41 protein-coding genes and 1 CRISPR repeat array (2 of these 42 cut by a window edge) are annotated in these 57671 nt (G+C 55.3%); of the genes, 17 read left to right on the forward strand and 24 right to left on the reverse strand.

Annotation, left to right across the window (positions count from 1 at the left end):
- From crcB to cysZ, 4 genes are all read right to left on the reverse strand, one after another.
- Positions 1-111: the 5' portion of a fluoride efflux transporter CrcB gene (gene crcB, locus MIH19_RS20325; protein ID WP_249009062.1), read on the reverse strand. Its footprint begins 270 nt before the window's first position; the window shows 111 of its 381 coding nt (coding positions 1-111); it begins with the start codon at positions 109-111; its stop codon lies beyond the left edge, outside the window.
- Between the two features lie 13 nt (positions 112-124).
- The gene (locus MIH19_RS20330; RefSeq protein ID WP_249009063.1) at positions 125-2599 is read right to left on the reverse strand and encodes an acyl-CoA dehydrogenase; all 2475 of its coding nucleotides are present in this window, start codon (positions 2597-2599) and stop codon (positions 125-127) included.
- 102 nt (positions 2600-2701) lie between these two features.
- Positions 2702-5563: an RNA polymerase-associated protein RapA gene (rapA, locus tag MIH19_RS20335; protein WP_249006590.1), complete on the reverse strand. Its 2862-nt coding sequence runs from the start codon at positions 5561-5563 to the stop codon at positions 2702-2704.
- Positions 5564-5587: 24 nt separating this feature from the next.
- Positions 5588-6337 (reverse strand): sulfate transporter CysZ, encoded by a 750-nt coding sequence (gene cysZ, locus MIH19_RS20340; RefSeq protein WP_249006591.1) that lies wholly within the window; start codon positions 6335-6337, stop codon positions 5588-5590.
- Positions 6338-6425: 88 nt separating this feature from the next.
- On the opposite strand from cysZ, the gene MIH19_RS20345 reads away from it, so the two are divergent.
- The 7 genes from MIH19_RS20345 (at position 6426) to MIH19_RS20375 (ending at position 14577) form a co-directional block, all read left to right on the forward strand.
- On the forward strand, positions 6426-6812 hold the full coding sequence (locus MIH19_RS20345) for a VanZ family protein (RefSeq protein ID WP_249006592.1): 387 nt from the start codon (positions 6426-6428) through the stop codon (positions 6810-6812).
- Positions 6813-7193: 381 nt separating this feature from the next.
- Positions 7194-8303 (forward strand): tRNA 2-selenouridine(34) synthase MnmH, encoded by a 1110-nt coding sequence (gene mnmH, locus MIH19_RS20350; RefSeq protein WP_249006593.1) that lies wholly within the window; start codon positions 7194-7196, stop codon positions 8301-8303.
- Between the two features lie 26 nt (positions 8304-8329).
- On the forward strand, positions 8330-9163 hold the full coding sequence (locus tag MIH19_RS20355; protein WP_249006594.1) for a mechanosensitive ion channel domain-containing protein: 834 nt from the start codon (positions 8330-8332) through the stop codon (positions 9161-9163).
- 102 nt (positions 9164-9265) lie between these two features.
- Entirely contained in the window at positions 9266-9805 is a 540-nt protein-coding gene (locus tag MIH19_RS20360; RefSeq protein ID WP_249006595.1) for a YbaK/EbsC family protein, read from the forward strand.
- A 101-nt stretch (positions 9806-9906) separates the two neighbouring features.
- A complete protein-coding gene (locus MIH19_RS20365) occupies positions 9907-11142 on the forward strand; it encodes an FAD-dependent monooxygenase (protein WP_249006596.1) in 1236 nt (411 codons plus the stop codon).
- Positions 11143-11192: 50 nt separating this feature from the next.
- Positions 11193-11558 (forward strand): histidine triad nucleotide-binding protein, encoded by a 366-nt coding sequence (locus MIH19_RS20370; protein WP_249006597.1) that lies wholly within the window; start codon positions 11193-11195, stop codon positions 11556-11558.
- Between the two features lie 277 nt (positions 11559-11835).
- Positions 11836-14577, forward strand: coding sequence for an EAL domain-containing protein (locus MIH19_RS20375; protein WP_249006598.1), 2742 nt, complete (start codon positions 11836-11838; stop codon positions 14575-14577).
- Between the two features lie 228 nt (positions 14578-14805).
- Positions 14806-18014: direct repeats of the CRISPR family, unit length 27 nt; unit sequence TTTCTAAGCCGCCTGTGCGGCGGTGAA.
- 123 nt (positions 18015-18137) lie between these two features.
- On the opposite strand, the gene cas1f is transcribed toward MIH19_RS20375, so the two are convergent.
- The 5 genes from cas1f to MIH19_RS20400 are packed head-to-tail and all read right to left on the reverse strand — an operon-like array spanning position 18138 to position 23004.
- Entirely contained in the window at positions 18138-19082 is a 945-nt protein-coding gene (cas1f, locus tag MIH19_RS20380) for a type I-F CRISPR-associated endonuclease Cas1f (RefSeq protein ID WP_249006599.1), read from the reverse strand.
- Positions 19079-19618: a type I-F CRISPR-associated endoribonuclease Cas6/Csy4 gene (locus MIH19_RS20385; protein ID WP_249006600.1), complete on the reverse strand. Its 540-nt coding sequence runs from the start codon at positions 19616-19618 to the stop codon at positions 19079-19081. Before MIH19_RS20385 ends, cas1f begins: the two co-directional genes overlap by 4 nt.
- A gap of 15 nt (positions 19619-19633) precedes the next feature.
- Positions 19634-20701: a type I-F CRISPR-associated protein Csy3 gene (csy3, locus tag MIH19_RS20390; protein ID WP_249006601.1), complete on the reverse strand. Its 1068-nt coding sequence runs from the start codon at positions 20699-20701 to the stop codon at positions 19634-19636.
- Between the two features lie 3 nt (positions 20702-20704).
- The gene (locus tag MIH19_RS20395; protein WP_249006602.1) at positions 20705-21700 is read right to left on the reverse strand and encodes a type I-F CRISPR-associated protein Csy2; all 996 of its coding nucleotides are present in this window, start codon (positions 21698-21700) and stop codon (positions 20705-20707) included.
- Entirely contained in the window at positions 21697-23004 is a 1308-nt protein-coding gene (locus tag MIH19_RS20400; RefSeq protein WP_249006603.1) for a hypothetical protein, read from the reverse strand. Before MIH19_RS20400 ends, MIH19_RS20395 begins: the two co-directional genes overlap by 4 nt.
- A gap of 227 nt (positions 23005-23231) precedes the next feature.
- Between MIH19_RS20400 and MIH19_RS20405 the strand changes: the two genes are divergently transcribed.
- Positions 23232-24032 carry a hypothetical protein gene (locus MIH19_RS20405; protein WP_249006604.1) on the forward strand — a complete coding sequence of 267 codons (801 nt, stop codon included), beginning with the start codon at positions 23232-23234 and terminating at the stop codon, positions 24030-24032.
- Complete coding sequence (gene cas3f, locus MIH19_RS20410) at positions 24032-27319, forward strand: type I-F CRISPR-associated helicase Cas3f (protein WP_249006605.1); 3288 nt, start codon at positions 24032-24034, stop codon at positions 27317-27319. The genes MIH19_RS20405 and cas3f overlap by 1 nt, the downstream gene beginning before the upstream one ends.
- 120 nt (positions 27320-27439) lie before the next feature.
- Here the strand turns inward: cas3f and phoU are convergent, their stop codons facing one another.
- The 5 genes from phoU to MIH19_RS20435 form a co-directional block, all read right to left on the reverse strand.
- Positions 27440-28162: a phosphate signaling complex protein PhoU gene (gene phoU, locus MIH19_RS20415; protein WP_249006606.1), complete on the reverse strand. Its 723-nt coding sequence runs from the start codon at positions 28160-28162 to the stop codon at positions 27440-27442.
- A 44-nt stretch (positions 28163-28206) separates the two neighbouring features.
- Entirely contained in the window at positions 28207-29124 is a 918-nt protein-coding gene (pstB, locus tag MIH19_RS20420; RefSeq protein ID WP_249006607.1) for a phosphate ABC transporter ATP-binding protein PstB, read from the reverse strand.
- A 10-nt stretch (positions 29125-29134) separates the two neighbouring features.
- Positions 29135-30412 (reverse strand): phosphate ABC transporter permease PstA, encoded by a 1278-nt coding sequence (gene pstA / locus MIH19_RS20425; RefSeq protein ID WP_249006608.1) that lies wholly within the window; start codon positions 30410-30412, stop codon positions 29135-29137.
- Positions 30405-31793, reverse strand: coding sequence for a phosphate ABC transporter permease subunit PstC (pstC, locus tag MIH19_RS20430; protein ID WP_249006609.1), 1389 nt, complete (start codon positions 31791-31793; stop codon positions 30405-30407). Before pstC ends, pstA begins: the two co-directional genes overlap by 8 nt.
- 148 nt (positions 31794-31941) lie before the next feature.
- Positions 31942-33000 (reverse strand): substrate-binding domain-containing protein, encoded by a 1059-nt coding sequence (locus tag MIH19_RS20435; RefSeq protein ID WP_249006610.1) that lies wholly within the window; start codon positions 32998-33000, stop codon positions 31942-31944.
- A gap of 228 nt (positions 33001-33228) precedes the next feature.
- Between MIH19_RS20435 and MIH19_RS20440 the strand changes: the two genes are divergently transcribed.
- Positions 33229-33630: an acyl-CoA thioesterase gene (locus tag MIH19_RS20440; RefSeq protein ID WP_249006611.1), complete on the forward strand. Its 402-nt coding sequence runs from the start codon at positions 33229-33231 to the stop codon at positions 33628-33630.
- Between the two features lie 71 nt (positions 33631-33701).
- A complete protein-coding gene (locus MIH19_RS20445) occupies positions 33702-34499 on the forward strand; it encodes an undecaprenyl-diphosphate phosphatase (protein ID WP_249006612.1) in 798 nt (265 codons plus the stop codon).
- Positions 34500-34559: 60 nt separating this feature from the next.
- Here MIH19_RS20445 and uvrD read toward each other — a convergent pair whose 3' ends face one another.
- Both uvrD and MIH19_RS20455 read right to left on the reverse strand, forming a co-directional pair.
- A complete protein-coding gene (gene uvrD, locus MIH19_RS20450; RefSeq protein WP_249006613.1) occupies positions 34560-36725 on the reverse strand; it encodes a DNA helicase II in 2166 nt (721 codons plus the stop codon).
- Positions 36726-36919: 194 nt separating this feature from the next.
- A complete protein-coding gene (locus MIH19_RS20455; protein WP_249006614.1) occupies positions 36920-38371 on the reverse strand; it encodes an aldehyde dehydrogenase family protein in 1452 nt (483 codons plus the stop codon).
- A gap of 288 nt (positions 38372-38659) precedes the next feature.
- Here MIH19_RS20455 and MIH19_RS20460 point away from each other — a divergent pair, with 288 nt between their 5' ends.
- Both MIH19_RS20460 and ppnN read left to right on the forward strand, forming a co-directional pair.
- The gene (locus MIH19_RS20460; RefSeq protein WP_249006615.1) at positions 38660-39676 is read left to right on the forward strand and encodes a histone deacetylase family protein; all 1017 of its coding nucleotides are present in this window, start codon (positions 38660-38662) and stop codon (positions 39674-39676) included.
- Between the two features lie 178 nt (positions 39677-39854).
- Positions 39855-41234 (forward strand): nucleotide 5'-monophosphate nucleosidase PpnN, encoded by a 1380-nt coding sequence (gene ppnN, locus MIH19_RS20465; RefSeq protein ID WP_249006616.1) that lies wholly within the window; start codon positions 39855-39857, stop codon positions 41232-41234.
- 83 nt (positions 41235-41317) lie between these two features.
- Here ppnN and MIH19_RS20470 read toward each other — a convergent pair whose 3' ends face one another.
- Together MIH19_RS20470 and MIH19_RS20475 are read right to left on the reverse strand one after the other, a co-directional pair.
- Positions 41318-41650 (reverse strand): cytochrome c, encoded by a 333-nt coding sequence (locus tag MIH19_RS20470; protein ID WP_249006617.1) that lies wholly within the window; start codon positions 41648-41650, stop codon positions 41318-41320.
- A 119-nt stretch (positions 41651-41769) separates the two neighbouring features.
- Positions 41770-43995, reverse strand: coding sequence for a GNAT family N-acetyltransferase (locus tag MIH19_RS20475; protein WP_249006618.1), 2226 nt, complete (start codon positions 43993-43995; stop codon positions 41770-41772).
- Positions 43996-44088: 93 nt separating this feature from the next.
- Between MIH19_RS20475 and MIH19_RS20480 the strand changes: the two genes are divergently transcribed.
- Together MIH19_RS20480 and MIH19_RS20485 are read left to right on the forward strand one after the other, a co-directional pair.
- Complete coding sequence (locus tag MIH19_RS20480; protein WP_249006619.1) at positions 44089-46425, forward strand: ATP-dependent helicase; 2337 nt, start codon at positions 44089-44091, stop codon at positions 46423-46425.
- Between the two features lie 211 nt (positions 46426-46636).
- Positions 46637-47758 carry an OmpA family protein gene (locus tag MIH19_RS20485; RefSeq protein WP_249006620.1) on the forward strand — a complete coding sequence of 374 codons (1122 nt, stop codon included), beginning with the start codon at positions 46637-46639 and terminating at the stop codon, positions 47756-47758.
- Positions 47759-47854: 96 nt separating this feature from the next.
- Here the strand turns inward: MIH19_RS20485 and MIH19_RS20490 are convergent, their stop codons facing one another.
- Positions 47855-49126 (reverse strand): D-amino acid dehydrogenase, encoded by a 1272-nt coding sequence (locus MIH19_RS20490; protein ID WP_249006621.1) that lies wholly within the window; start codon positions 49124-49126, stop codon positions 47855-47857.
- Positions 49127-49210: 84 nt separating this feature from the next.
- Between MIH19_RS20490 and MIH19_RS20495 the strand changes: the two genes are divergently transcribed.
- Entirely contained in the window at positions 49211-50020 is an 810-nt protein-coding gene (locus MIH19_RS20495) for a TatD family hydrolase (protein ID WP_249006622.1), read from the forward strand.
- A gap of 23 nt (positions 50021-50043) precedes the next feature.
- Here MIH19_RS20495 and MIH19_RS20500 read toward each other — a convergent pair whose 3' ends face one another.
- The 4 genes from MIH19_RS20500 to acnA form a co-directional block, all read right to left on the reverse strand.
- Entirely contained in the window at positions 50044-50952 is a 909-nt protein-coding gene (locus MIH19_RS20500; RefSeq protein WP_249006623.1) for a LysO family transporter, read from the reverse strand.
- Positions 50952-51272 carry a DUF2288 domain-containing protein gene (locus MIH19_RS20505; protein ID WP_249006624.1) on the reverse strand — a complete coding sequence of 107 codons (321 nt, stop codon included), beginning with the start codon at positions 51270-51272 and terminating at the stop codon, positions 50952-50954. Before MIH19_RS20505 ends, MIH19_RS20500 begins: the two co-directional genes overlap by 1 nt.
- Before the next feature lie 89 nt (positions 51273-51361).
- Complete coding sequence (locus MIH19_RS20510; protein WP_249006625.1) at positions 51362-52486, reverse strand: HDOD domain-containing protein; 1125 nt, start codon at positions 52484-52486, stop codon at positions 51362-51364.
- A 196-nt stretch (positions 52487-52682) separates the two neighbouring features.
- Positions 52683-55451: an aconitate hydratase AcnA gene (acnA, locus tag MIH19_RS20515; RefSeq protein ID WP_249006626.1), complete on the reverse strand. Its 2769-nt coding sequence runs from the start codon at positions 55449-55451 to the stop codon at positions 52683-52685.
- 191 nt (positions 55452-55642) lie between these two features.
- Here acnA and MIH19_RS20520 point away from each other — a divergent pair, with 191 nt between their 5' ends.
- Positions 55643-57097: a B-box zinc finger protein gene (locus tag MIH19_RS20520; RefSeq protein ID WP_249006627.1), complete on the forward strand. Its 1455-nt coding sequence runs from the start codon at positions 55643-55645 to the stop codon at positions 57095-57097.
- Positions 57098-57153: 56 nt separating this feature from the next.
- Here the strand turns inward: MIH19_RS20520 and MIH19_RS20525 are convergent, their stop codons facing one another.
- On the reverse strand, positions 57154-57671 hold the 3' portion of the coding sequence (locus MIH19_RS20525; RefSeq protein ID WP_249006628.1) for a rhomboid family intramembrane serine protease. Its footprint extends 922 nt past the window's final position; the window shows 518 of its 1440 coding nt (coding positions 923-1440); the start codon falls outside the window, past its right edge — the gene reads right to left on this strand; its stop codon occupies positions 57154-57156.

Genomic DNA, 57671 nt, shown 5'->3' on the forward strand with positions numbered 1-57671 from the left:
AGTGCCCAGCGGCACATGGTGATGGCTGGCGTTCAGCCACAGACCCAGTGCCCAACGCAAATTCGCGCCGAGCACCGCACCACCACTAATGGCCAAAACCGACAACCACATACTCAGTGCGCCATCAAGAAGGCTGCGCTTCTGAGGGGTTGTGATCAATCACCGACTTTTTATTGCGGGCGAATTCGTCAAAGGCGAAGTCGTCCACGGTCAGCATTTCCAGCACCTTTGCTTCGTAATCGCGCATGAAGATTGCCTCTTCTTCGCTGAACACGCCCGCGTCCAGAGCGGCTTCAAAACGCTGTTCCGGGTGCAAAGCGGTGATCGGCAGTTCACCCTTGCTGTAGGCCTTGTTGGCTTTGCGATAGAGCTTTTCAGCTTTGGCGTTGTCTTTTAGCAAGTTGTTGTAACTGGCCACGGGGTTGGAAACAACGGCGTCGACGCCGTTTTCACCTTCACCCACCCACAGGCTGGACAACAGCTTTTTCCGCAGCGGCGAATCGGTTGAAATGGCCTTTGCCAGGGTGTGGGTCAGAGCATCACTCGGGCCTGTCCAGCGCCGGCCGATGGGTAAGGTAATCACCCGCAGCGCACCGGCGACTAAACGATTGGGCAAGTTATCAAGGAATTCCACCAACGCCGTTTCCGTGCGCGCCAGCAACATGTCCAGGCTGTAGGCCATGAGTGCCTGCTCGCCGTCCACCGGCTGGGTTTCGTGCCAATGCTTGAGCACCATAGAGGCCAAATACAGATTCGACAGCATGTCACCCAAACGCGCAGAGGTCAGTTCGCGCATTTTCAGCTCACTGCCCAGAGTGGCCATGGCCGCGTCGGAACACAGCCCGAAGGCGGCGCTGAAGCGGGCCACAGACTGGGCGTATTTACGCGCACCGTGATCAAACGGCACGTCTGCACGGCCAATACCCAAGGCCTGGGTAAAGGCTCGGGCAGCGTTACCAAACACCAGCCCGGCGTGACCGAAGAAAGCTTGGTCAAAGGCATCAATATCGTCGCTGTCTTTCGCCGCTAGTTCTTTTAACACGTACGGGTGGCAACGAATGGCACCCTGGCCAAAGATCATCAGGCTGCGGGTCATTATGTTGGCACCCTCAACGGTAATAGACACCGCCGAGCCACTGAACGAAATGCCATTATAATTGCGTGGGCCAAGGGTGACCGCCTTACCGCCGTGAACGTCCATCGCATCAGACAGAATGTCGCGCTGATACTCGGTCAAGTGGTACTTCAGAATCGCCGACGGCACCGCCGGTTTCTGGCCTTGGTCAATCATATTGGCGGTGTGGTTAACCGCTGCTTGGGCAATGTACGTTTTGGCAGCAATCCGCGCCAGCGGCTGCTGCACGCCTTCCATTTCCGCCACGGGCGTATTGAACTGGCGCCTTATTCGGGTAAAACCACCGGCCGTGGCCACCGCGAAGGCAGCCCCACCGGCAGCGCCAGACGGCAAGGTAATGCAGCGGCCCACCGACAAACATTCCACCAGCATGCGCCAGCCCTCGCCAGCCATTTTTTCACCACCGATCAGGTAGTCCAGCGGAATAAACATGTCTTTGCCGATAATCGGCCCGTTCAGAAACGGGCTTCCTATCGGGCAGTGGCGACGGCCGATTTCCATGCCGCCGGTATCACGGGGAATCAATGCGCAGGTAATGCCGCGGTCTTCAACATCGCTTAGCAAGCCATCGGGGTCGAACATGCGGAAGGCCAGGCCCACCACCGTGGCGATCGGCGCCAGGGTAATCCAGCGTTTCTCAAAATTCAGCCGCAACCCAATCACTTCTTTGCCGTCAACTTCCTGCTTACACACAATACCGGTATCCGGTAAGGAAGTGGCGTCGGAACCCGCGCGCGGGCCGGTCAGGCCAAAACAGGGTATTTCGCGGCCGTCAGCCAGGCGCGGCAAATAATATTCTTTTTGCTCATCGGTGCCGTATTTTATAAGCAGCTCGCCGGGCCCAAGGGAATTGGGCACACCCACCGTTACCATCAGCATTTCGTTAACGGCCAGGCGCTGCAGCACGGCGGTCTGAGCTTTCGCGGAAAATCCCAAGCCACCGTATTTTTCAGGGATAATCATACCGAAGAACTTTTCGCGCTTGAGAAAATCCCACAACTCTTGCGGCAGGTCGGCCCGCTCTACGGCTATGTCCCAGGCATTGCACATGGCCAGCGCCTGGTTGCACTGATTATCCAAAAATGCCTGTTCTTTATCCGTCAGGCCGGTGTTGCGGTTTATCAACAGGTTGTGCCAGTCGGGTTTGCCGGTAAACAATTCGCCGTCCCAACTTACCGTGCCCGCTTCCAGCGCTACTTTTTCCGTTTCAGACACTTTCGGGGCGACTTTCTTGAACAGGGCAAAGGCTTTGGGCGTTAACCAGCTGCGGCGAAAGCCCGGCAAGCCGGCAGCGGCCGTCATCCCGGCGCCGACAAACAGCAGCAGAGCCAGCCAAAACGATGCAAACAGCAGCGACACCAAGCCCACTCCAACCATAACACCCACCGCAGCCTTGGCTCCGGCTTCCTGGCGCATCACCACCAACAAGCCGGCTATTGCCACTACAAACAGTATGAACGTCATCATTAATTCCCCTGTTGTGCCTGGTTTGAACAGCTTATTTCTATCACTTTACGGTACCTGATTGCTTAATATCTGGCCAGCTAAGCTCGGCGTGTCACCGCATCAGGCGGTTACAATCACTCTGATGCCTTCCAACGCCAGGGTGGCGTGCCCTATTGCTTCGCGGGCGGCTGCCAACTGGGTTCGGAAATACTCGATTTCCTCATCACGAATCGCCGGGTTCACCGCCTGCAAGGCTTCCAGACGGCGTATTTCCGGGCCGAACATTGCGTCCACCTGCGCCAGTGCTTTTTGTTGCAGCGGTTGCAGGTGCGGCTCAGCCAGGCGCTGGGAGTGGTCCACCATGGTTTCAACCTGGGCACGAATTTGCGGCACAATTGCCTGTGCCGTGCGTCGGCGAATGTTAGAGCACATATCGTTCAGGCGGTCATGGGGCAAGGCTTTTGACAAGTCTTTGCCGGTGACATCCACCAGCAAACGTAGCGGCGACACCGGCAGATAACGAGTCAACTGAAGAGCGTCTGGAGCCGGGCAATGCACCGTGAACAGGGCTTCCATCAGCAGGGTACCGGCCGGCAAAGCTTTCACCGACATGGTTGCCAGCGCGGCTTTACCCAATCCGGAACTGGTCACCGACTCCATAATGCCGGTCACCATCGGGTGCTCCCAGCTCATAAACGCCAGGTCTTCGCGCTCCAGCGCGCGGTCCCGTTCCCAGGTGACGGTTATGCCGTCTTCGGGCAAGCCGTCCACGTGCCCGGCCTGGTACTGCTCGCCCGGACGCAGCACGTCCGAATGTTCGGAATGGTCTTCTACATCCACACCCAGAATGTCGAAGGCTTCCATCATATAATCGCGTACGGCCGCAGCTGATTCTTCGGCTTCAATGGCATCAATCAAACGTTGCGCCGGTTCGTTGCGGCAGGAGTTCAGCTCAATCAGCGCATCGCGGCCATTCTGCAGCAGGGTTTTCAAGCGCGCAGTTTCCGCCGCAGAAGCGCTCACCAGGATTTCCAGAGCGGCTTCGTCGCCCGCCAGCGACTGCTGCCAGGCCTCGGCTACCGACTCCTGCACGGCCACACCCACACTGCAACTTTCTGCAAAGGCGTTCAGGCCACGCTGGAACCATTGGTACTGCACTTCCTGACTGGTGCCTTCCAGATACGGGATATGAATATCAATGGCGCTGGTTTGGCCGATACGGTCCAGGCGGCCAATGCGCTGCTCCAGCAGGTCCGGGTTGGCCGGCAGATCAAACAACACCAAATGATGGGCAAACTGGAAGTTACGGCCTTCGCTGCCGATCTCGGAGCAAATCAGCGCTTGGGCGCCCTGCTCAGAGTCAGCAAAATAAGCTGCGGCGCGGTCGCGCTCGATCAGGTCTAAATGTTCGTGGAACGCAGCGCTGCGAATGCCGGCGCGCAGTTGAAGATAGTGCTCCAGCGCCATAGCCGTGCTGGCGTGGGCACAAATTACCACCACTTTTGCCGGGCGCAGGCCCGCCAGTGTTTTTTGCAACCAGGCTACGCGTGGGTCTTGCGCTAGCCACTGCTCTTCGTCGGGCTCGTTACGTTCGGGAGTCAGGCCGTCAATGCCGCGGGTGAAGCCGCTGTAGAGTTCGGGGCACGGCAGTGGCACCGGGTGTGGGAGACGCTCGGGAAAGCCCTGAATAGCAGCGCGCGTGTTACGAAACAACACCCGGCCGGTGCCGTGGCGATCGAGTAAAGCGTCAATAATCGCCTGATGGGGGTCGCTCTCAGCCAACAGCTGGGGCAAGTGCGAACCCAGCCACTGCTCTAGAATTTTCTGGTCGTCGCTTGCGGTGGTGTGTTCGGACTGCAATCGGCGCACCACAGCGTTGACCGCTTCGTACTGGCTTTCCTGTTCGCGGAACGCCTGTAAATCGTGGAACCGCGCAGGATCCAGCAAGCGCAGGCGTGCAAAATGGCTGACCAGCCCCACCTGTTCTGGCGTTGCGGTCAGCAGCAGCAGGCCCTGGCTCGCCGCCGCCAGATTTTCAATTGTTTGATATTCCGCACTAACATGGCTTTCACTCCAGGCCAGGTGGTGCGCTTCATCAACAATCAGCAGGTCCCAGCCGGCCGCTATGGCGTCGTTTCGGGCTTGTTCAGTGGCGGTCAGAAAACTCTGGCTACACAACACCAGCTGCTCACTTTCAAATGGGTTTTCCCGACCTTCTTCGCCGAATATATGGCTCATCAGAGCATCCACGTCGCTCTGCTGTTCTTTGATGGCGTCATAACGGCCTTGATCAACAATGGAGAAACGCAGATTGAAGCGCCGCAGCATTTCAACCAGCCATTGGTGAATCAGCGAGTCTGGCACTACTACCAAGGCCCGCCGGGCGCGGCCCGTATGCAGCTGATAGTGCAGAATCAAACCGGCCTCAATGGTTTTGCCCAGGCCTACTTCGTCGGCCAACAGTACCCGCGGGGCAAAACGCCGGGCCACTTCGCCGGCAATATAAAGCTGATGGGGCAAATGCTGGGTGCGGGCGCCAATCAGGCCCTCGGCCGGCGAGGCCCGCAGACGGTCAAGATGGTTCAACGTGGAAAAACGGAGCCGAAAGGCACCGTTACGGTCAAACTGTCCGGCGAACAGGCGCTGATGGGGGGCCGAAAAGTTCACCGTTCCGCTGAGCTTCACCTCAGAAACCATCTGAATTTTTTCGCCATCATCGGCGTGGTAAACCAGCAAACCGGCCATGTCTTCCACCGCGCGCACGATGTAGCTTCCACCATCGAAGGTTTCGATGGTTTCACCCAGCTGATAAATAATGCGCGACAAGGGCGCGTTGTCGGTGGCGTAAGTACGCTCTTCGTCAGCCGCCGGAAAACCAAGGGTCACCCTGCGTCCGGAAATATCTGTAACTATGCCCAAACCCAGGGCTGTATCGCTGTGGCTAACCCAGCGCTGACCAATGACAAAATCCGACGTTTCCAAGCAACCTCCAAATCCTAATTCTAATCAAAAACGTGCGGAACCTTGTTCACGCACCCATAACGCCGTGGCACCGCACACCGCTGCCGGCACCACAAACAAATTCAATACCGGCACCATGGCCGCCAGCGCTACCGGCAGCCCAAAACCCAAAGCCAACAGACGGCGCTCGGCCAGCATCTGTTTTAACACCGGGAAACGGGTTTTGTGATTATCTGCCGGGTAATCCACGTACTGCAGCGCCATCATCCAACTGTTGAACACGAACCACAGCACCACCGCCACTAGGTTCACCACCGGAATCAGGCCCAAAATGAGCAGACCCAGAGCACGGGGCAGGTAATAGATGATTTTCTGCAATTCGCGCCACAGTGAGCGCGGAATGTCTTTAACAATACCCGCCCAGCCTTCGTCGCCGCCTATTGGTTGGCCGGTCAGGTGCTGCTCGCAGCGCTCGGCCAAGTAGCCATAAAAGGGTGCACCAATCAGGTTCGCCACAATCACAAAACCGTAAGCCAGCAACAACACAATAACCGCGCCGTAAAGCAACCAGAACAGCCAGTCCAGCGCTTGCAGCCAAGCCCAGTCTGGCAACCAGCCCATAGCCGTCGCAATCAGACCGGAAAATAAGTCACCCAGATAAAAAAACAGCAGGCTGAACAGCAGAATGTTGATCAGCAGGGGGATAATCACAAAAAGGCGAAGCCCGGGTTGCCGAATCAGGCCAAAACCCTCGCCCAGATATCCCAATCCGCGAAAAAAGTTACCATTGAACATGGCGCAAAAACCTTGGTTGCAGTGACATTGACGGGCTGCAAAGCATATCATGTTGCGGTCTTTGCCACAGCTGGAACAAACAATCGATATGCTTTTAACAACCACGAAACAACGGCTTGCACAATTACTCCGCTTACGCGCCCTGTGGAGATTTGCGCTACTGGCGTCTATTGCCGCTATTCTGTTTCTGGCCACGACCGCAGGCCCGCTACCGGTGCCCTCTGCGCAAAGCGACAAGGTCAATCACCTGATCGCCTTTCTGGAGCTCACGCTGTTGATGCGTTTGGGCTGGCCGCAGCTGAAACCGCTCTACTTCATCCCGCTGTTGCTGGGCTTCGGCATGCTGATAGAAATTGTGCAAGCCACCTTGCCCTACCGCGACTTTTCCCTGGCTGACGTGGCCGCTGACGCCGCCGGCATCGCTGCGGGAATGCTGATTTGGCCTTGGCTGCAAAAATTCAACGCGCGATATTGAACGATTTACGAGTCAGTGTAAGCATTCTCTTACAAATCGGTTGTTTTCTTGGCTTTTTATTAGTGGGCAAATACAACATAAAGCAAAATATATTATTATAGATTATTGATTAGTAAATAATTTAAATCGAACGCCCGTGTATTTTATAGCGCTATAATCCGAAGGTATAATCTACCAAACGCTCTGTATTGGTAATATAGCGTTGATCACGGACGATGTATGCACCACGGAGTGGGCCAAGGACCAGCAACACGGCAGTTGCACATTGCGCAGGGATGCGCCGACCTATCATCAAAAGCGGTCTTTTTTATACCAGCCGCAGCACAATCGCACTAACTGCTCTATACTTCGTTGCCAATCTGGCCAGTTTACTTTTCTTTTATGACCCGCAGACAAGACACCGACGATTACCTTTCGCTATTTCTGAACAACACACCGCTGCTAGACGTGCGTGCGCCTGTCGAATTCGACAAGGGCCATCTTCCCGGTGCCATTAACGCACCGCTGATGAACGACGACGAGCGCCACCTTGTTGGAATTTGTTACAAAGAGCAGGGCCAAAGTAAAGCCATTGAGCTGGGCCACCAGCTGGTGCAGGGCGACATCAAGGCTCAGCGCATTGAAGCCTGGAAACACTTTTGCACCCAACATCCAGACGGCTACCTGTACTGTTTCCGCGGCGGCCTGCGCTCACATCTTTCACGCCAGTGGATTGCCCAAGCGGGCATTAACTATCCGCTGGTGGAAGGCGGCTACAAAGCCATGCGCCGGTTCCTGATCGATCAGCTAGAACAGCAGATTGCCAGCGAGACGTTTTACATCCTCAGCGGCCGCACCGGCACTGGCAAAACCCGCGTATTGCACACCCTGCCCAACCCGGTGGATCTCGAAGGCCTGGCCAATCACCGCGGTTCCAGCTTTGGCCGACAGGTAACGCCACAGCCCACGCAAATCAACTTCGAAAATCAGCTTGCGGTTGCCATGCTGCACGCCAGGCATCATCACGGCGGCCCCATTTATCTGGAAGACGAAAGCCGTCTTGTGGGGCATTGCGCGCTGCCCGTCAGCCTGCGGGAGCGCATGGCTGCGGCACCGTTGGCCGTGCTGGACCGGCCAATGGCCGAACGCATTGATATTATTCGCCAAGACTATGTCGAAAATATGCTGGCCGACTACACGAACCTCGATGGCGAAGATGCCGGCTGGCTAAATTTTAGCGACTACCTTTTGAGCGCGCTCGATCGCATTCGTAAGCGCCTGGGCGGTGAACGCCATCAGCAACTGCGCAGCATGATGGAGTCCGCACTGGCGCAACAGGCAGAGAACGGCAACAGCAACGGTCATAACGCCTGGATACACAGCCTGCTAGAGCATTACTACGACCCAATGTACGATTACCAGCTGGCCCGCAAACCGGGCACAGTGATTATGCATGGCGGCCCGGACGCCATCGCACAGTGGGCCAAACAAGCCCACCCGCGTATTTTATAAAACGAGAATTTCACAAGGAGTTAGTAATGGAAGATTTATTTAGCGCCGAAGGCCGCGCCGCAGAACTGGCAGACCAGGCCATCACACTGGTCATGGCCTACGCGCCCAAAGTGGTACTGGCCATCATCACCCTGATTGTGGGCATGTGGCTGGTTAACCGGTTTGTTAACGTTCTGGACTCAAAACTTGGCAAGAAAGACCCCACGCTGAACAAGTTTCTGTGTGGGCTGATCAATGCCATTCTCAAGGTTCTCCTGCTGATTTCTGTTGCCTCTATGATCGGCATTGCGACCACCTCATTCATTGCCGTTATTGGTGCTGCCGGCCTGGCTGTCGGCCTTGCCCTGCAGGGCAGTCTCGGAAATTTTGCTGGTGGTGTGCTGATTCTGATTTTCAAGCCCTTCAAGGTGGGAGATACCATTGAAGCCCAAGGGTTCCTTGGCGCTGTGGATGAGATCAGCATTCTGTATACAATTGTTAATACCTTCGACAATCGCCGCGTTGTAATCCCGAATGGTAGCCTGTCTAACGCTACGCTGGTTAACGTCAGCATCTACGACAAGCGTCGGTGTGACATGACCTTCGGTATCGGTTATGACGATGACATCGACAAAGCCAAAGGAATACTCAAACAGCTGATGGAAGAGGACGAACGCTCACTCAGCGACCCTGCTCCGCGAATTTGTGTGGGCAGTCTCGGCGACAGCTCCGTTAACCTGATGTTCCGGGTGTGGGTCGCGACGGATAACCTCTGGCCTTATTACTGGGACATGCAGGAAAAAGTCAAAAAAGCGTTCGATGCTGCGGATATCACGATTCCCTTCCCCCAGCGCGATGTGCACATGTACAAGGCTGAATAGGGCTGAGCGCAAAAAGCCTACAGCCGAGTTTCGCAATCCCTGAAACCTCGGCTAAGCTCATCAGTAACAGCAGCTGCCGTTACTGATGAGGAGGCCGCCACCATGCCCGCAAACGCTTTAAAACAATACCTCGACAGCGCAGGCGTAGAATACTTGTGCATGCTGCACCCACCCGCATTCAGTGCGCGCCAATTGGCGAGGCACGTTGGTATTGCCGGAGACCGGGTGGTTAAAACCGTGATCATCGAGCTGGATGGCAAAATGGCCATGCTGGTGATGCCCGCCACCTGGCGCGTGCGCTGGCAGCGGCTGTCACAGATTCTCGACACCGATTTTGTTGAGCTGGCCGATGAACAGGCGTTCCAAAACCTGTTCCCTCAATGCGAAGTAGGCGCCATGCCGCCCTTTGGCGAGCTCTACGGTATGAACGTGTATTGCGCCGAAGCGCTAACCCAGCAGCCCGAACTGGCGTTCGCCGCCGGCAGCCACAGCAAATCCATTCACATGAAAACCACCGACTTTCTGGCTCTTGCCCAGCCGATGATTCTGAACCAGGGTTTTAACAAACCCGGTGTTGCCAAACCGGCGTGGCTGGTAAAACGCAAACAACCGGCCGCCTCTGGGTCTGCCCAGGCACTGTAATTTTCCCTATCGTTGCTATAGCGGCATGACCGCATAACAACTCCGCGGCTTGCCTGTTCGTTGCCATCGCGTAAACTGATAACAACAAACAGGAACCCGATATGACTCAAGCATTTGATATTGCGGTTGTCGGTGCCGGCATGGTGGGTGCAGCCCTTGCGACAGGCTTGGGCCGCAACGGTTTTCGCGTGGCGCTGATTGACTTCGCTAACGCTCCCGAATTTGTGCCAGGCAGCACGCCAGATATCCGCGTGTCGGCCCTTAGCGCCGGTAGTGAACGCTACCTGCGAAGCCTACAGGCCTGGGACGCCGTTCTGGCCATGCGCGCCACGCCCTATCGCCGCCTGGCGGTGTGGGACCAGTCCTCGCACCCGCTCACCCGGCTGCTGCCAAAGCCCCTGGCACGGGTGGAATTCAACGCCGACAAGCTGGGCGCCAGCCACCTTGGCCACATCGTAGAAAACAGCGTTACTCAAGCAGCTCTCTGGCAGGCCGCAAGTACCCAGCCGAACATCACTTTAATGCCGGGCGTTGCGGTGACCAATCTCACCCAGAACCACGATCACGCTCGGCTGGACTTGGATAACGCCACCGCTATTGCAGCAACCCTGGTGGTAGGCGCCGACGGAGCCCAATCCCGGGTGCGCGATCTCGCCGGCATTGGTGTCACCCGCAGCCAATACGATCAACAAGCCATGGTGATTTCTGTTCGTTACCGCGGCGCGGTGGAAGACATCACCTGGCAGGGCTTTTTACCCTCTGGCCCGCGGGCCTTTTTGCCCTTGCACACAGCCGGCAAGGAATTTCCCGGCGAAAGCTGGGGCTCGCTGGTGTGGTACGACGCCCCCGCGCGGATTGCACAGCTCAAAGCTATGCCCACCGAACAGCTGATGGCCGAAATTCAACGGGAATTTCCCCAGCCGCTGCCAGAGCTAACGCATATAGACACCCGCGCCAGCTTCCCCATTGCCCGCCAGCACGCCAAACACTATTGCCAGGGCCGTGTGGTCTTGGCCGGCGATGCGGCTCACACCATCAACCCGTTGGCCGGTCAAGGCGTGAACCTGGGCTTTCAAGACGCCCAATGCCTGCAACAGCTATTGACCGTTGCCCGCAACAACGGCACCGACTTGGCCGACTCCGCCTTACTGAGCCAATACGAACACCAGCGCCGACCCGCTAACCGCCGCATGATGCTGGCTATGGATGCCTTCTACCACCTGTTCAGCAACCGAGTTCCTCCGCTGCACCTGTTGCGTAACCTGGGCCTGGGCGCGGCGCAGGCACTGCCTTTCGCCCGCAACCGCGTAGCCCGTTACGCCATGGGTCTGGATTGAACGTCACTTTTTAACCCACTTCCTACCTCATTTTAAACAAGGAGCCTGTTATGTCAGAAACTCTTTTTACCAAGATCATTAACCGGGAAATTCCCGCCGACATCGTGTACGAAGACGACACCACCCTGGCGTTTCGCGACATTAACCCGCAAGCCCCCGTGCACCTGCTGATTATTCCGAAAAAGCACATTGCGACTATTAACGACATCACCGAAGACGATCGGGAGCTGGTGGGCAATCTGTATTACGTGGCCGCCAAGCTGGCCAAAGAAATGGGCTTCGCCGAAGACGGCTACCGAACCGTCATGAACTGCGGCGAAAACTCCGGCCAAACGGTGTTCCACATTCACCTGCATCTGCTGGCCGGTAAACCTATGGGGTGGCCGCCTTACTCCGACAAAATGAAGCAGGCGTAGAGCAAGCACTGTTTGAGCAAATCAAAAGCGGCGCCTGCAACGGGCGCCCCTTTTTGCAGCTGTTCGACGTTCATTTACGGAGCTTTTTTGAACAAAAATGCGAAAGGGTTTTTCATGTTGGGGTTCTCTGGATAGTTGGCAGAAAGCAAAATCACTGCTTACTACTGTTTACTCACATCTTTTGATTTTGAGTTGCTATAACTCGCTCAGCGTTTACTTTGCTGGGTGCTTGAATTTGTTGCCAAATGCCAAAAATAACGACTAATGAGCAGTCTGAATGAAAAAGCAAGAAAACAGGACGAGATCGAGCTCTGCCGCGCCTTATCGTCTTCCCATTGCGTTGTATATTTTTGCGTTGCTCGGCCTAGTGGTTTCCGCTGGTTACGTCGCTCAAAACACCTACAAACAGGCTACAGAGACTGCAATAGGTCGCTCTGTCGCCCGCGCTGATCTGACGGCTGAACTGGTTGCAAACAGGCTGCTTTCTAGCAGGTACGGCTTGCGGGCTCTCGACGGATTTGTTCACCAGCCAAACACTTTACCTGAGATGCTCTCCGAATCTTTTGCCAGATTATCCTTGTCCGATGGCCAAAGCATCGCCATTCTGGACCAATCTATGAAACTGGTGGCCCGTATCCCAACTGCTCCCGGAGATACGTCCAGCTTGGGAAAGGTCGTCAACCGTCTGGAAATTCGTCGTTTTATTGACAGTGGTTCCAGCAGCTATCAGGCGGTTTTCGAGTCACATATTGATGGTGAGAAAAGGTTTTACGCGTTCAAACGTGTGCCGGGTGCTCCCTACATTATTGCCGTTGGCGAGAAAACCTCAGTAGCATTACAAGGCTGGCAACAGAGCCTTTGGGCTGGAACCAGCGGCATTTTACTGGTTGCGGTTATTGGCCTGTTTTTTCTGAGGCAGTTCTGCCGAAGACTGTCTGTTCAGAATGCATTATTGCGCGAAAACCAGGAGCGCAGGGTTTTGCAACAAAAGGCACAGGCCAATGAGACTCGATTACAGGCCCTTATTAATTCCATTCCGGATTTGATCTTTGTGTTCGATGAGCAAGGAAAGTTTGCCTTTGTTCATGCGCCAGACGAAAGCCAGCTACCAATGCCGGTGGACAGGCTGCTTGGACTACATTACCGCAAAGTGCTGCCGCCAGAGCTTGCCAGCCGATTTGATCAAATTTCAGCGGACATCAAACAATCACGGAAAGTCCGCGATTTTGAATATCAGTTGTTTTCTAAAAGTGAGCCCCGCGACTTTGAAGCTAGAATAAGCTCGCTACAAGGCATTAGTGGCCATTACAGCGGTTTCCTGGCCGTGGTGCGAGATGTCACCGAAAACAAGCTTCATGAAGCTGAGCTGCGCATTGCGTCCGCCGCGTTCGAGACCCATCTCGGCATTATGATAACCGATGCAAGCGGCGTGATATTGAGAGCCAATAAAACATTTTCACGCATTACCGGTTATGCCGAGCATGAGATTTTGGGGAAGAACCCGAGCGTCCTTCAATCCGGCCTGCAAGACACTCCGTTTTATCTTCATCTCTGGGCCCGCGTTGAGAAAAACGGCTCGTGGGAAGGTGAAATATGGAATCTCAAAAAAGACGGAGAAGCGTTCGTCGAATGGCTGACGATCACTGCAATTTATGGAAAATCGGGCATCGTCCAGAACTACGTAGGGACCTTTCACGATATCACCAAACGCAAGAAAGCCGAGCGGGAGGCGCATCGATTGGCTTTCTACGATTCGCTGACGGGGCTCGCGAATAGGGCACTTCTTAAGGAGAGAATCTCTGAGGTTTGCAAAGCCAACACTCGACAGAATACCCATGCTGCCCTTTTGTATGTCGATGTTGAGCAGCTGCGTGCGGTTAACGATGCCAGGGGATATGGGTTTGGTGACCTGGTCCTGAAGGCCATTGCTGAGCAGCTCGGTACCATGGTGCGTGAGAGTGATACTCTTGCTCGCATCGGAGGTGACGAATTTGCCATCCTGCTGTCCAATCTTAATTCTTCACAGGACGTTGCCGCGCGCGTGACAGAGGGCGTTGCGAACAAAATCCTTGATGCCTTCAACCGCCCGATTGATGTTCTGCAACAGAAAATACAGGTGAATATCAGTATCGGTATCGCCCTGATTGACGGACGTAACTCTCCTTGCAATCAACAACTTCAGAAAGCTGAGCAAGCCACTCAGCAGGCGAAAGAGCGGGCAAGACTTCGGGGTGAAAAGCGCATCTCATTCTTCGATCCTGAAATACAGGCCCAGGTTGTTCAGCACGTTCTTCTGGAAGAGGAACTGCGGAACGCGTTGGCGGAAGAGCAACTTGTGCTCTATTACCAGCCCCAGATCCGCAACCCGAATCAGCTGGTCGGCTACGAAGTACTCTTGCGCTGGCGTCACCCGAAACGGGGCATAGTATCCCCCGGTGTTTTCATTCCAATAGCCGAACAGAGCCGGCTTATTCTGCCGATCGGCCGGTGGATTATCGAACAGGCCTGTGAAAAGTTGGCGGCGTGGCAATCAGAACCGGCCAGCTCCGGGCTCAGTCTTGCGGTTAATGTCAGCATCGTTCAGTTTCAGAGTGATAACTTCGTAGAACATGTGGGCCGGATTCTTGAAAAAACAGGTGCGCCACCACGCCTGCTGAAACTTGAGGTGACCGAGAGCCTGCTAATGAATGACCCCGAGCGGATCACCGAGATGATGAATCGTCTCCGTTCTATGGGCGTTCGTTTTTCGTTGGACGACTTTGGCACAGGGTATTCTTCGATGAGCTATCTCAACCGATTGCCTCTGGATCAGATCAAGATAGATCAGTCGTTTATAAGTGAGGTAACGAACAACCTGGCAAGCTCCGCCATTGTGGAGTCCATAATCGGGCTGGCCAAGGGGCTAAATCTGGAGGTCATTGCCGAAGGGGTAGAAACGGAAGAGCAGAGAAACTGGCTGGCGAATCATGGATGCCAGAATTTTCAGGGGTACTTGTTTGGCCAGCCGGAAGAGATTTGAGATTTGAGTGTTGGGGTTTCGTTTGACCAGAAAAGTCATATCCGTTCGAATTGAGGGAATCTGCGACTTTTTTTGTACAGGCGGAATTTATCCAGGTTTTATCTTTCAGGCGAATGAACCCCACGCGACAATAAACCAGTTGAGCTATTAGGAGTGGCCTATCTAACCGGAAAAACGAACGACTGCGACGGTGAACAGTGCGAAGTCCATTAGTTCATTCCCTGGTTATTTCTAAGCCGCCTGTGCGGCGGTGAACAATCCGCCACTTGGTTGCCCGGCGGGGTGTAGTTTCTAAGCCGCCTGTGCGGCGGTGAAAAAAATGGCATTCACTGCGGCGGGAACAATTGATTTCTAAGCCGCCTGTGCGGCGGTGAACAATCTGTGCGAACGACTACAGCACTGCGCACATTTCTAAGCCGCCTGTGCGGCGGTGAACGAGCCTCACGGCGTCCTGAAGCGCTTGCAATGTTTCTAAGCCGCCTGTGCGGCGGTGAATACGCCGCAATGGGCTACGCCTGCGGGTTTATCTTTCTAAGCCGCCTGTGCGGCGGTGAACACACGACAAGGGGAAGACATTGTTTGCCGGATTTTCTAAGCCGCCTGTGCGGCGGTGAACGCCCACGGATCGGTAATGGCCGGCGTCGATGCTTTCTAAGCCGCCTGTGCGGCGGTGAACCGCCTGTTGGGACTGAGTGTGAGTTTAGAATTTTTCTAAGCCGCTTGTGCGGCGGTGAACGGCCCGAGTGGCTGAGCTTGAATCCCAGATATTTTCTAAGCCGCCTGTGCGGCGGTGAACTGACAACGAGATGGAGCAATTCGCGGAAGTGTTTTCTAAGCCGCCTGTGCGGCGGTGAACAGGTAGTCATTGATGGGGGCCATCCATCCGAATTTCTAAGCCGCCTGTGCGGCGGTGAACGTTTTTGAGCTATATTGACCGCTAAGTGATTGTTTCTAAGCCGCCTGTGCGGCGGTGAACGGGGCTATGGCCCAGGCGGTCAGCGATACCACTTTCTAAGCCGCCTGTGCGGCGGTGAACGCCGATGAGTAGGACTGCGGCCATTTCTAGTATTTCTAAGCCGCCTGTGCGGCGGTGAACACATCCAGACCACGATAACGAGCCACCGTTTCTTTCTAAGCCGCCTGTGCGGCGGTGAACCATGGGCAGGGTCGGTGGGGTGAACCCGGTCATTTCTAAGCCGCCTGTGCGGCGGTGAACCGTAAGCAGGGTGAGCATTACGCACTGTGCGATTTCTAAGCCGCCTGTGCGGCGGTGAACACACCACCACCAGCGCCCGCACCGGTTCCGTGTTTCTAAGCCGCCTGTGCGGCGGTGAACAAATCAACCGCCCACATGTGCGCCTCGGCGATTTTCTAAGCCGCCTGTGCGGCGGTGAACAACACCGCATCCAGCTCCACCGCGTTTGCCGTTTTCTAAGCCGCCTGTGCGGCGGTGAACCCAACATCGATTGCGTCTTGCCCGGTGTAGATTTTCTAAGCCGCCTGTGCGGCGGTGAAAAAAAGCGCCATCACGCCGACGCGGCGGCCGCAATTTCTAAGCCGCCTGTGCGGCGGTGAACGCGTTGAACGCCCGGAGCTGGCGGGCCTCATCTTTCTAAGCCGCCTGTGCGGCGGTGAACACTGGAACGATCAAAGGCATTTTCCATGAAATTTTCTAAGCCGCCTGTGCGGCGGTGAACCCGGCGAGGGCTGGGAAGAAATCTATACCGTATTTCTAAGCCGCCTGTGCGGCGGTGAACGGCGAAGCTGTCGGCATCCAGCCCGATGTTCATTTCTAAGCCGCCTGTGCGGCGGTGAACGCCCGCCTGTCACTTTCAGACATTGAGAAAGTTTTCTAAGCCGCCTGTGCGGCGGTGAACTCGAAGCGCAGACGGCCGAGTTTCTGGCATCTTTTCTAAGCCGCCTGTGCGGCGGTGAACTTCCGACTCCAGAAATTCCTGTGTGCCGGTGTTTTCTAAGCCGCCTGTGCGGCGGTGAACATACTGGTAATAGCTCACCGGCGCTGCCTCCTTTTCTAAGCCGCCTGTGCGGCGGTGAACTCAAACCTCTATTCCAGCCGCCTCTTCAAACATTTCTAAGCCGCCTGTGCGGCGGTGAACGTTTTATGCCAGCCTACCTGCTGGTCAATCTTTTTCTAAGCCGCCTGTGCGGCGGTGAACAGTCAATCGGCGTTTGTTGTTCCGTTTGTCCTTTTCTAAGCCGCCTGTGCGGCGGTGAACAAAAATGGACACAACCGGCATTTAACGCTTTTTTTCTAAGCCGCCTGTGCGGCGGTGAACGTAAGGTTTGCCCCCGCCTCCACTTTTATTTGTTTCTAAGCCGCCTGTGCGGCGGTGAACGGCGTGATGCTGAGCCAGCTTCGCCGGGCGCTTTTCTAAGCCGCCTGTGCGGCGGTGAACCCATCGCGAGTGATGCTGACTACGGCCTGCCCTTTCTAAGCCGCCTGTGCGGCGGTGAACGTAACCGGTAAATTCACTCAAAGCGTTAACAATTTCTAAGCCGCCTGTGCGGCGGTGAACGCTGAAACCGGCGCCCCAGATAGCGAGCTACTTTTCTAAGCCGCCTGTGCGGCGGTGAACGGCATTCAGTGCAGCGCACTAACCACTGGTCATTTCTAAGCCGCCTGTGCGGCGGTGAACTTTCCGCGCCGATGATTCAGTCGCTGTTGGATTTTCTAAGCCGCCTGTGCGGCGGTGAATGCGCTTGAAGCCCAGCAGGCGTGGCATACCCATTTCTAAGCCGCCTGTGCGGCGGTGAACCCACCCAACATCCATTCATCAGGTATTGAACTTTTCTAAGCCGCCTGTGCGGCGGTGAACACTCACGGCCTTTTTTGCTGATAAGCACCCGTTTTCTAAGCCGCCTGTGCGGCGGTGAACTCAAGAAACGCCTGGGTGTGCTGCTGGAAGATTTTCTAAGCCGCCTGTGCGGCGGTGAACGCTGCGTGTGCGCACGAAGCAGGCTGTAACGTTTTCTAAGCCGCCTGTGCGGCGGTGAACGGCATCAGCGAAGCCGAAGCCGGTTTCATGCTTTTCTAAGCCGCCTGTGCGGCGGTGAACGTGACATCGTGGGCAAGCTTACGATCGGCTATTTTCTAAGCCGCCTGTGCGGCGGTGAACCTGTGAAGGCCAAGAAGGCACCAGCGGAGTCATTTCTAAGCCGCCTGTGCGGCGGTGAACCTACCTTGGTCTGTCTCGGGCAAAAGTCTATCTTTCTAAGCCGCCTGTGCGGCGGTGAACTGCCGAGTGACTCACGAAACGAGTCGACATCTTTTCTAAGCCGCCTGTGCGGCGGTGAACACTTCGACGTGCAGCGCCTGGTTGTTTCGCCCTTTCTAAGCCGCCTGTGCGGCGGTGAACTGCAATCCAACCCGCGATGCCGCTGGCCTGCTTTTCTAAGCCGCCTGTGCGGCGGTGAACTGTTTTATATTGTCATAAAACCTATGTTTTTAAAGAGCTTGCGCCAACTCACCATTAAAAAACATACTTTTGGCGGAAATCATTTTAAATCTTTAATAACAGACAGTTGAATGATGCACAGATTTACAGGGTCGTCATCATCTTAATTTCGTCAAACAATTTCGATACCAGCCGCTCTCGGTCTACGGTATCAATAATCGATCCACGTAATTTCTTATCTGCTTGAGCGATATTCCGTTCCTCGCTACTAATCTCGAACGCGAGTGGAAGTACAAGTTGATCTTTGATTAGATCAGCAATATCGAAAACCAGACCACCGCGCCGGGTTTTGCCATGGAGTATTGGCAGAGCAAATGGAATACCCAACCCATGCAGAACCGCCGCGGAATACCCATACGCCAAATAATTTCCGTGATCGATCAAGCTATTCACAATTTCGCCTTGTGAGCCAGACTTTCTCTCGCCCTCGTCTCTACGAAACTCAACTCCATATTCTCGCGCTAGCAGTGCGTACAATTTTTTTGCCCATATTGCCTCCACAGTGAGTATATGGGTGGCTGATTCGCTCGTTTTCAGCCTGCTCCTGATATCCGCTAGTAATGAGCCAGGCAAGGTGATTCGTCGTTTTTTCCACGCTACCTCTGTCCATTGCAAACGTGTTTCAAGCAGATGCTTTCCGAGTTCAAGCCTTTTGTCATCGCATGACCAAAGCTTGAACCAGCGCTGTGCGTATTCTGTTGGTCGGTATTCGTCTTGCGGCAAAATAAATGTGGCGTCTAACGCGCCTATTAGCGGTGACCCACCCGACCCGCAGAAGCCTACCATTACATTAGATTCCGCCAGCTTGCGCATGGCGGAATTGGTAATGGATGTTCCGGTTCCAAGCAAAAGAAAAAGCGTATTTTTGTCCGGTATATTGAACAGCTTTTCGATGTTTTGCCCGGTATCCGTAAGGTAAACAACTCGCTCGTCTTTCTGAATAACTTTGCAGCGTTCCAGATAAAACACATTTGCGCGTTTGCTCAACGCAACCGCTCGGGGGCGGCCACTATGCGGCAGTGATTTCATGATACCTCTGGCAACCAGTAAGGCGCAGCTCGCGAGGAAAGCCCATACCCATTAAGCTTGCCTGGACTGTCTGACCGATGGTCAGACGTGAATCGCACCACTCCTAAACCGAATCGCAGATCAGGCTGCTTGATTGATCGCACATAGATTACCGGCATTTGCGTTAGCTTGTCTGACACTTCAGCTCGCCACTTAGCATCACTTTTGCGAGGATGGCGGTGCCGGGTGTAAGCGACCCAGCACTCGGGGTTTTCAGGACACGATTTAATGCGCTTCACGGCAATGTGATCTTTCACGCTGCTGTTGCCTTCCAACATGTCTGCCAACTCGTCAAGTTCAGGCCTGTCTTTTGCGTAAAGGCGTATGCGCTCCCCAACTTGCCTGTATTCGCCTGTCTTCATTAATGGCAGTGCCAGTGCTATCTCGGTATCGCTGTTGGCCATAAAATGATGGACCACTTTCACGATCTGGGACGCAACAACAGGCACTAGCGCGCCAGCGACAACTCGGATATCAATGTCCATATACTTTTGCATATCGCGCTCCACCCGTTAATCATCCTTCTTCTTTTTCTCACTGTAAACGCCACCGCGTATCAGTGCAGCGATCATGAACATGCCTTCAGGGGTGTCTGGATCAATCTCGCCAAGGCGGGGTGCTAACACAAATGCAGTGGTGCCACTTTTCTCATTTCGGAAGAACGTCATTTTGTCCAGATTAGCGCCTTCCGGTTCTACGGATATGGGCAGATCGTCGTTCAATTCCGCGGCTGGGTACCATGTGTCAATTGTACGGAGAGCATTACCGATTTTTTGATCGCGCAAAGCGGCAATGCCCATTTTTCGGACATCGTTGAACGCTTGTGCCTTGTCCGTTCCTTTGCCGGCAGCATTCAGGGGTTCCGCGCTTCCAATTTTGTAGAGCGGGCGAGCAAAGCCAGTTGGCTTTTCTTGAACGTAATTTTGTGAGGGGTACACTTCCATCGATGCTTTGAATCCCATATCAACAATCGCGCGTACCTGAAAGGACGTAACCCCTTTTCCTGACAGGCTTTCCGCGATTTTTTCGCCCAAAGCTTGCTCACCATCTGAGTAATCGTTAAAGCTATACAAACTGCTGCTAAAGGCGTCAACGTCTGTCAATGTGAGCACCGGGCTCTCAACCGAGATGGTGATTTTGTCGCTCAGGGTTCGGTTGCGCCACAGCCAACGACCATTAAGAATATTTCGCGCAAATCTTCTGCTAACTTCTTTCAAGCCGTCGCTGTTTTCACACGAAGCAGCAAACTGTTTAACGCCATCTCTGAAGGCAGCGGCGCTTTCGCCAGAGCAAGCGCTTAACGTTTCCCCAAGGGGTAGAAACCGAAACATGAATTCTACGCCGAACGCAGAGCTGGCAACGTCTGTCTTCGCGGATTCGGTGATCTGGATATTCGATACGTTCTTGTCAGCGCCTTTTTTGGATGAGGGTGTGTTTTGGGTGCCACGAATTCCGTGACGAATTACGGGAATGTCGCGCTCTTCACCGCTGCTCATGATGCTGAAAAATCGGCCGTCAGAAATAACACTGGCACGGTTGAAGCTGGCAACAGCTGGCAATTTCTTCAATATAGTGGTCATGAGTTAAACCTCGTAACAATGGTTGGGCTGGGTGATTAAAAATGTGTCGTCGGTAATCCAGGTCGGGGACCAGAATAAATCGTTAAAGTTGATCTTCTTCTTGATGGCTTGTCGGATGCTTTGAAGTTCCACCAAACCAATGAGGGGTTCGCAGAGCGCGTGCAGACAGTTTTCACGACTGCCCTGATTTTCGCTCAATGGTGATACCAGGCCATAGCCTAAAACAGCCGGCGACACCCATCGGTGGCGACTGGTTTCGGCGATCTTGGTCTTGATTTCAGATTCGGATTCAGAATCAAACTCAGATTTGGGGCCTTGGTGTGTACTTTTATCGGGGCGGCCAAGGGCTGCCAGTAAAAGGCGCTCTGTGCGGCCTTTCGTGGAATCCGGTTCGTTTAACGTATGAGTGTCGTCGGTCAGCACAAAGCCACCATGAACTGTCTTTTCGAGCACTGAGGGCGCAATAGGCTTACCTTCTTCAACTGGCGTTGACTGTCCCATAATGCCGGGCATCTCATCGGTTACCACAGGGGCGCCGTAATCTACGATTTGACCGCCAGCCAGCCGGGCTCCGTGCAGTAAGAAAGTCGCCGCATCGCGCTCGATGATGCCATCCGGCGTTTCAGCTTGGTTTGGCGCCAGCTTGAATACGATGCTCCAATGGCCGTTCATGTGCGCGTTTGGTTGCGATGCGTTGCTGCCAAGCGTATTACCGGTGGGTTTCCCTGCTGCGTCGATTCCGTCAAAAAGTGTTGCCCCCTTCATACTCAAGAGCCAGTAATCTTGATCGGTGCTGTATTTGTCCAGGTGCTTATCCGCCAGCAACTCTGCGCTGTGGTGTATCAACATCACTCCTTCAACGATGATGCCTGTGCGCAAGGAAAAAGCCGTGCCCATGAGCGATGCCGCCATGGCCGGCACCAGCGAAATTATCCCACCGGCTGCAAGCGCGTTTGCCCTCGACACTTCAAGATGAGGAAGAATCAGGTATTTAGTCACAGTAGCCCCCAGGTAATGATCGAATGTGCGATGCGCCCGGTGTCTGTGTCATCCAGCCCAAGCGTTAGGTTCTGGCCCTGTTCGTTAATGCCCAAGGAATAATTTTGCAGTGCCTTTGCAAGTGTTCGCGCTTCTTTTTTTAACCAATTTGGCGAGCGAAGTGCCGGGTTCAGCCACGCTTCAAAGCGTGAACCGTCGGTTTTGTCGGTGAATGGCAAAGGTGTAGGTAATTCAGACGCGTGTTGCTCTATTAATTTTCGAGCCCGACCCGCCTGATTGATCCAGGACCCGGCTATTACTTTGAGGTATGGAATTTCGGCTTCGACATTTTTTGCGCCCCAAATTGACGTGCGCTCACCGGTGCCACGCGTTTTTTCCAAAAACGCCTCGTAATGCTGAACTAGAACTTTGGGTATATAAAATCGGACCCCGTTATAAGCAATTCCGAACGCAGCACGCTGCTCTTTGGAGGACTGAGGAAGGTTGTCGAATACCACCGGTCGAGTGAGCACGAACGCTTTACTACCGACGTTATTTGGCTTTGCCCCACCTACAGGCAGCTTTTTGACCATCCCGAATCTCGGCAAATCTTCAAGCTTTTGTAACAACTCGGATTTTTCTTCATTCGTACGCTTTGTGTCTTTGAGTTGCTTGCGGATATCAAATTTCGTGTTGCTGAGTTCGCGACAGTAATGGCTAATATCGGAGGCCACTTGCAAGCTGGGAAGCGGGGTAACGGATACGAACTCGCCGTTTTCTCTGGGAAGCAGGAGTTGCTTAACCCGAATCGGTAGCGGGTTTGGAACCTGAGCGTCTGGAAGCTCACCCCGGCTCATGGCTTGGTAAAGATCAACTACCTGCTGGCGTTCACGAACCGGCAGCTCTACGGCAGATTTAACCCCTGCAGTATCACCAAGCCAATACCGAAGCACTCCGACAGGTTTTGTCGTGTCCTGCTTGATATAGTCCAGTTCAATGCCTTCGCCAGAACCTGTGCTTAGCCGGTCCGCAAGCAGTGTTCTGCCCGAAAGATGGGGCAGCTTAAGGGCATGGGCTTTACCCAGGCGGGCTCCACCTTCCTTGGCTTTGCTGTTTACCACCTTGAAAGAGTAGTGGAAATACAAGGCTTGCAGATGGCGCATCCACTCGTGCGCAAATTCTGCCGGGTTGTCGGGCTGCGTCAGCTCTATTGGCACGTCTTTGACTTTCGGGGCCTTTGCTGGCGAATTGTCGGTAGCGGTTTTTTGATCGTTGGCAAACAAGGATGCTTGCTGACTGTTGCCCTGTGCATTATCCCGTGACATATCGTTCTTCCAGTCGCTATTTCCATACAGACTACCCCGCGTGGATCATTAGAGATATGCTGTAACGAATCATCTGAAAAAATAGCCTTGGATTATTTATGCTTCAGCTTCCGTTCCAAATAGTGACTTTTGCGGCAAGGCGGCTGTTTTACGCTGGCGAGTTACAGCAAAAAAGTCTGGCCGATGCGTTTTGTCTGGCGCCGGGCGCGGCAAGCAGGCGCATGAGCTTGCTGCGGGAGCAGTTCGCCGACTTTATTGACCACGACAAACCGCGAAAACTGGTTTGCGTGAGGCCAAATGAATTACAGCAAAAATACCCATGCGTGAACGGTAATGCGATTTTAAATGAGCTACGAGAACGGTCTGGTCCATCAAGAAATCAAAATGGATTCCCCATGATTGAAGCGCAGCACCGTGGCGGCGCTGTGTGGAACGATGGCGCTTTCGTGGCGCCCACCTTTGACGAACCCCAAACCGCCTTGCGTGTGCCGGATGAAATAGATTACACATCGTTATTGTTTGCCCTGTGCCGAAGCCAGGCTGTTGGAATCAACTACGTCAAACTGAATGTGGATGATCAGCCACGTGATCGTATCGTCTACCCTATGTATTTGCGTCTGCTTGGCGATCACTTGGCTGTTTCGTGTTACGACTACGAGGCTCTGCGCCACTACTCACATGGCTCACCGCCGCCGCTTAAAACCTTTGTTTTGTTCCGTATACTGTTTGTCGAGTCGTTGTACCAGAACGCCGAGTATCGCCGCGTAACGAACGTGATCAATGACCTTACTTATGGCCGCGAGTTGATTCGCCCTTATCGCGTCACATTGAATAGCCAATACAGTGAGAGTCAGCGTTTGGTTATAAGCCGTGAACTCGGCCTTGATCATCTTGGACGTAAATTTATGGACACAGCCACCCTGTTCTTTTTCAAGGCGCGTTTTTGTGGGGCTGTTTCATCGGATAATCAGCAGGGTAGCCCGGGATCGTTGATCTGGCCGCCTGTCGTCGGCGTGGAGTTAACCTGATGTTTGTTACCTTTGTATGCATGAGTGAGAAGAAGTCCATTAGCCGTGTTCGGCGCGTTTTAGACCGCTACGCCATCCGAATCGGCAAGCAAACCTGGAATACGCCGATTACCAAAGAGGCGCTAGACGATGTTTACCGAGTGGTGCGCCAAGGTGCTACGCGGCATACCGCCGTCGCCTGTTACCGGAACAATAGCACTCGGTCAATGAATCTTATCTGGACGGTTGGTCGGCGCGACCAGTTCGGTGCTAACGGCGCTGTTGCGGTCGCGCACAAGCGTAGAGCACCGGCGCCTATTGCCCCTTGGGTTCGCACCGCAGCGCTAGTGGCTCAATGTTCCGGCTTCAATCACGATATTGGCAAGGCCACCTTGCAGTTTCAGAACAAACTCACCACCTCCGCTAAGGGTGGCTCATGTTTTATCCGTGACCGCGTTCGGCATGAATGGGTGTCCCTGGTGGTGTTTGAGCATTGGCGTGACGCTATGGCACATTGGGAGCGTGACGGCCCTAGTGTGACTGAAAGCGCTGATAATCCGCCACGCCTGCATGAATCCTTTCCAGCCGTGCGGCCTGACGCGCAACCGCAGTTATTGAAGGGCTTGCCCGCAAATCCTGTCAGGAATATTCGTAACGCCCTCGATTTTTGCACCCTGACCCATCATGGGTTGTTGGGCGTGGACGCCCGCAATCTAACAGATAAACCGCCCAAAGTTGAGGATACACCCGGCGGGTCAGCGCACGTTCGAACTTCGCAGGAGCTTGTGCGCGATCAGCCAGATTCGCTGTATCGCAATGTGCCCGACAATGCCACGTTCAAAGTGGATACCGAGAAACGGTTGTGGTCGCTCACAAAGCGCGTTTTAAAGCGCAATGAGGATTACGGAGATAATCCGCACTATGCCCGCGGCATTGCCCTTATCGCCAGGGCGGCGCTGATTGCTGCTGACCATGAGGTGTCCAGTCAGCGCTATCCGGGAACAGTGGCTAAACGTGATGTAAAAGCCACATTGTATGCCAACACCAAGCCGCTACCGTCTCGCGGCCACGCAAGCCAGCGACGAGCCTTGGATCAACCGTTGGATTGGCATTTGGAAAATGTCGGGCGAATGGCCGGTCGGTGGGTTCACCGAATAGCCACTTTGAACGATGAATTTGAAGGGCTGACCGAAGGGAGTCGTGCGCAACTTCGGGTTTCCTCCGGTATTGACCGGTTTTCCTGGCAAGATCGTGCCGCCGAAACAATGGCGCGGAGCGTAAGTGACGCGCAATTGGGTAACCTTGTATTTAATATGGCTGGCACAGGCTCTGGGAAAACGCTAGCGAACATCAAAATAGCAAATGCTCTCGTACCCGAGAGCGCGCCATTAAGACTATCCATTGCGCTTAATTTGCGATCTTTAACACTACAGACTGCGAGCAGTTTAAAAAGACAATCCGGATTAATGCCGTCAGAGGTGGCCACGGTTATCGGGGATCGGTTTGCAATATCCGCTTATGAGCTGTCGGGGGCAAGTATCGAGGATGGCGAGCGCGGTTCCGATGATTTTCCAGAACTGGAGAGTGACGTAGTGGGTGGCGACGGTGTTGGTTATCCAGAGTGGCTGGATAAGTGGCTGACCTCGACACAGCGAAAGCGCCAGAAACCCGTGAAAAAATTGCTTACGGCGCCGGCGCTTGTATCCACCTCGGATTACCTTGTTGATGCTGGTGATCCTAGCCGGCAAGGCCGGCACGTGATTGCGTTGTTACGGGTAGCCTCAAGCGATCTGATTCTGGATGAGGCCGATCAATACGACTCGAAAGCGCTTATTGCCATGGCTCGGGTTGTGCAGCTATCGGCGCTGTTCAATCGCAACGTGATTGTATCAAGTGCCACACTCTCATTACCGGTGGTCGGAACTCTGACCGCAGCTTATCTTTCCGGTGTGGCTATGAGGGACGCCCTGAAAACTCCACAAACAGAACCGGTAACGACAGCGCCTGTTTGGTTTGTGGATGATTTTTTACCGACGGAGGTACATCAAATGGATGTCGCGGGCCGTGTGGGTGAGCGCTATGGTGCGCGAGTGCAGCGTTTGATGGACGTTGTGACGCGCCGGCCTGCAGCCCGGCTGGGCTATATTCAGTCTGTGCGGCCACCCACCGCTGATATTTACCCGATAATGGCTATGGCAAACGCAGTAACAAGCTCTATTCATCGGTTGCATAAAAGCCATGGATGGAACGATGAACGTACTGGCAAGCGAGTATCTTTTGGTGTGGTTCGCGTGGCCAACATCAGGCCCTGTGTCGAGTTAGCCGCAGCGTTGTGCGGAAACGGTATATACGTTACGGCTTATCATGCGCAGGATCTCAAAGGACGGCGCTGGATGAAGGAACAACTCTTTGATGACTTGTTTAATCGCTCTGAAAGCGCATCCCAACCCGTTAACCACCCGCACATTCGCGCCATTCTGGATAAAGCGCCAGAGTCTGATATCACCTTTGTGGTTGTGGCCACGCCGGTTGAAGAAGTCGGGCGCGATCACGATTTCGACTGGGCCATAATCGAGCCATCAAGCGCGGCGTCTATCGTGCAAATGGCTGGTCGGGTTAACCGGCATCGGTTACTCACCATAATAGAGCCGAACATTGCGATTCTCGACCGCAACCTGCTCTCGCTGAAAGGCGAGTCGCGATGCTTTTCGCGGCCCGGTAATAACCAGCTTGTCGCCACCAGTGCGCAACCTATGACGCACCAATTGGCCGGCGCGTGGGGATGGATGGATTCAAAGATGCTGCCTATCACCAGCGCCCTTCAATTCGGTCACCAAACGCAAAAACCAGAATTAGCTTGCTTAGACGAAAGGGCTTTTACCAAAGAACTCCTACCTGGCCACAATGCCATGACCGCCGATAAACCCGGTTACTACGCATCGTGGATCGCCACGCCCTTCTATAAAGAATACCGCTTGAGGAGTAACTCCCAGCGTATGGATCAGTATCGTTTCATACGCACCGGGCCCGATTCAGCGTGGGAATCCGAGCAGTTGCACGTATCCGCTCATTCCAACAGTACGGAATGGAAGTCGGTCGCTGTCACTATTGCGCCACCTAATCATGATAACGCTGCAACCCACTTATGGGCATCATGGTCGCTGGACGAAATGGATCTAATTCTCAATAATTTAGAAACCGACGAAGCTTTTTTAACCGGCGCATTCGAGTTTTCAGTGCGAGCGACTTCAGGTCATGGCGACCTTATCTTTAATGAAGCTTTTGGAGGCCCATTAGTGATCCGGTAGAGTTAAGACGTCATGCCAAGACACCTGTTCAACGGCTTGACTCTTAACTTTTCAAATTAAAAATTTATGTTGCTTCATTAAAAAAAGGAGCTACCGGTTAGATTAATTTTGGCGCTTACGCTAGCGCCCCACCACCCGCTCCGTCTCTTCCATCGGCGTATGGCGTACATCCTCACCCTTCACCATGAAAATCACGTTTTCGGCAATGTTACAGGCGTGGTCTCCTACCCGTTCCAGAGCCCGCAGTACCCACATGATCGACATGCAGCGGGATATGTTGCGGGTATCTTCCATCATATGGGTCAGAAGGGTGCGGGCGGCGGCCTGATACTCTTCATCCACCCGTTTGTCTTCTTTCATGACTCGCAGCGCCTGTTCGGCGTCCAGCCGCACAAAGGCGTCCAGGGAATCGTGCAGCATGGCGTGCACATGGCTGCCAATGTGGCGGACTTCCACGTAGCCGAGTGATGTCTGGCCCTCTGCCTCCAGCTTCAACGCCAGTTTGGCGATTTTTTTGGCCTCGTCGCCCACCCGCTCCAGATCGACCACCATTTTAATGACCGCGATCACCAGTCTCAGATCCCGCGCCGCGGGCTGACGCCGGGCGATAATGAGTATGGCCTCTTCATCGATGTCAATTTCCATCTGGTCAACACCACGGTCGCCTGCGCGCACTTGTTCCGCCAGAACGCTGTCATTGGCGGTCAGCGCTTGCACGGCACTGCCAATCTGCGCTTCCACCAGCCCGCCCATTTCCAGAAAACGGGTTTTCAGTTCCAGCAGCTCGTTGTTGAAACGCTGGGAGATGTGATCGCCATACACTTGGTCTTTGTTGTTCGGCATTGTATTGCTCCGTAAATAATCTGGCCTTACCGGCACAGGCAGGCTTAGCCGAAACGGCCGGTAATATAGGATTCGGTCAGCGGATGCTGGGGCGAAGTAAACACCGTGTCTGTTTCATTCACTTCGACAAGGTGACCCATGTGGAAATAAGCGGTGCGGTTGGAAACCCGAGCCGCCTGTTGCATTGAGTGAGTCACGATGACGATGGTGTAGCTTTCGGACATCTCGGCAATCAGTTCTTCCACTCGTGCAGTTGCAATCGGGTCAAGGGCCGAACAGGGCTCGTCCATCAGGATCACTTCCGGACTGACGGCAATGGCGCGGGCAATACACAGGCGCTGCTGCTGGCCGCCGGACATGCCGGTTGCCATGGCATCCAGACGGTCTTTAGCCTCATTCCACAAGCCCGCCTTGCGAAGGCTATTTTCGACAATGTCGTCAAGCTCAGACTTGCGATTTGCCAGCCCGTGAATTCGGGGCCCATAGGCCACATTGTCATAGATCGATTTCGGGAACGGGTTCGGCTTCTGGAACACCATGCCGACCCTGGCCCTCAGTTCAACCACGTCCCGCTTGGCGTCATAGATGTTCTGATCGTCCAGCTCAAGAGTGCCTTTCACGCGGCAAATATCAATGCTGTCATTCATGCGATTCAGGCATCGCAAAAAGGTTGATTTACCGCAACCAGAAGGACCGATGAAAGCAATGACCTCGTTTCGGCCAATATCCAGGCTGATATTCTTGATCGCCCGGTCTGCGCCGTAGGAAACGTCCACATTACGCAGCTTGAATTTAGGGTTGTCGGTAAATGGCTTTCCAACCGTCTTACCTTCTTCAATCACGGTATCTTCGGGCTTGTCTTCCATCAGGGAATCTTTGCGTTTGTGTTCAGGCACAGGAATCGATGCCCCCTTGCCTCGCATCTCGGCTTCTGCGGAAATACTCGGACTCATCGTGTTCATATCATTCTCCTTACCAGCGACGCTCAAGCCGCTTTCGCAGCCAGATCGCCAATGCGTTCATAATGATCATGAAGGTAAGCAGCACCATGATGGCGGCGGATGCCAGCTCCACAAAACCTTGCTCGGAGCTGCTCGCCCAGAGGTAAATCTGTACCGGCAACACGGTGGCTGAACTGAAAAGCCCGTCAGGTACATCCACGATAAACGCCACCATGCCAATCAGCAGCAACGGTGCGGTTTCACCCAGAGCCTGAGCCATACCGATGATGGAACCGGTCAGCATACCGGGCATCGCCAGGGGCACCACGTGGTGAAGCACCACCTGCATCTTGGAGGCGCCAATACCCTCGGCTGCCTCCCGTATTGAAGGCGGGACACTTTTGATGGCGGCACGGCTGGAAATAATGATGGTTGGAAGCGTCATTAACGCAAGTACCAAACCACCTACGACAGGAACCGACCGGGGCATTCCGAACAGGTTTATGAATACCGCCAAGCCCAACAAACCAAAGATGATAGACGGTACCGCCGCCAGGTTATTGATATTCACTTCGATAAAATCGGTGAGCTTGTTCTGGGGCGCGAACTCTTCCAGATAGACTGCCGCCGCAATTCCCACGGGGAATGAAATGGCCAGGGTCACCAGCATGGTCAATAAGGAACCCACAATCGCACCAAGAACACCGGCGTTGGCAGGCTCTCTGGAGTCGCCTCGACTGAACAGCACGTCGTTGAAGCTGGTATCAATAATCCCTTTCTGCACCAGCTCGTCGACCCAGCGCTGCTGCTGTTCGGAGAGTTTGATGCTGTACCGAGGATTGTCCGCATGCTTGACGTAGACCGACACCCGATCATGAGTGGGAAACTCAATGGTTTGGGTGGTATTCAAAAGCTCCGGATTTTTTGTCAGTAAATTGCGGATTTCGCTGTCTGCGAAGGTACCCAGAAAACGGCCCAGCTCGCGTTTCTCAGCCGCGCCGGCTGCCTCAGGAACTTGCGCCTGCAAGGCGGCGAGAATCGGCGCCTTGAAATCCGCGTTGGACCATTGGTCTTTATCCGTCGGATCATCCAGGTACATCAATCCCGAATCGAGAGACACGTCCAGGGTGATGGTGGTCTTTACGAACCCTGTATGTCCCTTGCTGATAATGTCGGCGAACAGGATAAACAGGGACGCGAGTGCAATGAAAATCGCCAGAATTCCATACAGCCGGAACCGGCGCTCCTTACGGTACCGGCGTTTCAGCGATTTGCGGACGATCTCCGCCTGAGAACGTTGATCAGTCATACTGTTCCCTATATTTGCGTACTATCTTTAGAGCGACCACGTTGAGCAGCAGCGTGACGATGAACAGCAGCATGCCCAAAGCGAAGGCCGAAAGTGTCTTGGCGCTGTCGAACTCCTGGTCGCCCACCAGCAGTGTCGCAATCTGCACGGTTACGGTGGTTACCGAGTCCAGCGGATTGGCCGTCAGGTTGGCCGCTAGGCCTGCCGCCATGACCACAATCATGGTTTCACCGATGGCACGGGACGCTGCCAGCAGAATACCGCCAATAATGCCCGGCAGGGCCGCCGGGAAAATCACCTTCTTCATGGTTTCCGACTGCGTCGCACCCAGAGCCAACGAGCCATCGCGCATGGTCTGAGGTACCGCGCTGATCACATCATCTGACAGCGATGACACGAACGGCACAATCATGATTCCCATCACCAGGCCAGCGGCCAGAGCACTTTGGGAGGAGGCTTCCATACCCACTATTGCAGCAAGTTCACGGATAAACGGGGCAACGGTCAACGCAGCGAAAAAGCCGTAAACAACGGTAGGGATGCCCGCCAGCATCTCCAGCACAGGCTTTACCGTCGACCGCATACGCTTGCTCGCATATTCTGAAAGATAGATGGCGGACAGCAAGCCAACGGGCACAGCAACCAACAAAGCAATGGCAGAAATCAGCAGGGTGCCGGTAAACAGGGGAATAACACCGAAAGCGCCTTCGGAACCTATCTGATCGATCCGTATAGCGGTTTGAGGACTCCAGCTAGTTCCGAACAGGAACTCGGTAATCGGCACTCTGTCGAAGAACCGCATGGTTTCAAGAAAGACCGAGAATACGATGCCTGCAGTGGTCAACACAGCCAAGGCAGCACACGCAAAGAAGATTCGGCGCAGGGTGGTTTCTACGTTTTTTCTGGCGTTTATGTGGGGCGCTACGCGGGTCCAGGCAAAGGTTGCTCCCAACACTGCAATCAACACAACCAGGATGGCTTTGAAATTTCCGCTCTTGTCTTGCATGGCTTCCAGCAATGAAGCCGCCCCGGTAATATGCTTCGGCAAAAACTCAGGGTTGAGGCTACCAGCTGCCACGTTGCTGATTTGAGAGAGAATCAGGCTTGCCTGTCCGGCCGACTCGGGCCAGGTATCCTGGGGCAGCGATGCGATCACAATGCCCTGAATGACCTTGTCTTCAAAACCGGCCCAGACCGCCAGCACAATCAGTGCCGGGATAGCACACCAAAGTGCTGCACGCGCCGCGTAGTAAAAAGGGAGAGCCTTGAGATTCCGGATGCCGCCAAGGGGCGCTGCCACAGCCCGGGATCGCATATAAGCGAGGCCATAGGCAACCACAGCGAGAACCAGAACCAGGGGCAGAAGATTGGCCGTCTGCATAACAGTCTCTGTGTTGGTGGTTTTAAGTTAACTGGACGCCTATTCTGCCAGTTTGCCGCATAAAAATATTCACACAACCGCAACAAAACAACGCAGGCCTGAAAGCCCGCGTTGTTTTGTCGTCATCCTTGACGTTGCCTGGCCGGCCCTACAACTCGTTACCCGTCATCGGCGCCAGTTCTTTCACTGCTTTGGCAATCTTCATGCGCTCGTTGCGCGGGCTTGGGATCAGGCCTACATCAACCAGGTAGCCGTTATCACCCCAGGCGCCTTCGCTGGTGAACTCGGAAATGTATTCCTGGATACCAGGAACAACACCCACGTGCGCCTTTTTGACGTAGAACCACAGCGAGCGGGCTACCGGATATTGATCGCTGGAAATCGCTTCGGGAGTCGGTTCGACGCCGTTCACGGTCGCGGCCTGGATCTGGCCACTGTTTTCCATCAGGAAGCTGTAGCCGAAGATACCGACAGTTTCCGGATCTTGGGCCAGACGCTGAACGATCAGGTTATCGTTTTCGCCGGCTTCAACGAACGGGCCGTCTTCACGCATGCTTTGACACACGGTTTTGAACTTGTCTTCGTTCTCGTCTTCCATCTGCGCGATCATGGGGAACTGCTTGCAACCGCTTTCCATCGCCAACTCGACAAACGCGTCGCGTGTGCCTGAAGTCGGAGGCGGGCCCATTACGCTGATGGCAATATTCGGAAGGCTGGCGTCGATTTCACTCCAGTTCATGTAAGGGTTGGCTACCAGCTCGTTGCTACCGTCCGGGTTAGGTACATCTTTAGCCAGTGCCAGGAAAATTTGCTTCAGGGACAAGTCGAGCTTTTCCGCTTCCTTGGAGTTTGCCATAACGATACCGTCAGCACCGATACGTACTTCGGTGATTTCCTTGACGCCGTTGGCCTGGCACATGTCGAATTCGCTCTTCTTCATGCGACGGGAAGCGTTGGTGATGTCTGGGTGCTGGGTGCCAACACCTTGACAGAATAGCTTCAGGCCGCCACCGGAGCCGGTAGACTCAATCTTGGGCGTCGCAAAGTCGGTGTTACGGCCAAAACGCTCGGCAACCACGGTTGCAAAAGGATACACCGTTGACGAGCCGACGATGCTAATGGTGTCGCGAGCCATGGCCGGAGCCGAAAGTGCCGCAATTGCGCCAGCAAGGGTTGCTGTTGTCAGAGCTTTATAGAGTTTAGTCACCGTGTTTCTCCTAGGTTGCATCACTTTTTATATCAACATCTGCTGTTTTGATGGCCCAAGACTAGGCATTCTCTGTGACAGGTTTGTGACAAAGGCTGAAATTATCTAAATTCACCATCAGAACCGCGAACACACCTGACAAATGACAGGCGCGGCATTACCATGCAGCCAAACAATTAAGGAATTTGCCAAACTGGCATTCCGCCACTTTTCTTAAAGGCCTGTGTGATGAGCACTTTTGACGACGACAACCCAATGCCCCTCGGCGAGTTAATCCTGCGAATCATTCCATTTCCCGGCGATACCAACGCCAACGGCGATGTGTTCGCAGGCTGGCTGGTGAAGCAGATGGATATAGCAGCGGCCACTATGGCGGCCAGGATATCCAAAGGCCGAAGCGCCACTGTGGCTATGGACCGGATGGAATTTTTGTCGCCGGTACGGGTTGGCTCGCAGGTTGGCTGTTATTGCGAACTGATCGAAATTGGCCGTAGCTCAATGAATATTAAAATAGAAGTGTGGACGATGGACCGCTACTCCGAAGATCGCCGCAAGGTGACCGAAGGCCGCTTTGTTTACGTGGCGATTGATGAAGTCGGCCGTATCCGCGAAGTGCCGAACCAGTCCTGACCCTTGTTGTGTGTAATACCTTGGCCTGCTTTAGCGCCCCGGATTGTTGTGAAACCTTGGATTGATACGATATGGACTTTTTTCAGGCGGTTTTTCTTGGTTTGCTGCAGGGGCTGACAGAATTTCTGCCCATCTCCAGCTCTGCCCACCTTATTCTTACGCCGGCCCTGCTGGACTGGCAGGACCAAGGCGTAGGCTTTGACCTGGCCGTTCATGTGGGCACCCTGCTGGCTGTGGTGCTCTACTTCCGCCGCGATGTGTTCGGTATAGCCCGCGACGGCCTGGCATCCATGGCCCAGCGCCGGATTGTAGGCCAGGGTGCCATGGCGTTTTATCTGGTGATAGGCACCATTCCCGCAGGCCTGGCAGGGTTGGCGTTGCTGGATATGATTGATAACGAGTTGCGCTCACCTACGATCATCTTCACCACCACCCTGATCTTCGGTTTGCTGTTGGGTGTGGCCGACTGGATACCCAAACGCGATCGCTCGCTGGACTCCATTCGCTGGAAAGACGCGCTGATTGTTGGCCTGGCTCAGGCTATTTCCCTGGTACCCGGCACCTCACGCTCGGGCATTACCATCACTGCCGGCCTGTTTCTGGGCCTCAGCCGCGAAGCAGCATCCCGCTTTTCATTCCTGCTGGCCATCCCGATTACGGCGCTGGCGGCGAGTGTAAAAATCCTGGAAGTGGCGATGATGGACGTCGCTGTAGACTGGACGGGGTTTTTGATCGGCGGCGTTACTTCATTCGTTATGGCCATCACCGCCATCCACTTCTTTCTGAAGTGGTTGAATAAAGTGGGCATGTGGCCGTACGTGGTTTACCGGGTGATTCTGGCTGGCGTTATTTTTGCGGTTCTAATGTAGGTTTAGTGCAATGACAATGCCAGAAACCCGGCCCTGGCAACTCGTGCAAACCACCAAAGCCTAACAAGCCTCGAGCGGCGCATACGCCAACACCAGCCACTTGGCACCGTCATCAAAGTTAACCTGAATACGGGTGTGATGGCCGCTGCCCTCGCTGTTCATCACCGTGCCTTCACCGAACTTCGGATGCATCACCTGCTGCCCAAGCCTGAAACCAGACTGCTTGGCGGATTCCTGGCTGAACATGCTTTCGTTGGGCCGCGCCACCATAGCCGGGCGGGTCACCGTATTGCGCAGCCGCACCTCCTGAATACAGTCGCCGGGGATTTCCCGCACGAACCGCGACAGCGCATTGAACTTTTCCTGACCATACAAACGGCGTGATTCGGCGTAGGTGATTATCAGTTTCTTCATCGCGCGGGTAATGCCCACATACGCAAGGCGGCGCTCTTCCTCCATACGCCCCGGTTCCTCCAGCGACATGCTGTGGGGGAACAGACCTTCTTCAACGCCGGCCATGAACACCAGCGGGAACTCCAACCCTTTTGCAGAGTGCAGAGTCATTAACTGCACGCTGTCTTCGTGATCATCCGCCTGGGCTTCGCCGGCATCTAACGCGGCTTGGGCGATGAACTCCGACAGCGGATCAACACCTTCCTCCACTTCATAGGTGGTCAGCGCGTTTACCAGCTCTTCCAGGTTTTCCACCCGCCCCTGGCCTTTTTCACCTTTTTCGCTGGCGTGGTACTCCTTTAGGCCGCTGTCGTCGATGGTCTGTTGCATCAGGCCATGAAGGGTTCCATGTTCCGCCAGCGCGGACAGCTCTTCGATGATCGACAGGAATGTCTGCAGTCCGGTTTTTGCCCGGCCTTTCATCTGGCCGGCGTCCAGCATGCGCTGGGCGGATTCCCACATTGAGATGCTCTGCTCGCCGGCGTATTGGCGCAAATCGGCGAGGCTTTTGGCCCCTATGCCCCGCGGTGGCAGGTTTACCACCCGCTCAAACGCAGCGTCGTCGCGGCGGTAGTGAACCAGGCGTAGATAAGCCAGCGCGTTGCGAATTTCCTGGCGATCATAGAAACGCAGGCCGCCGTAAACCCGATACGGTATGCCCTGGCGCATCAGCGATTCTTCCAATACACGGGACTGGGCGTTGGAGCGGTAAAGAATGGCGCATTCGGCGCGCAGGTTGCCGTCTTGCACCCAGCTGGTGATGGTGTCGGCAATGTAGTTGGCTTCGTCTTGCTCGTTAAACGCGGCGTAAAGGCTGACCGGTTCACCGTCAACGCCGTCGCTCCAAAGTTCTTTACCCAAGCGGCCCTGGTTGTTGTCAATCACCGCGTTGGCGGCTTTCAGGATTAGCTTGGTAGAGCGGTAGTTCTGCTCCAGTTTTACCAGGCGGGCGTTCGGGAAATCGCGCTGGTACTGCTGGATGTTTTCGACTTTGGCGCCGCGCCAGCCGTAGATAGACTGGTCGTCGTCGCCCACCACGGTTAATGGCACGCGGTTGCTGGCCAGCACTTGCAGCCAGGCGTATTGAATGGTGTTGGTGTCCTGAAACTCGTCCACCAGAATGTGCTGAAAGCGCTGTTGATAGTGGGCCAGTAATTGCGGACGGTGCAGCCAGAGTTCGTGAGAACGCAGCAGCAGTTCGCCAAAATCCACCAGGCCACTTAGCTGGCACAGTTTTTCGTACTGGCGGTACACCCTTACCATGGTGCTGGTGAAGTGGTCGCCGGGGTTTTCCTGAATATGATCGGCACGCAGGCCTTCGTCTTTCTTGCTGCTGATCCACCACTGGGCCTGTTTGGGCGGGAACTGGCTTTCGTCGATCTGGGCTTCGCGCATTACGCGCTTCACCATTCGCAACTGGTCGTCGCTGTCCAACACCTGAAAGTTTTCCGGCAGGCCGGCGTCTTTCCAGTGGGCGCGCAGCAGGCGATGGGCAATACCGTGGAAAGTGCCAATCCACAGGCCGCGAGAGGGTATGTTCATCATCTCTTCAATGCGGTGGCGCATTTCCTTGGCGGCCTTGTTGGTGAAAGTCACCGCCAGAAGGCCGGTTGCCGGTACTCGGTTCACCTGCATCTGCCACGCCATGCGGTGTACGAGCACCCGGGTTTTGCCACTGCCGGCGCCGGCCAGAACCAGCAAATGATCGCTTTCTGCCGTCACAGCCTCGCGCTGGGCGTCGTTCAGGCCGTCGATAATGTAGGAAACGTCCATAAAATGTCGCTACTGGTTAAATAAACAGGTCGGAAAGTATACCAGCCTTGAATCGCCCTTGCCGCATGCGGGTGCATTGGGGCAAATTCCATGGGTTTTGGCCAAAAAAACGGTGAGCCGCGGCTCACCGTTTTCGTTCACTCTTTCACGCTTTCACTAGCAAGCGCTGACGCTTGTTTGGCTAGCCGGCGCGATTAAAACCCGCGGGGCACGGTTTGCGCTTCGGTGAATTCAAACAGCCCTTCTTCGCCGCCTTCACGGCCAGTACCAGACATTTTCATACCACCAAATGGCGCCTCCGGCGTGGGGCCGGTGCCAGTGTTCCAGCCCACGTGACCAAAACGCAGCCCGGCCGCGACGCGCTGGGCGCGTTTGACATCCGCGGTGAACACGTAAGAGGCCAAGCCAAACTCGGTGTCGTTGCCGGCCGCGATCACTTCGTTTTCATCGCTAAAGCTGGCAATAGGCACCAACGGGCCAAAGGTTTCTTCCCGCGAGCAACACATTTGCGGGGTGACGCCGGTGATCACCGTGGGCGGGAAAAACAAATCGTCATCGTTCAACTCTGACGGCTTTTTACCGGCTACCAAAGTGGCACCCTGCTCTAGCGCGTCTGCCAGATGGCGTTTCACCTTGTTGTAACCGGCGCGGTTGATCAGCGGGCCGAGATCTACATCGCCGTTGATGCCGTCACCTACGGTCATTTTGTTTACCCGTTCGGCCAGTTTCTGGCTGAAGCTGTCGACAATTTTTTCATGGGCGAAAATACGGTTAGCGCACACGCAGGTTTGGCCGCTGCCGCGGAATTTGTTGGCCACCAGGTTATCAACCGCGGCGTCCAGGTCGGCGTCGTCAAACACGATAAACGGCGCGTTGCCACCTAGCTCCAGAGCCAGTTTTTTCACCGAGTCGGCGGTGTCTTTGATTAGCTGGCACCCCACTTCGGTAGACCCGGTGAAGCTAAGCATGGGCACATCCGGGCTTTCGCTCAGCGCTTTGCCAATCATGCTGGCTTTACCCATCACCAAGTTCACCATACCCGCGGGCAGATCAACGTATTTATCCATCAACGTGAACAGCGCAACCATGGTCAGCGGGGTGGCGCTGGCGGGCTTGATCACCGACGGGCAACCGGCTGCCAAAGCTGCCGACAGCTTTTTAGCAATCATGCCAATGGGGAAGTTCCAGGGCGTAATCAAGCCCACCACACCGACCGGGCGAAAATGCACGGTCCAGCTGCAATCTTTGGGCTTGTCGTCCAGGTTACGAGGGCTCAGCACCTCAATATTTTTGGCGCAGTAATCGAAGAAGCCGGCGGCGTAATCCACTTCGCCCTGGGCTTCGTTTAACGGTTTGCCGTGTTCAAGGCACAAAATACGGCCCATCTCTGCGCGATTGGCGGTCAGGGCATCACGAATGTCTGTTAGCCATTTACGACGGGTTTCCAGCGGGTAAGGCTCGGTCAGTTTTTCGGCTTTTTTTGCCGCGGCTATGGCATCTTGCACCTGTTGCTCGGTTACAAACGGCACCTTGGCAATAACGGCACCGGTTGCCGGGTTATCCACGTCAAAGGTATCAGCAGCGGCTTGTTGCCACTGGCCACCGGCGTATCCGGTTATATTCTGCAATAACGGTGATTCAATCATTCAGGCTCCCTTACATGATAGATAATCAGGCTGTAAATGGTAAATAGCCAGGCTCTACATGATCGCCAGGCTGTTGCGATACCGCTCAAGCTGCTGCGATGCGCTTTGAACGCTCGATCGCAGAAACGCAAATTTTTTATTAACCTTTTCACCAGTCATAGTGGATGCTGTCCGGCAACCTGTAAAGCTGACAGCGCTTTTTACGGGTTACGTTTTTTTGACCCACGCCAGACAGTGCCTATACTCGGGTGAGCATGCACTACCGCTCGCTAAAAAGGCCGCCGTAATATGAAAGCATTTTTTCACCCCGCACAAGATCAGCACAGCCCACAGTCGTACTTCACTCGCGGCCAAATGCGCCAACCGCAAGAGGTTGCAGACCGCACCCGGGAAATGTTGGCGGGCCTGAAGGCCAGCGGTATTCCGGTGCTGCATCCGGCTGACCAGGGCGCGGGCCCCATTGGCAAGGTGCACGATCTGAGTTATCTACGCTTTCTGGAATCTGCCCATCGGCGCTGGAAGGCGATGGGCGATGACTGGGGCGATGAGGTCATGTCCAACATTTTTGTGCACAGCCCCAACGCGCTGAAAGGCGTTCTGGCAGAGGCCGCACGTTACCAGGCCGACGGTAGCAGCCCCATTGGCGAGCACACCTGGGACGCCGCCTACTGGTCGGCACAGACCGCCCTGGGCGCGGCCGACGCATTGATGGCAGGGGAGCACACCACCTACGCGGTATGCCGCCCACCGGGCCATCACGCCCGCCGCGCCGCTGCCGGCGGCTTCTGCTATCTGAATAACGCGGCGATTGCGGCCGAGCGCCTGCGCAGCCGTTATCAGCGCGTAGCCATACTCGACACCGACATGCACCACGGCCAGGGCATTCAAGAGATTTTCTACAACCGCAGCGACGTGCTTTACGTTTCGGTGCACGGCGACCCCACCAACTTCTACCCGGTGGTGGCCGGTTACGAAGAAGAACGCGGCGAAGGCGAAGGCTACGGTTACAACATCAACCTACCCATGCCCCACGGCTCTGATGAAGAGTATTTTTTCAGCAAAGTGGAAGAAGCTCTGACCGCGATGAAGCTGTACCAGCCGGATGTTATTGTACTGGCCTTGGGCTTCGATATTTACAAGGACGACCCGCAAGCCAAGGTGTCGGTGTCCAGCGAGGGCTTCTGTCGTTTGGGCAGCCACATTCGTCAACTGGGCCTGCCCACAGTGACCGTGCAGGAAGGTGGCTATGATTTAGACACCCTGAGTCACAACGTGCAGCAATTTTTTAAGGGCCTGACTGGCTAAGCCCTATTGCGGCAGGGCCTGTTGCGGTAAAGCGGGGTTCCAGCCCGGTCTGGAATTCAGCTTTATCGAGTAGCGCATCGGCAAAAAAACACTTAGTGTAACGCTTCGGCCGCCGGCAATCGGACGAGCACCCGCGTGATGGAGGATGCCGGCCGCATACCAAGGAGTTTTACAACCGATGAATGAACCCACCATCAACGCGTTGGTGTCGCCCGAAGGCAGCTTGGAAATTCTGTCTAATCATGAAGTGAACCGTTTGAAAGACCGCAGCGAAGGCGGCCTTTACAAGCTATTCCGCCAGTGCGCACTGGCCGTACTGAATACCGGCGTGGTTACCGACGATTGCCAGGATTTGATGACGGCCCACAGCGATTTTGAGGTGCGCCTGGTGCCCCAACCCCGCGGCCTGAAGCTGGAACTGATCAACGCACCCCACCACGCCTTTGTCGACAATGAAATGCTGCGCGCCAATCGCGAGCATTTGTTTTCGGTGTTGCGCGACATCGTATACACCCATTCCAGCCCGCTGTTCACCGAAGCCAAGCGGCATCCGCGGCCGGAAGATTTGACCAATATGGTGTTCCACATTCTGCGTAATGCGCGGGTGCTGCAACCAGGGCGGCAGCCAGACATGGTGGTGTGTTGGGGTGGCCATTCCATCAGCCATGAAGAATACCAATACAGCAAAGAAGTGGGCCACCAACTGGGCCTGCGGGAACTGAGTATTTGCACCGGCTGCGGCCCCGGCGCCATGAAGGGCCCGATGAAAGGAGCCACCATAGGCCACGCCAAGCAGCGAGTAAAAGACGGCCGCTACATTGGCATTACCGAGCCCGGTATCATCGGCGCCGAAGCACCCAATCCGATTGTGAACGAACTGGTGATCATGCCGGATATAGAAAAACGCCTGGAAGCCTTTGTACGCCTTGGCCACGGCGTGATCGTATTCCCCGGTGGAGTTGGCACAGCGGAAGAAATTCTTTACCTGTTGGGTATTCTGCTGCACCCAGACAACGCCGACATTCCCTTCCCGGTGGTATTTACCGGCAGGCGCGAGAACGCTGATTATTTTGAAATGATAGACAAGTTTATCCGCAATGCCCTGGGTGACGACGCCGCGAAGCGCTATGAAATCATCATTGACGATCCGGTGCGGGTAGCGCGCACCATGAAACTTGGCATGCAAGAGGTCGAGACCTTCCGCCGCGCCATGCAAGACGCCTACTATTTCAACTGGACCCTGAAAATCGATCCAGTGTTCCAGCTGCCATTCGAGCCAGACCACGCCAATATGCGCGCGTTGGCGCTGCATCGCGATCAGCCGGTACACATGATTGCGGCCAATCTGCGTAAAGCCTTCAGCGGCATTGTTGCGGGTAATGTGAAAGAGGAAGGCGTTCGGAAGGTGCAGGCCCATGGCCCGTTTGAAATTGCGGGCGACCCCAGCCTGATTCAGCCTTTGGAAGCGATGCTGGAACAGTTTGTGGCTCAAAACCGGATGAAACTACCCGGCACTTCGGCTTATCGACCAAGTTACCGGATTATCAACAGGGCGTAGCATGTCGTCTGGCTAAGTTGACGGACACTTTAGCCAGACGTAACAACACCTCACTATTTTGCAACAACTGACCGCGGGATGGCTTATTTGCCGCCTGCAGGCAGACTGGCAAAGTACGCCGCCAGGTTGGCAATATCGTCATCACTCAGTGCCATTGCCTGGCCCTGCATAATGGCCGCCATGCCGCCATTTCGTTCCTTGCTTCTGTAGGCCTTCAACGACGACACCAAATACATCTCGTGCTGGCCCGCCAGATTCGGATACATCGGGATTAACGCAACACCGTTCTGACCATGGCAGGCGCCGCACACGACCGCTTTGGCCTTACCAGCGGCCACATCTCCCGCACTGGCCATCATCGGCAGCGCGGCACTCATTGCAAAAAGACCTGCAACAGCAAAGTGCTTCAATTTCATTAGGGCAACCCTCTCATTTTTTCGAATCGAATGCTTGCAATCGTTTATACGCGAATAACCGCGGATAACACACCTTATTAATATAACGGATTATCGTTATAGCACTTGCCAAATCCTGCTCAAATGCGATCGATCAAGACGCCATCTGCATGTCGCGGATGATAACAGCACCAGCCTGCGACCATAAACCTAAGTTGCTGTTCGGCATCGCGCTGGCCGCTGCACAGATTCTCGCGCTGAAGTTCAGCCCAACTTCGGCCCTGCACCACAGAGCGGCACCAAAGCGCGCACTGCGCGGGCTGTAATGCGGCCAGCCAGTCTGCGGCGCCGGCGCAGCGGCTAAGAATCTGTAGCGCCGGCAGGGTCAGCTCAAAGCCACGATGACCGGCGGCAAAATACCGCAAATCGCGAGAGTCCTCGGCATCCAGTTGCGGGCCGGCTGGCAGGCTGCGCATTACGGCGGCCATCAGTTCCGGCTGACATTGGCCCCATTGGCGACTGGCCAGCACCAACCAGTGTCGGCCCAGGCGCTGCTGTAAATCCTGCACCAAGCGCTCGCCTGCTGCACTGAGCCCGCACACAGCCTGTAACGGATATTCACCACTGCTGGCTTCCTGGCTAAAGCCCAAACGCACCGGCTGCAACCCCTGGCGCTGCCAAAAAGCCAAGAGCGCAGGCGTGCCACCAAAGCTGCTGCCGATATAATCAAAGCCATCCGCTTTGGCATAGGCCTGGGCGGCCGCTATTAAGCGCTGGCCAATACCGCTGCGCCGCTGCGGGGCCGCCACCGCAATTCGTGTTACCCGTAAACTGCGCTGCCGGGCCGCTTGAGGCAGGCCCGCGTGCAACGCCAGCGACTGTGCCAACAAGTGCCCGCGCAGCCGGCGCTGCCCAAGGCTGACCTGCTGCGCTAAGGGCGCTGAAAATTCGCCTTCGCCCTGAGCCCACAACAATCCCACCGTGCGCCCATTCGTGCGAGCGCGCCAGCTGACGGCTGCGGGGTCATCCAACCACTGGCGCAGGTCTGCAGGCGTAGTGCGGTAATGAGCGTCCACCAATAGCCCAAAAGCTTCCGCCAAGTCGTTTTCTGTTGCCTGAGCCGGCTGCCAGCGCTCTACCTCCAACACCGGCGAGGGGTCAGGAGTCTGCTGCTGTGTATTACTCGGGCTCTGTGCCGCCAACAAGAACAAGCGGAAAACCAGCGGCTCCAACGGGTCACCGGCAGCCCATCGCACCGGCTGCGAAAGAGTACGCTCTTGCCAGTGCGGCGTGTGTTGGTCCAATTGTTCGCGAAAGCGCACCGCAAATCCCCGCCCGGCGCCTTCGTAACCGTGAACGGTGGTGGCAAAGGCCACCCTGGGCCAGCCCAGCAAAATACGCTGCAACAGCGGCGCGGCTATGGCGGCGGCTTCGTCTACCATCACAATTTCTGCGGCAGGTTTGTCCGCCAGCAGCTGTTGCGGCAATAAAAATGTCAGGCTGGCGCCGCTGGTGGTGGTCAATTCAGTAGCCGATTGACTTTGCAGTTGAGCTCCCAGGCGCTCACGGGCGTGGGCCATAACAGTGGACACCTGTTTGGCCGAAGGCGCAGTCAGCAATACTCGCTGGCGGCCCTGCAACAGCAATTCCGCCGCTGCCAAGCCTAAAGCCGCCGATTTGCCGCGGCCGCGATCGGCGGTAACCACCAGCGGACGGCGCCGGCGCCCCAAGCCAAAGCGCACCAGTGCCTGCACTAGCTGGTCCTGCTCGGGCCCGCCGCTAACGCAGAAAGCCGTTGCAAGTCGGCGACGACTTAATTCACCCTGCACACGGCCCAGTTCTGAGTTTATGGTGGCGCTCGCTCGCTCATCCCCACTCACATCCAGCCGAATGACGTCCGGCGCATCACACAGTATCCTCGCCAAGCGCTCAGCAAAGGGGTGTTCACTGGCCTGATCAAGGCCGGTGCGGGCGTAGTCCGGGTCAGCAAATGTGCCCCATTGCGCCAGCGGCGGCATCAGCCAGAACCACAGGCCGCCAGCCGTTAATGTGCCAGCCAGCGCCGCCAGCCCGTCAGGCGGGTTGCCACTGAAGCCGTCCCACACCAGCAGGTCTAGCTCACGCCCCAGCCACGTTCTTGCTTGCGCCAGTGTCGCTACGTGCAAAGCCGGCAGCGGGCTGTCGGCCTTGGTGCTCACCCACAAGCCCTGATCTGCACTCAGAAATGGCAGTTCTGCCGCCAACCAGTTCAATGCTGCACTGCGGCTGCCCTCAATCAGCACCAGCCTACGCTCCCCGGCGTGCCGCAGTTCAGCCCGCAGAAGCTGCAATGCGCGGGTACTGGGTGAATCCGGTGTAGGCGCCATAAAGGGTGCTCTTAAACTGCTGAATATGAAAAATGACGACGCCATTATGGAACAGGCCTGTGCCCGCGGCCAGTTGCCGATTACAATGGCGCCATGCCACAGCAACCACCCGCTACCGATTACCAGCATCAACCCCACACTGCCGCCACGGCCCTGGCGAATCCAGCGGCACAAATCCCCCTGCCCGAGTTTCTGACTAATGAGCAACGGGACATTATCAGCGCCGGCTTTGAACACGCGGTGATTACCGCGGTCGCCGGCAGTGGCAAAACCACGACCCTGGCCTGGCGTATTCGCTATCTGCTGCACCAGGGGCACGATCCCGCCCGCATGCTGGTACTGATGTTCAACCGCAGCGCCAAGATAGATTTCGAACGCAAACTGCAAGCGGTGAGCGGCAATAGCGGCCTGGCACTGCCGGAAATACGAACCTATCACGCCATGGGCCTGCGGCTTTACCGGCGCTTTGTGCGGGAGGGCTACCTACCCAATTTTTCCGCTAACATTCTCGGCGACCAGGAAATCAACTATCAGGTGTTTCAGCTCAGTCGCCGGCTGGTGCCGGAAGACCTGACAGACGAGCTGCGGCGGAACAAAAAAGAATTTATAGAAACCGCCATCGGCTTTATTGACCGTGTGAAAACCAGCCTTTCGCCTGCTGAAATCGTGTTTGAAGACATGAAGTTCGCCGAGCGCCAGCGCTACCTGATTGACTTGTTCCACAGTTTCGAGCAATGGCGCAAAGGCCAGAGCCGTATCAGTTTTGCCGACATGCTCTACGAGCCGGTCATGGCCATTCACCAGAACCCGCCCCTGCAAAGGCTGGTGGCCAATAAAATGGACCTGATTCTGGTTGACGAGTACCAAGACACCAACGAAATTCAGCACTTGCTGCTGCGCTATGTAGCCGGTGATCGGGCCCGGGTAACCGTAGTGGGCGATCCGGACCAAACCATTTACGAGTTTCGTGGTGCCAAACCGGAGTTTATTCTGCGCCGCTTCAGCGACGAGTTTGAAAGCCCGCTGGAACAAACCCTAAGCTACAGCTTCCGCTATGGCCACCGGGTAGCGTTGCTGGCTAACCATCTGATCCACAACAACAGTGGCCGTAAAGACTTACTGTGCCATGCGCATCCGTCTACGCCTGCCACCATCATTACCCTGCACCGCCACGACAATGACGCCGATACCGTGTTGCAGCTGCTGCAAGCCATGACAGCAGAACAATTGACCGATACCGCCATTCTGTTCCGGGTATGGAGCCAGAGCGTGGCCATTGAACTGAAACTGCTGGCGCGACAAGTGCCCTACCGTATTGATGCCGGTAAAGGAGCGCTGTTCAGCCGCGAAGTTCAGGCGATTATAGCGCTGCTGCAGGTAGTAACCGGACAGCTCACGCAATTACCCGACAGCGACCGTCTGGAGCTGGCGCGGCAACTGCTTCGGTTTCCCCACGTCGGCCTGAAAGAGCCGGAGCTGGACCAGCTCGCACGCTTTTTGGCCGGTTTTGGCGAAGAATGGGCACAACGCATACTGGCGATGGACTTTAACGCCCTGGCTCCCATGGCCGCCCGCAAGCTGCGCAAACTGGCAGAAACTCTGAACCAGCTCAGTGGCTATCGCGGCCCGGTGGCCGGGCTGATCAGCGTATACGCCGACAGCACCGACCTGTACGACGGCATTCGCAGCCTGGCCCTGACCCACGACAACGCGGAAGAGCGAATCAACACCATTAACGGCTTTCGCCAATATCTGAAAAGCCTGGATATTAACGCCGAAAAAGCTCTGGCCCACCTGCACACGCTGAAGCAACAAGCTGGCGCCCGTCGCAACGACGGGCAAGACACCAAGCCCGTCGGCGTTCTGCTGTCGACCATTCATCGCACCAAGGGTCTGGAGTGGCCGACGGTGATCGTGCCCGGTCTGCAGGAAAAGTACCTGCCTTATAGCCCCCGCGCCGAAGACAATCTACGCGCCCACCTGGAAAGCGAACGGCGCTTGTTGTACGTGGCCATAACCCGCAGCAGGCAGCAGTTGCACTTGATTACGCGCCCTGCAAGCGGCCGCCCTCACCTGGACGGCGAACAGGGCCCCAGCCGCTTTGTTGCAGAGTGTTGCTTTGAGCTATCCGACGAACTGGGCGGCGCTTTGCATCAACCAGATGGCAACAACGCTCTCACGCTGAACGCCCCGCTAACGGCTATCAGCAAGCGTTACGGTCGCCGCGAAGGCATAACCCTGAGCGGCGAAACAAGCCAAGAAGACAATGACCAGCCCCTATGGCAGCGGGAACGGCTGCAGCACGCCATATTTGGCGCTGGAACCGTTGTCAGTGAAGATGAAAGAGCCTTCGAGGTTCGATTTGATAACGGCGATACCCTCAACTTCAGCAAGCAAAGCGCTCACCTCTATTTCAGCACATTAAGTTAACGCTGGTTTAGGTGTAAAAATAATTTTTATTCTATTTTAATCAATATGTTAAAATTAAAATTTAAATCTATACCCGTATAAGTCCTAAGGTAACATTACGTAAGCTTGTTTTGAATTTTGCGCTCCAATAGCCTAATTTAACAATAAGAGTTGACGGCGATCACAAATCCGTAGATTTCCTGAAACTTAATAATCGAAATGGAGAGCGTTTATGAAATTCTTGCGTCCGGTAGCTATTGCAGCCCTTGCCTCGTCTTTTGCAGTTCCTGCATTGGCTGAGCGCCAGGAAACTATTTACCTGAACCCGTTTGCCGGTTACCAGTACTTTGGTGACAAGCGCGACCTGGATGAGTCTGGTACCTACGGTGTCGGCATCGAATATCGCTTTCTGCCGAACTGGGCCGTAGAAACTGTCTATTCGCGCGCTGATGCAGAGCGCAAATACAGCAGTGGCTCCACCGATTTTGACGAAGTACGTGTAGACGGTACCTATTACTTTGCCGGCCCGGATCGTACCTGGAACCCATACGTATCATTGGGCGCCGGTCATGCCAACTTTGACGGCACTGGCCCGTCTACTCCGGGCATCAACAGCGAAGAAACTCGCGTAAACCTGGGTACCGGTGTACGTTACAACATCAACGATCGCGTCTCATTGCGGGGCGATCTGCGTGAATTCCACGGCATTGATGACAGCACTTTCGACACCATGGCGTCTTTGGGCATCAGCGTTGCCTTCACCCGGACCGTTGGCCAGGCAGCTCCCGTTGCACCAGCACCCCAGCCGCCGGCTGATGCTGACAACGACGGCGTGCCCGATACCCGCGACCAGTGCCCTAACACCCCCCGCGGCGCCAAAGTTGACGCTAAAGGTTGTGAACTGGACAGCGATAAAGACGGCGTAGTGGACAGCAAAGACAAGTGTCCAAACACCGCTGCTGGCATGAAAGTCGATAAAGACGGCTGTGAAGGCATTGTTGAAACCATCAGCACCACGGAAATTGATGTTCAGTTCCCGCTGGAAAGTGCCACGATTGGTAATGCTTACGACAGCGAGATTCGTGACATCGCGGACACGCTGAAGGCCGAAAGCAACACCTACGTTGAGGTTGCTGGCCACACCGACAGTACCGGTACAGCGGAATACAACCAGAAGTTGTCAGAGCGCCGCGCAGCATCCGTTGCCGATCGTTTAACGGGCTCACTAGGCATTAACAAAGCACGCGTATCCAGCAAAGGCTACGGTGAAGCCGAACCCATTGCTAGTAACAGCACAGACGCTGGCCGTGCGGCCAACCGTCGGGTTGAAGCTCGCATTCAGGTGCGTCGCTAAGACTTTGAGCTGATCAAGTGAAGTAGAAAAAAGGCACCTTCGGGTGCCTTTTTTTGTTTCTATGTAACCATCAGCGGCCTCTAAAGCCCAAGCTCCCTACTCGCTGAAACGCTCCGGGCGAAATGCATCCAGGCACACCGCCGGCTCCTGATTATCAATCACACTGGCGATCACATCCGCGCTTCCAGCGGCGAGCGTCCAGCCGAATACACCGTGACCGGTATTCAAATACAGATTTTCCCGGTTGCCACGGCCAATGATCGCAGGGCCGTCTGGCGTCATCGGGCGGAACCCGGTCCAGCTTTCTGCACTATCGATGTCGGTGCAACCCGGAAAGCGGCTGCGAACCGCCTTTTTAATGGTCTCAAGACGTGCCTGCGGAATACTCCGGTCAAAATCATTCAATTCCACAAACCCTGTTGCCCGCAAGCGGTCGCCCAAGCGGGTCATAACCACCTTGTATTGGTCATCATGTATGGTGGACGTTGGCGCTTTCTGTTCATCGGTAATGGTTGCCGTCAGGCTGTAGCCTTTCACCGGATAAATCGGCAGTGGCTGGCCCAGGGGCCGAGTCAGTTTGTCAGACCAGCAACCGGCGCTGACGACAACCGCATCGGCGTTAAGATTTTCCCGCTGCCCATCTTTGGTACGTAACATGATGCTGTTCACACGTCGGTCGTCTGCCAGCAGTTGTTCTACGTCTACCTCATAGCGAAACACCACACCTTTTTCTTCACAGGCCCGCGCCATTTCACGGCTAAACAGATGGCAGTCGCCGGTACCGTCGGTGTCATAGCTAATCGCGCCGTAAAGTGGCCCGTTGCCGCTCAGGCCAGGCTCTAACTGTTCTACCTCGGCGGCGTTCAAAATACGTGCGGGAATGTCCATACTACTCAGCAAGCGTTGAGTTCTGCGATAGCCGTCCAACGCCTCCGGCGTACTGGCTAAATGCAACAGGCCTTTATGGGCGCCGTCAAAGTCCAGCTCGAGCTCGTTTTCCAGAACCAGGAAACGCTCGCGGCTGTGCTTGGCCAGGCGCAACATGGCGCGCCTGTTAAAGCCGAAGAGCCCCGGCGACCAGGCGTAACGCAACGTCGAAAACATGAAACGAAGAGTTGCCAGCGACGGCGGCATCCCCATTTTCAGTGGACCGTCCTGTTTTACCAACCAAGGCAGTGCTTTAAGCACCATAGCCGGGTCTGCCCAAGGATACACAACACCGTAAGAACGCTGCGCGGCATTCGCCTTACTGGTTTCATTACCTGCCAGGCTGTGACGCTCCAGAACGGTCACTTGATGGCCGCGGCGACAAAGTTCCCAAGCTGTGGTTACACCAACCACACCACCTCCAATCACCACAACGTGCATAGAACTCTCCTTTGGCTGGGTGAACAAAGCGTAAAACTGTTAGTATTATGACATTCCTTGCCGGCAACGTATTGCGAGTGACCCATGAGTAAGAAGCGTCGTGAAATTCCACGATTTGATCACCCTATCATAGAAACCCACTGCCATCTGGACTACCTCAAAGAGCGCCCGCTTGAGGATATTCTACTGCAAAGTGAGCAGCTGAACATTGAGCGTATTATCACGATTGCGGTCGCTCCGGATAATCTTGAGCGTGTGCGGCAGATGAGCCAGATGGCGCCCTGGATTTATGGCACTCAGGGAATTCATCCCCACGAAGCCGAAACCTTCAACGATGAAGTAGAAGCTGAAATTCGCACCCACGCCGGCGATACAAAAATCGTCGCGGTCGGCGAAATCGGGCTGGATTATTACTACGATCACGCTGACCGCGAGGTGCAGCGCACCGTGTTTCGCCGCCAGCTGCAAATTGCCTGCGACTTCAACAAGCCGGTAGTGATTCACAGCCGCGACGCCGACGAAGACATGATTGAGATTTTACGCGAATTCGAAGCAAGCCTGACCCGGCGCGGCGTGATTCACAGCTTTACCTCCGGCCCCGGGCTCGCGCGCTATGCACTGGACCAAGGCTGGTGCCTGGGCTTTAACGGCATAACGACCTTCAACAAAGCCGAAAACGTGCGGGATATTGTACGCATGTCGCCCATCGAACAAATTCTGCTGGAAACCGACGCGCCGTTTTTGACTCCGGTACCCTATCGCGGGCGTGAGAACGCGCCTTGTTACCTACCCTTTGTGGCCGAAAAAATTGCCGAAGTAAAAGAGCTGCCATTGCAGCAAGTGATCGAGCAGACCTACCACAACAGCTTGCGCACGTTTTTTCCGGCGGGCTGAGGCCGCAAGCGAGTCAGGCTTGCCTAGCCTAACGACAAAAACAGCCCCATGAACACCGGGGCAAAAAACGACAGCAAAAAGCCGGAGGCGATAGCCACCGGCACGCAGGCCAGGCCGCCGCTGCTGCGAATCACCGGCAGAGTGAAATCCATTGAGGTAGCGCCGCCATAACCTATGGCGAGTGCTGGCCGCTTGGCGATAACCAGCGGAATGATGGCCAAAGCAATGATTTCACGCAGCACGTCGTTCATAAACGCCACCCCGCCCCAGGCCGGGCCTAAGGCATCACCAATGACAATTCCCGACAACGAATAAAAGCCAAAGCCTGAAGTCAGCGCCAATGTTTGATGCCAGGGCAAACCTAACACCGGTATCAGCAACACACCCGCCAGCATTGAACTGACCATTAATACCACGGCAATACCCAAGCCCTGCACGTTCATCAACAGCTTGCGCAGCGACAAACCAGCGTTACGAAGCTGCAAGCCAATCAGCAGCAGCAGCAGCATGAGCAGGCCAGTGGCGATCTGATCAATAAACGGTATAGCCGGCAACAGGTAATAGCCCAACAACAAGCCAGCAAGCGCTGCGAGCAAGGGTTTTGCCGCCGCCATAAACATCCGTCGATAGCCCGGGCTAACCGACTCTTCCGCGTTGTTCACCGTCAGCGGGCGCCAACGGTGAAACAGCCACAAGCCACCCATATTACACAGCAACAACAATGTCACCAGGGCCATCACCTGAGTTGCCATGGTACTAAGCTGACTGCCCAGGCCTTCCATTTGCCCTAGCCCCAAACCAAGCATACCCAGAATCAGGTACACCAGGGTTTCTACCGAGTAGTGGATGGTGGTCATCGCGCGACGGTTGGAAATAGAAATGGCGAAACCCAGAAACAGCGGCGCCAGTATCAGCAGCACTCCGGTCAGCATCAGTGCAACTTGCCGTCGGCACGGTCTTGCACCAGCACCCAGGGCGCGATCACCACGGCCCACAACTCGGTATTGTTTTGGTGCCAGATGCGGGCCAGATCCGGCGCAACATCACCTACCTTGCCGCTGGCCAGCCAGTGTTCAAACTGCGATTTGTTGTCGCCAACCAACTCGCACGCCACGTTTAACAAATCGGTGTCGGCAGCCACGCGCACAACTTGCCCGCGGGCATAATACGTTTGCAGGTCATGCCAGTGAATACGGGAGGTTTCAAGATTCAGTCGAGCTTTGATTTCGTTCGCAGATTCAGAAGAAGACATAACGGCCTTGATGGATGATTGTCAGAAATGCGTGTCAAATTTTAACCGATCGCCCGAATGGCAGCCACCGTTAGGAGCCAGACCGTGCTTTAACCGAAACCCTCCAGCCCGAGCCGACGCATTAACCACTTGCCGTCATCACTGTCTATTAGCCCACTTTCGTATAACCCGGCAGCCCGCATAATCACTTTGGACTGGCTCACCGTTTCCCGCGGTAGAAAATGTACAGCGCCGATCAGCTCCCGCAGCGGCAGCGGCAGGCGCCAGTGCACTTTAATCTGATTGCCCAAAGGTTGCGCCCAGTCGGCCAGGGCTTGGTCTATCTCCTCAGCGCTCAAGGTTTTGTCGCCTGAGTCACAGTACTGTTGCATCAGTTTTAACGCCGCTAAGTCTCCGGCCCGGCTCAACAATCCGGCGGTATGGCAAGGTACGGCAGGCTCACCAAGCTTCAATGCCAGCCGGTACGCGCCGTCGGCCACGGCCACGGCCTGAGTCAGCAATTCTTTTGCTTTTTCGGCCAGTAACGGATGCGCCAACTGTCCACAAATATCCAGCGACAGCGCCAGCGCGTGATTCAGTGCCATAGGCACACCCAGAGCCAGAATGGCATCCTTTAGTGTTGTCACCGGCAGTCCGGAGCGGCGAAAAGAAATACTGCCCGCAACCGCCAGTAAACGCGCCGTTACTGAAACTTCGTTACGCCATGATCGCACCAGCTCTGCCGCACTGACATTCTGGCTGCGCTGAAGCAGCTCGATTATTCCAGCGGTGTTTGGGGTTCCGGGTAACTGCACCATGGTGCTAACAGCTGCTGCAATGTGTTCGTTCAGGTTCATACTGACACCTACCTGCCCTTGGGGGAGCAAACTGCGCAGCCGCTGGTGCAATAATTCAACGCTGAACGGTTTACTGACAAAGCCACTGATGCCCAGGCGAGCCGCCTTCAATATGGATTCACGATCGGCCGTTCGGCTGATCATTAACACGGGCACCTCGCTTTGCGAGCGGCGCACACGGCGAATCAGCTCCAGGCTGCTGCCATCGGAAAGGTGCACATCTGCCAGTATCAAATCCGCTCCGTGAACTTCCCAGTGGTCCAAGGCATTCTGCACAAAGCTAAATCCGTGCACTCGGACCCTTGGGTCTACACCAACGCAAATACTGGTCAGCAAAGCAACCATGTTGTCGTCGCTGTCAACAATCAACACATTCATCCTGTGGCCTTTTCCCTTAATAAAACCTACCAAAACGACGCACCTGCCAAAAACTTTCAGACAAGGCTGTGAGTATAAGATCGTAAACTGCGCACGCAACATTACAGCCTTTGATGCTCGCACCGCCACATAAAAAAAAGGCCAGCACCTTTTAGGTAGCTGGCCTTTTGATGATAACGACTTTTAGCAACAGAAATCAGGCATTACGCAGCATTTCCCGAACCACGTAGTGCAGAATCCCGCCGTGACGGAAGTACACCGCTTCATTCGCTGTGTCTATGCGCGACAGTAAATCACAACGTGCGGTTGTGCCATCTGGATAAGTGACCGTCATGGTCAGAATTTGACCGGTCGTGATCTCACCAGACAAGCCATCAATGGCGATGGTTTCCTCGCCGGTGAGCTTCAGAGTTTTGCGGTCTGTGCCTTTCTGGAACTGCAGCGGTATTACGCCCATGCCGATCAGGTTAGAGCGGTGTATACGTTCGTAGGACTCCGCCACCACCGCTCGCACGCCCAACAGGCGAGGGCCTTTGGCGGCCCAGTCGCGACTGGAACCAGAGCCGTACTCCTTGCCGGCGATCACCACCAGTGGTATGCCCTGCTCCTGATACTTCATGGCAGCGTCGTAAATCGGCATTTGTTTACCGTCTGGCACGTAGCGAGTATAACCGCCTTCCACGCCATCCAGCATTTCGTTGCGGATGCGCACGTTGGCAAACGTGCCGCGCATCATCACTTCGTGGTTGCCACGACGCGAGCCATAAGAGTTGAAATTCTTTGGCTCTACCCCGCGCTCCTGCAAGTACTTGCCGGCAGGGCTGTCGGCCGCGAATGAGCCGGCTGGGGATATGTGATCGGTGGTGACCGAATCGCCCAGCAGCGCCAGAATGCGCGCTTCGCGAATGTCGTCGATCGCCTCAGGCTCAGGCCCCATACCTTCGAAGAAGGGCGGATGCTGGATGTAGGTGGAATCGTCTGACCACTTGTAAACCGTGGTTTCAGGGACTTCCATAGCCTGCCAGGCAGCATCACCGTCGAACACGGCGGCGTATTCGGTGCGGAACATGTCGGTTTTGACTTTCTCCACCGCCTCGGCGACTTCCTGCTGGCTCGGCCACAGATCTTTCAGATACACCGGGTTGCCGTCTTTGTCTTCACCCAATGGGTCCTCCACCAGATTCAGCCGCACGTTTCCAGCCAGCGCGTAAGCCACCACCAAAGGTGGCGATGCCAGCCAGTTGGTTTTCACCAGAGGGTGTATCCGGCCTTCAAAGTTACGGTTGCCAGACAGCACCGAGGCTACGGTCATATTGCCATCGTTAATGGCTTTTTCCACAGCATCGGGCAGCGGCCCGGAGTTACCGATACAGGTGGTGCAACCGTAGCCCACCAGATCAAAACCGAGCTTGTCCAGGTCGCCCTGGAAACCGCCTGCGCGCAGATACTCGGTGACCACTTTAGAGCCTGGCGCCAACGACGTCTTCACCCAAGGCTTGGTTTTCAAGCCTTTGGCGACCGCTTTTTGTGCTACCAGGCCTGCTGCCATCATAACGCTGGGGTTGGACGTGTTAGTACACGAGGTAATCGCCGCAATCACCACCGCGCCCGGGTCCAGTCGGGTTTCCTGGCCATTCATAGCCAGCATCTGACTGGAGTGATGATGATAGCTGTTGTCAACACCGACGGCGGTTTGCCCACCCTCAGATTCAAGTGCGTTGTCGTGTTTGTCATTCGTTTTGGGTGCGCCTTCGCCGGTTTCCATCACCAGTTCAAACGCGGCTTTCATATTCTTCAGCGCCACCCTGTCTTGCGGGCGTTTCGGGCCGGCCATGCTGGCTTCGACCTCATCCATATTCAATTCGAGGGTCGCGGTATACGCCGGCTCGTGGCCCAGTTCACGCCACAGGCCCTGTGCCTTGGCGTAGGCTTCTACCAGCTCGACCTGCTGCTCCTCACGGCCGGTCAGGCGCAGATACTTCAGAGTCTGTTCGTCTACCGGGAAGAAACCGCAGGTGGCACCGTATTCAGGCGCCATGTTGGCAATGGTGGCACGGTCAGCCACCGGCATGTCTTTCAGGCCGTCGCCGTAAAACTCGACAAATTTACCCACCACGCCATGGCTGCGCAGCATTTCGGTAACGGTCAGCACCAGATCGGTGGCAGTAATGCCTTCGCGTAATTTGCCGCTGATTTTAAAGCCAACCACTTCTGGAATTAACATAGATACTGGCTGGCCCAGCATGGCGGCTTCGGCTTCAATGCCGCCCACGCCCCAGCCCAGAATGCCCAGGCCGTTGATCATGGTGGTGTGCGAATCGGTGCCTACCAGGGTGTCCGGATAGGCCAGAATTTTATCGCCATGCTTCTTGTGCCACACGGTTTTACCCAGGTATTCCAGGTTAACCTGGTGGCAGATACCGGTGCCGGGCGGCACCACGCGGAAATTATCAAACGCCTGCTGGCCCCAACGCAGAAACTCGTAACGCTCCTGGTTACGCTCCATCTCCATGGCCACGTTGTCTTTAAAGGCTGAAGCATCGCCAAAGTTATCGACCATCACGGAGTGGTCAATCACCAAGTCTACCGACGACAACGGATTGATCATTGCCGGATCTTTGCCCGCAAGCTTAACGGCGTCGCGCATGGCGGCAAGATCCACCACACCGGGTACGCCGGTGAAATCCTGCATTAGCACCCGCGCTGGGCGAAACTGGATTTCGGTATCGGAATTGCGGTCTTTGAGCCACTGCACCATGGCATCAATATGACTGCGGTCTACCGTCACACCATCTTCGTTGCGCAACAGGTTTTCTAACAGCACTTTCAGCGAAAACGGCAGGCGATCAAGGTCACCCAGCTCAGCCGCCGCTTTCGGCAAGCTGTAATAATGATAGGTAGTGTTTCCAGCCTTTAGGCTGCTAAGGGTGTTCAGACTATTCTGACTGTGAAGTTCACTAGACATAGCGCACCTCCTGCGGTGAATGTAGCTCCTACTACTATCGCACCGTTTCGGTAGACTGCAACTCCATAACATAGATCTTCACTATTCAGCGGCTGAATAGTGAAGCGTTAACATCGATGCGGCGTATCCTTTAGGTAACACTTTTGCGACCATAAACAACGCACCCAAGCCAGGCAGGACACAAACACATTTTGAAACACGATTGCCAATATCACCCCGGCGACCCGGCCAAATGGCATTGCGGTGAATGCCAGCTGCATTTTTGCACCCGCTGCATGCCAGATGCTAACGCCAAACAACGTCGCGGGCTCTGCCCCAAGTGCAGCAAGGCAATGCGCTACTTAGGCGCCGCCACCGAAGTGGTGCCGTTCTGGCATCGGCTGGGCGCGTTTTTCCGCTATCCATTCCACACTGATCCACTGCTGGTTATCGCCATCTGCACACTGGTGCCGGCACTGGTACCGCAAAACCTACTGGGCATGTTGGTGTGGCTGTTGCTGGCGCTGGCGCTGATGAAATACACCTACGCCGTTATCAATCGCACCGCAGAAGGCCACCTCAAGCCACCACCGCTGGCCGAGGCGTTTAGTGGCAGCGGCTTTAACATTGTGATTTTGCAGATTCTGGTGTTTGCGCTGATGGGCGGACTGGTAACGGCCGCGGGCATGTTGGGCGGGCCCTTGCTATTAATGCTGACGCTGGCGTTTGTGGTGTTGGCCCTGCCCGCAAGCATTATGGTGTTAGCCATGGAGCGCAGCGTGGGCGCGGCGGTAAATCCCCTGAACCTGGCCACTTTGATCGCCCGCATCGGCAGCCCTTACTTCCTGCTTTACGGTTACCTGATTCTTCTGGTGCTGGCGTCTGGCGCGGCCCAGGATTTTGCCCTGACGCACTTTTCAGACTGGGTATCGCGGCCGCTGGCGGGTTTTCTTAACAGCACCTTTACCCTGATGCTATTTCACATGCTGGGTTATCTGCTGTTTCAGTATCAGGAGGAGCTGGGCTTTGCTGCGGATTATCAGGATGCTGTCGAACCCGAAGACCAGCACCACCGCGATCGCAGCCAGCGCTTTGATGCCGACCTGGACATGAACCTGAAAGATGGCAACTACGATCGCGCGCAGACTCTGCTGTTAGAGCAGCTCAAGCGCGAACCAGACAACTCGCTGCGCATTGGCCAACTCTACAGGCTGCTGGCGGCGCGCAATGATATTCGCAGCCTGCACGCGAACCATCCGCGCATCATGGCGTGGCTGGCAGCGCACAATAATGGCAAGGCCCTGGCAGACTTGCTGGTGCAACTGCAGCAGGCAGACCCACAATTCCGTTTGCAAGACGCCGAGCTTTCGGTAACGGTGGCCGGCGCGCTTTATCGCAGCGGTCACTATCGTTTGGCATTGAAGCTGCTGCAGGATTTTCACAAGCGCTTTGCCGACAGCCAGGCACTGGTGCCAGCCTATCTGCTGGCCGCGCAAACCCTGGCCAACGGCCTGGGCCAGTGGGAAAAAGCCACGGCGTTTTTGGGTTTCATTCAACGCAAGTGCCCGCAACACCCCCAGCACTCAGAGATTCAGCACTTCTTGGAGCAAGCTCAGGAACGCCAGCCATTGCGCGGCCCCAAAGCCAGCTTTAACATAACGAACTAGTGTTCTGCATAGCTAATTCATAAGCCTGTTGAACGTCTGGTGCCACCAGCGTAGCGCTACAACCACTGCCGGTAGTGCTGGGCCTTGGACGCCATCTGGCGTTTTTCAAATTCTGCCACCAGCAACCGACAGGCCTCGCTGACCATTAGCTCGCTGCCCGCGCCTCGCAGGCGCTCAAAAGCTTTTTCTGCGGTGCTCAAATCATGCTGTTTCAGGCTGGCAAACAGCACGCGGTTGTGGTCTTCCGCCGCCAATGGCTGGTGCGCCTCGCCTTTGGCCAGATATTCCCGCCATACCGCAATAACTTGATCAAATTGTTGCCTGCTGAGCGCATCATCCATCCGCTCGCGGCTAAAGTGGCGATACTCGGGCAGATCCGGGCGCAGTTGTGCCAGTTGTTGCTGATGTTGCAGTACCAACGCGCGCTGGGGATAAGCTTCTCGCAAAGCCTCAAAGCGCGTACGGGCCAGATCAAAATCCAGCGTAGATATTGCCGCCATAGCCTGCCCATAAGCCTCGGTAAAAGCGGCATCGTCCGCTTCAGGTTCAGGTTCGAAAAACGTATCTTTCACCT

The organism is Marinobacter sp. M1C (genome assembly GCF_023314135.1).
Lineage (GTDB): Bacteria > Pseudomonadota > Gammaproteobacteria > Pseudomonadales > Oleiphilaceae > Marinobacter.

What these genes read in the sequence shown, in the direction of transcription:
- MIH19_RS20475 (WP_249006618.1), bottom strand. Translation starts at nt 43,995, where the DNA reads ATGGCGCCTACACCGGATTCACCCAGTACCCGCGCATTGCAGCTTCTG.
- MIH19_RS20360 (WP_249006595.1), top strand. Translation starts at nt 9,266, where the DNA reads ATGCCCGCAAACGCTTTAAAACAATACCTCGACAGCGCAGGCGTAGAA.
- MIH19_RS20485 (WP_249006620.1), top strand. Translation starts at nt 46,637, where the DNA reads ATGAAATTCTTGCGTCCGGTAGCTATTGCAGCCCTTGCCTCGTCTTTT.
- cas3f (WP_249006605.1), top strand. Translation starts at nt 24,032, where the DNA reads ATGTTTGTTACCTTTGTATGCATGAGTGAGAAGAAGTCCATTAGCCGT.
- pstC (WP_249006609.1), bottom strand. Translation starts at nt 31,793, where the DNA reads ATGCAGACGGCCAATCTTCTGCCCCTGGTTCTGGTTCTCGCTGTGGTT.
- MIH19_RS20455 (WP_249006614.1), bottom strand. Translation starts at nt 38,371, where the DNA reads ATGATTGAATCACCGTTATTGCAGAATATAACCGGATACGCCGGTGGC.
- MIH19_RS20480 (WP_249006619.1), top strand. Translation starts at nt 44,089, where the DNA reads ATGCCACAGCAACCACCCGCTACCGATTACCAGCATCAACCCCACACT.
- MIH19_RS20375 (WP_249006598.1), top strand. Translation starts at nt 11,836, where the DNA reads ATGAAAAAGCAAGAAAACAGGACGAGATCGAGCTCTGCCGCGCCTTAT.
- pstA (WP_249006608.1), bottom strand. Translation starts at nt 30,412, where the DNA reads ATGACTGATCAACGTTCTCAGGCGGAGATCGTCCGCAAATCGCTGAAA.
- phoU (WP_249006606.1), bottom strand. Translation starts at nt 28,162, where the DNA reads ATGCCGAACAACAAAGACCAAGTGTATGGCGATCACATCTCCCAGCGT.
- MIH19_RS20500 (WP_249006623.1), bottom strand. Translation starts at nt 50,952, where the DNA reads ATGCTGACCGGAGTGCTGCTGATACTGGCGCCGCTGTTTCTGGGTTTC.
- cas1f (WP_249006599.1), bottom strand. Translation starts at nt 19,082, where the DNA reads ATGAAATCACTGCCGCATAGTGGCCGCCCCCGAGCGGTTGCGTTGAGC.
- acnA (WP_249006626.1), bottom strand. Translation starts at nt 55,451, where the DNA reads ATGTCTAGTGAACTTCACAGTCAGAATAGTCTGAACACCCTTAGCAGC.
- pstB (WP_249006607.1), bottom strand. Translation starts at nt 29,124, where the DNA reads ATGAACACGATGAGTCCGAGTATTTCCGCAGAAGCCGAGATGCGAGGC.
- ppnN (WP_249006616.1), top strand. Translation starts at nt 39,855, where the DNA reads ATGAATGAACCCACCATCAACGCGTTGGTGTCGCCCGAAGGCAGCTTG.
- MIH19_RS20490 (WP_249006621.1), bottom strand. Translation starts at nt 49,126, where the DNA reads ATGCACGTTGTGGTGATTGGAGGTGGTGTGGTTGGTGTAACCACAGCT.
- MIH19_RS20470 (WP_249006617.1), bottom strand. Translation starts at nt 41,650, where the DNA reads ATGAAATTGAAGCACTTTGCTGTTGCAGGTCTTTTTGCAATGAGTGCC.
- MIH19_RS20495 (WP_249006622.1), top strand. Translation starts at nt 49,211, where the DNA reads ATGAGTAAGAAGCGTCGTGAAATTCCACGATTTGATCACCCTATCATA.
- MIH19_RS20445 (WP_249006612.1), top strand. Translation starts at nt 33,702, where the DNA reads ATGGACTTTTTTCAGGCGGTTTTTCTTGGTTTGCTGCAGGGGCTGACA.
- uvrD (WP_249006613.1), bottom strand. Translation starts at nt 36,725, where the DNA reads ATGGACGTTTCCTACATTATCGACGGCCTGAACGACGCCCAGCGCGAG.
- MIH19_RS20345 (WP_249006592.1), top strand. Translation starts at nt 6,426, where the DNA reads ATGCTTTTAACAACCACGAAACAACGGCTTGCACAATTACTCCGCTTA.
- MIH19_RS20510 (WP_249006625.1), bottom strand. Translation starts at nt 52,486, where the DNA reads ATGAATGTGTTGATTGTTGACAGCGACGACAACATGGTTGCTTTGCTG.
- MIH19_RS20365 (WP_249006596.1), top strand. Translation starts at nt 9,907, where the DNA reads ATGACTCAAGCATTTGATATTGCGGTTGTCGGTGCCGGCATGGTGGGT.
- MIH19_RS20440 (WP_249006611.1), top strand. Translation starts at nt 33,229, where the DNA reads ATGAGCACTTTTGACGACGACAACCCAATGCCCCTCGGCGAGTTAATC.
- mnmH (WP_249006593.1), top strand. Translation starts at nt 7,194, where the DNA reads ATGACCCGCAGACAAGACACCGACGATTACCTTTCGCTATTTCTGAAC.
- MIH19_RS20400 (WP_249006603.1), bottom strand. Translation starts at nt 23,004, where the DNA reads ATGTCACGGGATAATGCACAGGGCAACAGTCAGCAAGCATCCTTGTTT.
- MIH19_RS20370 (WP_249006597.1), top strand. Translation starts at nt 11,193, where the DNA reads ATGTCAGAAACTCTTTTTACCAAGATCATTAACCGGGAAATTCCCGCC.
- MIH19_RS20385 (WP_249006600.1), bottom strand. Translation starts at nt 19,618, where the DNA reads ATGCAAAAGTATATGGACATTGATATCCGAGTTGTCGCTGGCGCGCTA.
- MIH19_RS20460 (WP_249006615.1), top strand. Translation starts at nt 38,660, where the DNA reads ATGAAAGCATTTTTTCACCCCGCACAAGATCAGCACAGCCCACAGTCG.
- MIH19_RS20330 (WP_249009063.1), bottom strand. Translation starts at nt 2,599, where the DNA reads ATGACGTTCATACTGTTTGTAGTGGCAATAGCCGGCTTGTTGGTGGTG.
- cysZ (WP_249006591.1), bottom strand. Translation starts at nt 6,337, where the DNA reads ATGTTCAATGGTAACTTTTTTCGCGGATTGGGATATCTGGGCGAGGGT.
- MIH19_RS20355 (WP_249006594.1), top strand. Translation starts at nt 8,330, where the DNA reads ATGGAAGATTTATTTAGCGCCGAAGGCCGCGCCGCAGAACTGGCAGAC.
- MIH19_RS20505 (WP_249006624.1), bottom strand. Translation starts at nt 51,272, where the DNA reads ATGTCTTCTTCTGAATCTGCGAACGAAATCAAAGCTCGACTGAATCTT.
- csy3 (WP_249006601.1), bottom strand. Translation starts at nt 20,701, where the DNA reads ATGACCACTATATTGAAGAAATTGCCAGCTGTTGCCAGCTTCAACCGT.